At 74.1% G+C, this 57,671-nt stretch carries 44 protein-coding genes and 2 pseudogenes (2 of these 46 only partly in view); 14 read left to right on the forward strand and 32 right to left on the reverse strand.

Going from position 1 to position 57,671, the window contains the following annotated elements; genetic code table 11:
• From mraY to dinB, 9 genes are all read right to left on the reverse strand, one after another.
• On the reverse strand, positions 1-983 hold the 5' portion of the coding sequence (mraY, locus tag AIF0345_RS10230) for a phospho-N-acetylmuramoyl-pentapeptide-transferase (protein ID WP_268917365.1). It extends 106 nt beyond the left edge of the window; only the first 983 of its 1,089 coding nucleotides appear in the window; its start codon is at positions 981-983; the stop codon falls past the left edge of the window.
• A complete protein-coding gene (locus AIF0345_RS10235) occupies positions 980-2,464 on the reverse strand; it encodes a UDP-N-acetylmuramoyl-tripeptide--D-alanyl-D-alanine ligase (RefSeq protein ID WP_285296100.1) in 1,485 nt (494 codons plus the stop codon). Before AIF0345_RS10235 ends, mraY begins: the two co-directional genes overlap by 4 nt.
• Entirely contained in the window at positions 2,461-4,083 is a 1,623-nt protein-coding gene (locus tag AIF0345_RS10240) for a UDP-N-acetylmuramoyl-L-alanyl-D-glutamate--2,6-diaminopimelate ligase (RefSeq protein ID WP_043560691.1), read from the reverse strand. The genes AIF0345_RS10235 and AIF0345_RS10240 overlap by 4 nt, the downstream gene beginning before the upstream one ends.
• A gap of 154 nt (positions 4,084-4,237) precedes the next feature.
• Positions 4,238-6,052: a peptidoglycan D,D-transpeptidase FtsI family protein gene (locus AIF0345_RS10245; RefSeq protein WP_285296101.1), complete on the reverse strand. Its 1,815-nt coding sequence runs from the start codon at positions 6,050-6,052 to the stop codon at positions 4,238-4,240.
• Between the two features lie 7 nt (positions 6,053-6,059).
• A complete protein-coding gene (locus AIF0345_RS10250) occupies positions 6,060-6,506 on the reverse strand; it encodes a hypothetical protein (protein ID WP_268917368.1) in 447 nt (148 codons plus the stop codon).
• Positions 6,503-7,639 (reverse strand): 16S rRNA (cytosine(1402)-N(4))-methyltransferase RsmH, encoded by a 1,137-nt coding sequence (rsmH, locus tag AIF0345_RS10255; RefSeq protein WP_404976011.1) that lies wholly within the window; start codon positions 7,637-7,639, stop codon positions 6,503-6,505. Before rsmH ends, AIF0345_RS10250 begins: the two co-directional genes overlap by 4 nt.
• Before the next feature lie 239 nt (positions 7,640-7,878).
• A complete protein-coding gene (mraZ, locus tag AIF0345_RS10260) occupies positions 7,879-8,310 on the reverse strand; it encodes a division/cell wall cluster transcriptional repressor MraZ (RefSeq protein ID WP_268917370.1) in 432 nt (143 codons plus the stop codon).
• Between the two features lie 316 nt (positions 8,311-8,626).
• Positions 8,627-9,022, reverse strand: a complete 396-nt coding sequence (locus tag AIF0345_RS10265) for a DUF3040 domain-containing protein (RefSeq protein ID WP_268917371.1) — start codon at positions 9,020-9,022, stop codon at positions 8,627-8,629.
• Between the two features lie 117 nt (positions 9,023-9,139).
• A complete protein-coding gene (dinB, locus tag AIF0345_RS10270) occupies positions 9,140-10,396 on the reverse strand; it encodes a DNA polymerase IV (RefSeq protein WP_268917372.1) in 1,257 nt (418 codons plus the stop codon).
• A gap of 219 nt (positions 10,397-10,615) precedes the next feature.
• On the opposite strand from dinB, the gene AIF0345_RS10275 reads away from it, so the two are divergent.
• Positions 10,616-11,365 carry a spermidine synthase gene (locus tag AIF0345_RS10275; RefSeq protein ID WP_268917373.1) on the forward strand — a complete coding sequence of 250 codons (750 nt, stop codon included), beginning with the start codon at positions 10,616-10,618 and terminating at the stop codon, positions 11,363-11,365.
• Positions 11,366-11,450: 85 nt separating this feature from the next.
• Positions 11,451-11,654, forward strand: a pseudogene (locus AIF0345_RS16700) (GntR family transcriptional regulator); the annotation flags it as partial.
• A gap of 249 nt (positions 11,655-11,903) precedes the next feature.
• On the opposite strand, the pseudogene AIF0345_RS16705 reads toward AIF0345_RS16700, so the two are convergent.
• The 3 genes and pseudogenes from AIF0345_RS16705 to AIF0345_RS10285 form a co-directional block, all read right to left on the reverse strand.
• Positions 11,904-12,613, reverse strand: a pseudogene (locus AIF0345_RS16705) (alcohol dehydrogenase catalytic domain-containing protein); the annotation flags it as partial.
• A 123-nt stretch (positions 12,614-12,736) separates the two neighbouring features.
• Positions 12,737-12,859: a hypothetical protein gene (locus tag AIF0345_RS10280; protein ID WP_285296103.1), complete on the reverse strand. Its 123-nt coding sequence runs from the start codon at positions 12,857-12,859 to the stop codon at positions 12,737-12,739.
• Between the two features lie 85 nt (positions 12,860-12,944).
• Entirely contained in the window at positions 12,945-13,868 is a 924-nt protein-coding gene (locus AIF0345_RS10285; RefSeq protein WP_043560723.1) for a proteasome assembly chaperone family protein, read from the reverse strand.
• Positions 13,869-14,274: 406 nt separating this feature from the next.
• Here AIF0345_RS10285 and AIF0345_RS10290 point away from each other — a divergent pair, with 406 nt between their 5' ends.
• The 3 genes from AIF0345_RS10290 to AIF0345_RS10300 all read left to right on the forward strand — a co-directional run bounded on the left by AIF0345_RS10290 (position 14,275) and on the right by AIF0345_RS10300 (position 20,649).
• Entirely contained in the window at positions 14,275-16,773 is a 2,499-nt protein-coding gene (locus tag AIF0345_RS10290; protein WP_285297927.1) for a HelD family protein, read from the forward strand.
• A 73-nt stretch (positions 16,774-16,846) separates the two neighbouring features.
• Positions 16,847-18,775, forward strand: a complete 1,929-nt coding sequence (locus AIF0345_RS10295; RefSeq protein ID WP_285296104.1) for an AMP-binding protein — start codon at positions 16,847-16,849, stop codon at positions 18,773-18,775.
• 110 nt (positions 18,776-18,885) lie between these two features.
• On the forward strand, positions 18,886-20,649 hold the full coding sequence (locus AIF0345_RS10300; protein ID WP_285297928.1) for an AMP-binding protein: 1,764 nt from the start codon (positions 18,886-18,888) through the stop codon (positions 20,647-20,649).
• Positions 20,650-20,798: 149 nt separating this feature from the next.
• On the opposite strand, the gene AIF0345_RS10305 is transcribed toward AIF0345_RS10300, so the two are convergent.
• From AIF0345_RS10305 to dapA, 3 genes are all read right to left on the reverse strand, one after another.
• Complete coding sequence (locus AIF0345_RS10305) at positions 20,799-22,844, reverse strand: FtsX-like permease family protein (RefSeq protein WP_285296105.1); 2,046 nt, start codon at positions 22,842-22,844, stop codon at positions 20,799-20,801.
• Positions 22,845-23,048: 204 nt separating this feature from the next.
• Entirely contained in the window at positions 23,049-23,822 is a 774-nt protein-coding gene (locus AIF0345_RS10310) for an ABC transporter ATP-binding protein (protein WP_268917376.1), read from the reverse strand.
• Positions 23,823-23,932: 110 nt separating this feature from the next.
• On the reverse strand, positions 23,933-24,829 hold the full coding sequence (gene dapA, locus AIF0345_RS10315) for a 4-hydroxy-tetrahydrodipicolinate synthase (RefSeq protein WP_285296106.1): 897 nt from the start codon (positions 24,827-24,829) through the stop codon (positions 23,933-23,935).
• Between the two features lie 158 nt (positions 24,830-24,987).
• On the opposite strand from dapA, the gene AIF0345_RS10320 reads away from it, so the two are divergent.
• Positions 24,988-25,743 (forward strand): GNAT family N-acetyltransferase, encoded by a 756-nt coding sequence (locus AIF0345_RS10320; protein WP_268917378.1) that lies wholly within the window; start codon positions 24,988-24,990, stop codon positions 25,741-25,743.
• Positions 25,744-25,958: 215 nt separating this feature from the next.
• On the opposite strand, the gene dapB is transcribed toward AIF0345_RS10320, so the two are convergent.
• The 3 genes from dapB to AIF0345_RS10335 all read right to left on the reverse strand — a co-directional run bounded on the left by dapB (position 25,959) and on the right by AIF0345_RS10335 (position 30,770).
• Positions 25,959-26,711, reverse strand: a complete 753-nt coding sequence (dapB, locus tag AIF0345_RS10325) for a 4-hydroxy-tetrahydrodipicolinate reductase (protein ID WP_268917379.1) — start codon at positions 26,709-26,711, stop codon at positions 25,959-25,961.
• Between the two features lie 95 nt (positions 26,712-26,806).
• Complete coding sequence (locus AIF0345_RS10330; protein WP_268917380.1) at positions 26,807-28,186, reverse strand: M16 family metallopeptidase; 1,380 nt, start codon at positions 28,184-28,186, stop codon at positions 26,807-26,809.
• Positions 28,187-28,409: 223 nt separating this feature from the next.
• Positions 28,410-30,770 carry a polyribonucleotide nucleotidyltransferase gene (locus AIF0345_RS10335; RefSeq protein WP_285296107.1) on the reverse strand — a complete coding sequence of 787 codons (2,361 nt, stop codon included), beginning with the start codon at positions 30,768-30,770 and terminating at the stop codon, positions 28,410-28,412.
• A 544-nt stretch (positions 30,771-31,314) separates the two neighbouring features.
• On the opposite strand from AIF0345_RS10335, the gene fucO reads away from it, so the two are divergent.
• On the forward strand, positions 31,315-32,466 hold the full coding sequence (gene fucO / locus AIF0345_RS10340) for a lactaldehyde reductase (RefSeq protein ID WP_285296108.1): 1,152 nt from the start codon (positions 31,315-31,317) through the stop codon (positions 32,464-32,466).
• 52 nt (positions 32,467-32,518) lie between these two features.
• Here the strand turns inward: fucO and AIF0345_RS10345 are convergent, their stop codons facing one another.
• Both AIF0345_RS10345 and rpsO read right to left on the reverse strand, forming a co-directional pair.
• Positions 32,519-33,334 carry a DUF6882 domain-containing protein gene (locus AIF0345_RS10345; protein WP_285296109.1) on the reverse strand — a complete coding sequence of 272 codons (816 nt, stop codon included), beginning with the start codon at positions 33,332-33,334 and terminating at the stop codon, positions 32,519-32,521.
• Positions 33,335-33,500: 166 nt separating this feature from the next.
• On the reverse strand, positions 33,501-33,770 hold the full coding sequence (gene rpsO / locus AIF0345_RS10350; RefSeq protein WP_043560741.1) for a 30S ribosomal protein S15: 270 nt from the start codon (positions 33,768-33,770) through the stop codon (positions 33,501-33,503).
• Positions 33,771-34,066: 296 nt separating this feature from the next.
• Here rpsO and AIF0345_RS10355 point away from each other — a divergent pair, with 296 nt between their 5' ends.
• Positions 34,067-35,158, forward strand: a complete 1,092-nt coding sequence (locus tag AIF0345_RS10355; protein ID WP_268917384.1) for an extracellular catalytic domain type 1 short-chain-length polyhydroxyalkanoate depolymerase — start codon at positions 34,067-34,069, stop codon at positions 35,156-35,158.
• Between the two features lie 49 nt (positions 35,159-35,207).
• Here AIF0345_RS10355 and AIF0345_RS10360 read toward each other — a convergent pair whose 3' ends face one another.
• A complete protein-coding gene (locus AIF0345_RS10360; protein WP_285296110.1) occupies positions 35,208-36,266 on the reverse strand; it encodes a bifunctional riboflavin kinase/FAD synthetase in 1,059 nt (352 codons plus the stop codon).
• Between the two features lie 258 nt (positions 36,267-36,524).
• Here AIF0345_RS10360 and AIF0345_RS10365 point away from each other — a divergent pair, with 258 nt between their 5' ends.
• The 3 genes from AIF0345_RS10365 to AIF0345_RS10375 are packed head-to-tail and all read left to right on the forward strand — an operon-like array spanning position 36,525 to position 41,038.
• Positions 36,525-37,886, forward strand: coding sequence for an MFS transporter (locus tag AIF0345_RS10365; protein ID WP_285296111.1), 1,362 nt, complete (start codon positions 36,525-36,527; stop codon positions 37,884-37,886).
• Positions 37,880-40,189 carry an FtsX-like permease family protein gene (locus AIF0345_RS10370; protein WP_285296112.1) on the forward strand — a complete coding sequence of 770 codons (2,310 nt, stop codon included), beginning with the start codon at positions 37,880-37,882 and terminating at the stop codon, positions 40,187-40,189. Before AIF0345_RS10365 ends, AIF0345_RS10370 begins: the two co-directional genes overlap by 7 nt.
• Positions 40,190-40,234: 45 nt before the next feature.
• Positions 40,235-41,038 (forward strand): ABC transporter ATP-binding protein, encoded by an 804-nt coding sequence (locus tag AIF0345_RS10375; RefSeq protein ID WP_285296113.1) that lies wholly within the window; start codon positions 40,235-40,237, stop codon positions 41,036-41,038.
• 101 nt (positions 41,039-41,139) lie between these two features.
• Here AIF0345_RS10375 and AIF0345_RS10380 read toward each other — a convergent pair whose 3' ends face one another.
• From AIF0345_RS10380 to rbfA, 3 genes are read right to left on the reverse strand one after another with little or no spacing between them, the layout of a single operon-like run.
• On the reverse strand, positions 41,140-41,352 hold the full coding sequence (locus AIF0345_RS10380) for a hypothetical protein (protein ID WP_043560754.1): 213 nt from the start codon (positions 41,350-41,352) through the stop codon (positions 41,140-41,142).
• Positions 41,353-41,389: 37 nt separating this feature from the next.
• Positions 41,390-42,475, reverse strand: coding sequence for a tRNA pseudouridine(55) synthase TruB (truB, locus tag AIF0345_RS10385; protein ID WP_285296114.1), 1,086 nt, complete (start codon positions 42,473-42,475; stop codon positions 41,390-41,392).
• Positions 42,472-42,972 carry a 30S ribosome-binding factor RbfA gene (gene rbfA / locus AIF0345_RS10390; protein ID WP_285296115.1) on the reverse strand — a complete coding sequence of 167 codons (501 nt, stop codon included), beginning with the start codon at positions 42,970-42,972 and terminating at the stop codon, positions 42,472-42,474. The genes truB and rbfA overlap by 4 nt, the downstream gene beginning before the upstream one ends.
• 200 nt (positions 42,973-43,172) lie before the next feature.
• On the opposite strand from rbfA, the gene rarD reads away from it, so the two are divergent.
• Both rarD and AIF0345_RS10400 read left to right on the forward strand, forming a co-directional pair.
• The gene (gene rarD / locus AIF0345_RS10395; RefSeq protein WP_285296116.1) at positions 43,173-44,159 is read left to right on the forward strand and encodes an EamA family transporter RarD; all 987 of its coding nucleotides are present in this window, start codon (positions 43,173-43,175) and stop codon (positions 44,157-44,159) included.
• 129 nt (positions 44,160-44,288) lie between these two features.
• Positions 44,289-45,233: a restriction endonuclease gene (locus AIF0345_RS10400; RefSeq protein ID WP_285296117.1), complete on the forward strand. Its 945-nt coding sequence runs from the start codon at positions 44,289-44,291 to the stop codon at positions 45,231-45,233.
• 192 nt (positions 45,234-45,425) lie between these two features.
• Here the strand turns inward: AIF0345_RS10400 and AIF0345_RS10405 are convergent, their stop codons facing one another.
• The 7 genes from AIF0345_RS10405 to AIF0345_RS10435 all read right to left on the reverse strand — a co-directional run bounded on the left by AIF0345_RS10405 (position 45,426) and on the right by AIF0345_RS10435 (position 55,912).
• Entirely contained in the window at positions 45,426-46,310 is an 885-nt protein-coding gene (locus AIF0345_RS10405) for a slipin family protein (protein WP_285296118.1), read from the reverse strand.
• Positions 46,307-47,278: a hypothetical protein gene (locus AIF0345_RS10410; RefSeq protein WP_285297929.1), complete on the reverse strand. Its 972-nt coding sequence runs from the start codon at positions 47,276-47,278 to the stop codon at positions 46,307-46,309. The genes AIF0345_RS10405 and AIF0345_RS10410 overlap by 4 nt, the downstream gene beginning before the upstream one ends.
• The gene (locus tag AIF0345_RS10415) at positions 47,275-49,629 is read right to left on the reverse strand and encodes a nitric-oxide reductase large subunit (RefSeq protein ID WP_285296119.1); all 2,355 of its coding nucleotides are present in this window, start codon (positions 49,627-49,629) and stop codon (positions 47,275-47,277) included. Before AIF0345_RS10415 ends, AIF0345_RS10410 begins: the two co-directional genes overlap by 4 nt.
• Before the next feature lie 1,230 nt (positions 49,630-50,859).
• Positions 50,860-53,766: a translation initiation factor IF-2 gene (infB, locus tag AIF0345_RS10420; RefSeq protein ID WP_285296120.1), complete on the reverse strand. Its 2,907-nt coding sequence runs from the start codon at positions 53,764-53,766 to the stop codon at positions 50,860-50,862.
• A gap of 91 nt (positions 53,767-53,857) precedes the next feature.
• Positions 53,858-54,247 carry a YlxR family protein gene (locus tag AIF0345_RS10425; RefSeq protein ID WP_311136086.1) on the reverse strand — a complete coding sequence of 130 codons (390 nt, stop codon included), beginning with the start codon at positions 54,245-54,247 and terminating at the stop codon, positions 53,858-53,860.
• A 72-nt stretch (positions 54,248-54,319) separates the two neighbouring features.
• Positions 54,320-55,366, reverse strand: a complete 1,047-nt coding sequence (gene nusA, locus AIF0345_RS10430) for a transcription termination factor NusA (protein WP_043560778.1) — start codon at positions 55,364-55,366, stop codon at positions 54,320-54,322.
• 81 nt (positions 55,367-55,447) lie between these two features.
• Positions 55,448-55,912 (reverse strand): ribosome maturation factor RimP, encoded by a 465-nt coding sequence (locus AIF0345_RS10435; RefSeq protein ID WP_043560786.1) that lies wholly within the window; start codon positions 55,910-55,912, stop codon positions 55,448-55,450.
• Between the two features lie 116 nt (positions 55,913-56,028).
• Here AIF0345_RS10435 and AIF0345_RS10440 point away from each other — a divergent pair, with 116 nt between their 5' ends.
• Positions 56,029-57,015, forward strand: a complete 987-nt coding sequence (locus tag AIF0345_RS10440) for a hypothetical protein (protein ID WP_285297930.1) — start codon at positions 56,029-56,031, stop codon at positions 57,013-57,015.
• Here the strand turns inward: AIF0345_RS10440 and AIF0345_RS10445 are convergent.
• Positions 57,000-57,671: the 3' end of a DEAD/DEAH box helicase family protein gene (locus AIF0345_RS10445; protein ID WP_285296122.1), read on the reverse strand. Its footprint extends 2,382 nt past the window's final position; only the last 672 of its 3,054 coding nucleotides appear in the window; its start codon lies off the right edge, out of view; it ends in the stop codon at positions 57,000-57,002. The two genes, AIF0345_RS10440 and AIF0345_RS10445, sit on opposite strands and share 16 nt — an antisense overlap.

A 57,671-nucleotide genomic window follows, 5' to 3' on the forward strand; every position in this document is an offset into this window, starting at 1 on the left:
AGCTCGAAGTGGTGGTGGAGCGGCGCCATGCGGAAGACGCGCCTGCCCGTGGACTTGAAGGACGCCACCTGGATGACGTCGCTGAGCACCTCGGCCAGGAAGAGCCCGCCGAGGATGACGGCCAGGAACTCCGTGCGGCTCAGGATCGACAGGCCCGCCAGCGCCCCGCCCAGGGCCAGGGAGCCGGTGTCGCCCATGAAGATCTTGGCCGGGGAGGCGTTCCACCACAGGAAGCCGAAGCAGGCGCCCATGAGGGCGGCGGCGATCATGGCCAGGTCGCGCGGGTCGCGGATCTGGTAGCACAGCGTGGCCACGACGTCGGGGTGGCCGTAGGCGCACGACTGGTTGGTCTGCCACACGCCGATGAGGGTGTAGGCGGCGAAGACCATGGCCGAGGAGCCGGCCGCGAGCCCGTCAAGGCCGTCGGTGAGGTTGACGGCGTTGGACCAGGCGGTGATGAGGAAGTTCGCCCACAGGACGAACAGGGCCAGGCCCGCCGCCGCCCCGGCGAAGGCCAGGTCCAGGTTCGTGTCGCGCGCGAAGGAGATGCGGGTGGAGGCGGGGGTCAGCCCGTAGCGGTCGGCGAAGCACAGGGCCACCACGGCGAAGGTGATGCCGATGAGCGCCTGCCCCAGCATCTTCTGCCAGGCGCGCAGCCCCAGCGAGCGCTCCTTGGAGATCTTCTCGAAGTCGTCGAGGAACCCGATCAGGCCCAGTCCCACGACGAGGAAGAGCAGCAGCACCCCGCTGGCGCGAGGGGGGCGCAGCTCGATGAGGTTGGCGACCGCGTAGCCGAGCACGGTGGCCAGGATAATGACCAGGCCGCCCATGGTGGGGGTGCCGCGCTTGGTGAAGTGGCCCTGGGGGCCGTCCTCGCGGATGAACTGGCCGTACTGGCGCCGGTGGAGGAAGCGGATCAGCAAGGGGGTGCCGAGCAGCGTGACGAGCATGCCGACGGCGGCAGCGGCGAGGATCGCGGTCATCGGGCGTCCATCTCCTTGAGGCGGTCGGCGATGCGCCAGGCGCCGGAGTCGTGGGACCCCTTGACCAGAACGGCGTCCGCGTCGCGCAGCGGGCAGTCGGGTGAGTCGAGCAGGGCGAGTGCCGCGTCGGCGTCGGGCAGCTCCACGGTGGGCACGCCGTCGGCGGCGGCGGCGCGCGCGGCGGGAGCGGCGCCGCCGCCGACGGTGATCAGCAGGGCCGCCCCCGCCCGGGCCGCGAGCTCGCCGGTGCGGGCGTGGTCCGCCGCCGCGGACGCCCCCAGCTCGAGCATCTCGGAGACGACGACGACGCGGCGCCGGTCGGCGGCCAGGGCGGGCAGGGAGGCCAGCGAGGCCGTCATGGAGTCGATGTTGGCGTTGTAGGAGTCGTCGATCAGCAGGATGCCGCCGCCGTCGAAGGGGACCTCGCGCACGTCCATGCGGTGCGGGCTCTCGATGCGTGCGCTGCCAAGCGCCTCGGCGACGGCCCCGGCGGGCGCCCCGGCCGCGAGCGCGAGGCCCGCGGCGGCCAGCGCGTTGACGATGTTGTGGGCGCCGGGCAGCGCCAGGCGCACGCGGCGGGACCCGGTCAGGCCGGGGGCGTGCAGGTCGAAGGCCGCCCTGGCGTCGTCCCCCAGGCGCACGCCGGTGGCCCGCAGGTCGGCCGGGGCGCCCGTGGCCGAGAAGGTCAGGACGTCGTCCGGAGCGAGCCGGGCCATGGCCGCGGCCCGCGGGTCGTCGGCGTTGAGCACCGCGGTCCCGGTGGCCACCAGGCCGGAGACGATCTCGCTCTTGGCGGCCGCCACGCCGTCGATCGAGCCGAATCCCTCCAGGTGGGCGTGGCCGATCACGAGGACGGCGGCGGCGTCCGGCGGGGCGATCCGGGTGAGGTAGGCGATGTGCCCGGGGGCGGAGGCGCCCATCTCCAGCACGAGGTAGCGGGTGGACTCGTCGGTCTCCAGCACGGTCAGGGGCAGGCCGACCTCGTTGTTGAACGAGGCGACGGGAGCGACGGTGGGCCCCTGCGCGGCCAGGAGCTGGCGGGCCAGGTCCTTGGTGGTGGTCTTGCCCACCGAGCCGGTCACGGCCACGACCGTGAGCGCCTCGCCCCGCGCGGCGGCGCGCTCGCGCAGGTCCACCAGGTGGCCGCGGGCGAGCTCGCCGAGGGCCTCGACGGTGTCGGGGACGACCAGGAGCGGGAAGGCGTCCGGGTCGTGGCCCGCGGCGGCCAGGGAGGCGCGGGCGGCGCCGGGGTCGCTCACCAGGGCGGCCGCGCCCCCGGCCGAGGCGACCTGGCCGACGTGGGCGTGGCCGTCGGTTCGCTCACCGGCGATGGCCACGAACAGGGCGCCCGGGCCGGCCCTGCGCGAGTCGGTGACGACATCGGTGACCGTCCGGGCGGCGGCGCCGTCGTCGGCGCCGGCGAGACTGCCGGCGGGGGCGCCGGCGAGGGAGGCGATGCGGGGCAGGGGGCGGGGGATCATGCGGGCGTCACCGGCCCCCACGTGGCCTCGGCGGCCGCGCGCATGACGGGCGCGTCGTTGTAGCGGATGAACTTCCCGGCGACCTCCTGGAAGGGCTCGTGGCCCTTGCCGGTGACGATGACGGTGTCCTCGGGCCCGCATATCTCGACGCCGCGGCGCACGGCGTCGCCGCGGCAGGTGGTGATCTCCTCGACGTCGGCCAGGTCGGGGCGCACCGAGCGCACGCCGGCCAGGACGGCGTCGCGGATCGACTGGGGGTCCTCGCTGCGGGGGTTCTCGTCGGTGACGACCAGGACGTCGGCCAGGCGGGCGGCGACCTCGCCGAGCATGGGCCGCTTGCCCCTGTCCCGGTCGCCGTCGGAGCCGAAGACGACGATGAGGCGGCCCGGGGTGATCTGGCGGACGGCCTTGAGGGCGAGCTCCAGGGCGTCGGGCGTGTGGGCGAAGTCCACGATGCACAGCCCGCGCACGCCGTCGCGGTGGGTGATGCGCTGCATGCGCCCGGGGATGTTGTGGGCCCTCGCCAGGGCGGCCACGGCGGTGTCGGCGGGGACGCCCGCGCGCATGGTCATCACCAGGGCCAGGGCGGCGTTCTGGACGTTGACCAGACCGGGCAGCGGGCAGGATGCCTCGACGCGCTCGGAGTCCGGGCCGTGCAGGACGAAGGTGGTGGCGGAGTCGGTCATGGACACGGCGGCGTCGCTGACCCACCAGTCGGCGGGGGCCGCCTTCGATCCATCGGCGCCATCGGCGGGGTAGGCTCGCAGGCGGTCCACGGGGATCAGGCCGGCCCCCTCGATGCGGTCGGCGAGCCGGCGCCCCCACTGGTCGTCGACGCAGACGACGCCGCGCCGGGCGTGCTCGGGGGTGAACAGCAGGGCCTTGGCGTCGAGATAGGCCTCCATGGTCTTGTGGAAGTCGAGGTGGTCGCGCTGCAGGTTGGTGAAGCCGGCGACGTCTACGACTGTGCCTCCCAGGCGGTGCAGGACGATCGCGTGGCTGGAGGCCTCCAGGCTGGCGGCCCCCACGCCCTCCTCCACGGCCAGCGCCATCATGCGCTGGAGGACGGGGGCCTCCACGGTGGTGCGGGGGGACTCGATCGACAGGCCGCCCACGCGCAGCTCCACCGTGCCCGCGACCATGCACCCGCCCAGGTGGGCCGTCAGGATCGCGTCGTTGAAGTAGGAGGTCGTGGTCTTGCCGTTGGTGCCCGTGACCGCGGTGACCGTCAGGCGCTCGGCGGGGTGGTGGTAGACCTCGGCCGCCAGGGGGCCGGCGACGGCGCGCGGGTCGTCGGCGATCAGCACGGGCACCTGCGGGAGCGAGGCGCGGACCGCGGCCGCACCGGCCTCGTCGGTGAGCACCGCGACCGCGCCGGCCGCGACCGCCTCGGGGGCGAACTGCGCGCCGTGGTGGGTGAATCCGGGCAGAGCGACGAATATCTCGCCGCGGGCGACGTCCGCGGAGTCGACGCTGACGCCGGTGACGGCCAGGCCGTCGGGCGCCTCCGCCCCGGAGGCGGGGCGCAGCGCGAAGCGCGTAGCGAGGTCCTTCACCGTAACCGGAGCGCTGTGGTGCGGACGCAGCGCGGCAGCCGACTCGTACGCGTGGTTGCTCATGGTTCCTCAATCTATCGTGGCCGGAAGGTGACGGCTCGCGCCGCCGGAACGTGCAGGGGACCGCGCAGGTCGAAGGCTACGCCCTGGTCACGGCCCAGGTGACCGTCACGGGGTGCGCTCCCCCACACCGAGCGGCCCGCGCGCCGGGGCTCGGCTAGCCGTGGTCGCCGGCGGCCTGGGCGGCCTGGGCGGCCTCGGCGTCGGCCTGCTCGGCGGCCTGGGTCGCCGCGATGGACGGATCGGGCGCAATGCCCAGGGAGTGCATGGTGGCGAGCGCGATCTTGCGGAACACCGGGGCCGAGACCGTGCCGCCGTAGGTGTCCCGGGGTCGGTAGACGATGACGGCCACGGCGATGGCGGGGTCGCGGGCGGGCGTGAAGCCCACGAAGGAGGCGACCGTGCCGTCCTCGGTGAGGATCTCGGTGGTGCCGGTCTTGCCCGCCACCAGGTAGCCGTTGATCGAGGCGGCCTCCGCGGTGCCCCCCTCCTGGGTGACGCCGATGAGCATCTCCGTGAGCGCGTTTGCGGCGGGCTCGGAGATGACGCGCTCCCCCTCCGGAGCGGTCTGAGGAGTCTCCTTTCCCTTGGGGTCGATCCAGGCGTCGATAATGCGCGGGGCGACGCGCACGCCCTTGTTGGCGACGGTCGCCAGCACCTGGACGGCCTGGAGCGCGGTCCCGGCGATCCCCTGGCCGAACATGGTGGTGTAGCTGGTCCGGTCGTCCCAGTCCTCGGCGGCGCCGAGCATCCCGGCGGACTCGGCGGGCATCTCGATGCCGGTGAGGCTGCCGAAGCCGAAGCGCTCGATGTAGGAGTGGCGCACCTGTGCCGACAGCTTCTCGCCGATCTGCACGGTGCCGACGTTGGAGGACTCGGCCAGCACCTGGGCGGTGGTCAGGCTCTGGGTCGGGTGCTCGTGGGAGTCGCGGAAGGTCTGCCCGTTGGCGGCCGTCCACGTGTAGGGCACGGTCCACGAGTCCTCGGGGGTGATCGCCCCCTCCTCCAGCGCGGCGGCGAAGGTCATGACCTTGCCGACGCTGCCGGGCTCGAAGATCGCCTGGACGCTGCGGGCGGTGCGGTCCTCCTCGGCGGTGGCCTGGAAGTCGGCCGGGTTGACCGCGTTGGAGTCGGCCAGCACGAGCACCTTGCCGGTGGAGGGCTCCATGACCACCGCGCACCCCCAGTCGGCTCCCTGGGCCTTGACGACCTCGTCGATGGCGTCCTGCGCGATGGCCTGCAGGTCCGGGTTGACGGTGGTGCGCACCGTCGTCCCCGGCACCGCCTCGACCTCCTCCTGCTCGCCGGTGGGGATGATGGCCCCGGTCTTGCCGATCTCGACGCTGCCCTCGCCGTCGACACCCGTGAGCTGCTCGTTCTGGGTCAGCTCGAGGCCGGCGGTGCCGATGAGGACGCGGCCGTCCCCCTCATAGGTGTATCCGAGCACGTTGCCGGCCACCTTCCCCGCCGGGTAGGTGCGGCGGGTGCGCTGGTCGGGCTCGACGCCGGGGATGGCCAGCGCCTTGATCTGGCGCCAGGTGTCCGGCGAGACGGCCTCGGCGATGACCGTGTAGGGGGACTCCCCGACCATCTGGGCGCCGAGCTCCTGGGCGTCCACGCCCAGGATGTCGGCCATCTGCCTGGCGGCGGCCGCCGCCCCGTGCCCGACGACGGCCTGCGACTCCTGGCCGGTGGCCGGGTCGACGCGGTCCTCGGTCTGCTCGTACTGGGCGATCTTGAGCTGGTTGACGCCGATGTCGTACGAGACGGCGGAGGAGGCGAGGACCGTGCCGTCACGTCCCAGGATCTCCCCGCGGGGAGCGCGGTTGACCCAGGTGACGGTGCGCTCGTCCTTGGCCCTGGCGGCGAGCTCCGGGCCGGCGACCACCTGGAGCCAGGCGGTGCGGCCGGCCAGGGCGGTGAACCCGGCCAGGCCCATGACCTGAAGGGCCCGACGGCGGCTGGGGTTCACGGGGTCCCTACTTGGAGTCCGCCGTGGCGGCGGTGCCGCCGGACAGGGTCGAGCTGGACAGGTCGATGACGCCGGGGGCCGCGGCCGGGACCATGCCCAGCGCGGCCGCCCGCGACGCGAGCGCGTCGGGCGAGGAGGCCTCCTGGACGTCCGAGCGGACCGTCTCGATGTGGTCGTTCAGGACGTTGAGCTCGGCCTGCGCCGCCTTCATCTTGTAGGCGGTGTCCGCCATCTTGGCGTTCAGGAGCATGGATGCCGCCAGTGCTCCCACCAGGATCGCGACGACCACCAGCAGAAACGGCAGGGTGGATCGCGCCGGGGCGACCCCCCGGACGACGCGGAGCCGGGGCTGCTCCCTGACCTGCTTGACCTGGTCGCGCGCCGTGGAGCGCCGACCGGATGGGGCGATGTCGTCGGTACGTGGACGGCGGACTCGGGCCGCGGCTGTACTCATCTGCCTCTCCTTCCTTGTGCGGGCGTTCGGGCGGGATGGGGGCGGGGTCTGGGGGCGGGCTCCGGCGCGGGGGCCTCGGCGGCGGGGCGGATGCGGGTGGCGGCCCGCAGCCGCACGGACGCGCTGCGGGGGTTGGCGGCGAGCTCGTCGTCGTCGGCCCTGACCGCCCCGCGGGTGGCCGGCTCGAGATAGGGCAGGGCGTCCCGGGGCACGACGGGCAGTCCCGGGGGCGCCGACGGCGAGGCCCCCGCGGTGAGGGCCCGCTTGACGATGCGGTCCTCCAGGCTCTGGTAGGACTCGACGACGACGCGCCCGCCGACCCGCACGGAGTTCAGCGCCCGGGGCACGGCGCGCTCGAGCAGCTCCAGCTCGTCGTTGACCGCCACGCGCAGCGCCTGGAAGGTCCGCTTGGCCGGGTGGCCGCCGGTGCGGCGCGCGGCGGCGGGCACGCAGGCGCGCACCAGGTCCGCCAGGGCGTCGGTGGACCTGACCGGGTCGCCCGCCTCGCGCCGTCGCACAATGCCGGCGGCGATGCGCGAGGCGAAGCGCTCCTCGCCGTAGGCCCTCAGGATGCGGGCCAGCTCGCGCTCCCCGGCCGTGTCGAGGAGGTCCTGGGCGGTGGGCCCGCCGGACTGGTCCATGCGCATGTCCAGGGGAGCGCTGCGGGCGTAGGAGAAGCCCCGCTCGGCGCGATCGAGCTGGAGGGAGGAGGCTCCGAGGTCCATGAGGACCGCGTCGACGACGCCGTCCCACCGTCCGGCCGCTCCCGCGGCCTCGCGCGCGACGACGTCGACGCGGTCGTAGGTGGTGCGCACCGCGCGGAAGCGCTCGCCGAAGCGGTCCAGCCGCGAGCACGCCAGCGCGATGGCCTCGGGGTCGCGGTCGATCCCGACGACCGCGAGGGTACCGAAGCGCTCCAGAGCGGCCTCGGCGTGCCCGCCCATGCCGAGCGTGCAGTCGATGAGGACGGGGCGCTCGGGCGCCCCCGCCCCGGTCAGGGCCGGTGCGAGCAGGTCGAGGCAGCGGTCCAGGAGGACGGGCGCATGGAGCTCGGCTGCCCGCCCGGCGCCGGGTCGAGCCGCCGGGGCGGCCCCGGGGCGACCGGCGGAACCGGAGTCGACGGCTGCTCCGATCTCGTTCACCGCCTCCTCCTTCCTGGTCGGTCCTGCGGGTCTGGATGGTGCGCGAGCGGGCGCGAGCCACTGGGCGGGCCCGGCCCTGTCCCACCAGGACTCCTCCCGCGTGTTCCGGCGCCGGGGAAGTGGCGTCGGATGCTGCGGCGGGCGGAGACCTCACGGGACGGGGCCGCGGGTGCTCGGCACGGGTATCGGGTATGCGGTTGTGCTCGCGGCGCGCGGCCGCGGAGCGATGGTCAGAAGAAGCCGGGGATGACCTCCTCGGCGGTGTCGGCGAAGACCTGCTCCTGCGCAGCCAGGTAGGTCTTCCAGGCCTCGGCGTCCCAGATCTCCACGCGGGCTCCGGCGCCGATAACGGCCAGGTCCCGGCTCAGCCCCGCGTAGGCCCGCAGGGAGGCGGGCAGGGTGATGCGCCCCTGCTTGTCCGGGATCTGAGAGTCCGCGCCCGACAGCATGACGCGCACGTAGTCGCGCGCCTGCTTCTGGGCGAGCGGAGCCTCGCGCAGCTGGGCGTACATGCGCTCGAACTCCGCGGCGGTGAAGACGTAGAGGCAGTGTTCCTGTCCTCGGGTGAGAACCACTCCCCCGGCCAGCTCGTCCCGGAACTTCGCCGGGAGGATGAGTCGTCCTTTCTGATCGAGGCGGGGGGCGTGGGTGCCCAGGAACATTGAGCATCCCTCCTTCCCCACCTCGACGATCCAATGGGCCCCACAGTACTCCACTTCCCTCCCTTTTCTCCCACACCAGGCGTCGCATCCGCGTCACGCTCCCGTCTCAGAAGGCACGAAGTCGCCGTTTTCCGCGGTGGAGCGAAGTGGAGGGGAGCCGGTCGGCGGTCGTCCTCCGGCGTGGCGCCGCCACCGGCCGCGGACGTGATGTCAAGCACAAGAAGCCCCGTCACCGGGGGTGACGGGGCTCGAAGAGCTGCGGGTGGAGGGAAGTGGAGGGATTCAGGACCGGGTCGGGGCCCGGCCGGGCCTCAAGTCAGTCCTCGCGGCTGCGGCGCCGGTCCCAGCGCTCGGACTGGCGGCCCATGAACGATGATCCGGCGGAGCGCCCGCCGGGAGCCCCTTTGCGCCGCGAGCCCCGGGAACCGGGGGAATCGACCCGGGTGAGCATGAGGGTCACGCCCCACACCGCGAGCCCGAAGCCCGCCACGCCCAGGAAGATGGAGGCCACCGAGTGACCCACGGCCACTCCCGTGATCACGAGGGCCAGCCCCACCAGCACCAGGGCGGCGCCCGCGCCCACGTGGCGCGGCGAGACCCGCCCCGCGGGGACCTCCGCGCTGTCCATCGTATGAGCCAACGACGGGTCCTCGACGTGAAGCTGCTCCTCCAGATCGCGCAGCACCTGTTGCTCACGCTCTGACAACGCCACAGCGCACCTCGCTTTCCCGAGTCTCGTGCTCCGGTGGCGGCGCCGCGACAGGTCGGCCCGCGCCGGCGCGGTTCCGGACACTTCCAGGATAATCGGTGAGCGTCGCATCTGGGAAACTCATGGCGCCGATCCTGGGGCCGCGGCCCCCGGGGGCGGACCGGCAGGCGGGTCCAGGAGGCTCGCGGGGGCCAGGGCCCCGGCGCCCCAGCGCCGGCGCACGGCGTCGGCGGCGCGCTCGGGCGCCCCGCGCCGGGGGTCGTCGTCCAGCAGGAGCTGGACGCCGTCGTCGGGGCGGGCCAGGTCCTCGACCCTGACGCCCAGCAGCCGGAAGCCGCCCCCCGGGGTGGGCAGGGCGTCGAAGAGGCGCTCGACGACGGCGAACAGGTCGCGGGCCAGGTCCGTGGGAGCCGACAGGGTGCGCGAGCGGGTGACGGTGACGAAGTCGGCGCCGCGCGCCTTGAGCACGACGACGCGGCCGCGCAGCTCGCCCGCGCGCAGGCGGGCGGCGCACTGGTGGGTCTGGTCGAGCAGGACGCGGCGGGCGTGGGCGCGGTCGGTGATGGTCTCGAAGAAGGTCGACTCGGTCCCCACGGACTTCTCCTCGCGCCCCGGGCTCACGGGCCGCGGGTCGATGCCGTGGGCGAGGTCGTGCAGGTGACGGCCGGCGGCGGGCCCGAGGATCTTCTCCAGGCGCCGCACGTCGGTGGCGGCCAGGGCCCGCACGTCGCGGATCCCCCAGCGCTGAAGGGCCCGGGCGCTCTTGTCCCCCACCCCCCACAGCGCCCCCACCGGCAGGACGTCGAGGAAGTCCTGGGTGGCGTCGGCCGGCACGAGCAGCATCCCGTCGGGCTTGGCGTGGGAGGAGGCGAGCTTGGCGACGAACTTGGTGGCGGCCACGCCCACCGAGGCGGGCACGCCGATGCGATCGCGGACCTCGGCGCGGATCCAGCGGGCGATCGCGACCGGCGGGCCCATGCGCCGGCGCGCTCCGGAGACGTCGAGGAAGGCCTCGTCGACGCTGACCTTCTCCGTCAGCGGCGTGACCTGCTCCAGGATGTCCATCACCCGGCGCGAGACCCGGGAGTACAGGCCGTGGCGCACGGGCAGGACGACCGCCTGGGGGCAGCGCCGGTGCGCCTCGGTCATCGACATGGCCGAGGCCACGCCGTAGACACGGGCCTCGTAGGAGGCGGCCGAGACGACGCCCCGCCCCGCGGTCCCTCCCACAATGACGGGGCGCCCGGCGAGCTCGGGGTGCTCGAGGAGCTCGACCGAGGCGAAGAAGGCGTCCATGTCGACGTGGAGGATCGGCGTGGCGGAGTCGTCGTCGCCCCAGGAGCGGCGCGCCGCCTGCGCGCGAGGGGACCGGCTCATGACCGCCTCCCGTCCTGCGCGCCCTGCGAAGCCTGCACGGCCGCCCCGGCCGCGCGGCCGGGGGGCCACCGGCCCGCCCGGTCGCATCCACGATAGCGTGGGCCTGTGGCACCCAGGCGGTCGGCTAGAGGATCCGCCGGCCGGCCTGGCGGGCGCACCCGCCAGGCCGGCCGGGCGGCAGGGGCGTCGCTGCCGCTGCGGGCGCTTCCCTCGTCCCCGGTGCGCACATCTGCGGCGACCGCCGAGCTCCAGGTGCGCGACCGCGGGGTCCTGCTCCTGCTGGACGGCGCGGAGTCGTCGTGGATCGACCTGCACGACCCCGCGCACCTGGACTTCGAGTACCTTCAGCAGATGGACGCGGCACTCACGGCGCTGCGCGGCGAGCGCGAGCCGGTGCGGGCCGTCCACCTGGGCGCGGCGGGGTGCGCGCTGGCGCGGGCCTGGGACGCCACGCGCCCCGGCTCGACCCAGCTCGCGGTGGAGATCGACGCCGTCCTGGCGCGGCGGGTGCGGGAGTGGTTCGACCTGCCGCGCGCCCCGCGGCTGCGCATCCGCGTGGGGGACGCGGCCCGGGTGGCGGCGGACCTGCGCGCGGGCGAGTGGGACGTCGTCGTGCGAGACGTGTTCCGCGACGGCGAGGTGCCGGCCGCCTGCCGCGCCCCAGAGCTCGCCGCCGCCTGCCGCCGCGCGCTGGCGCCCGGTGGCCTCTACCTCGCCAACACGGCCAGTGCGCCCGGCGGGCCGCGTCGGACGGTCGCCGGCGAGCTCGCCGTCGCGCAGCGGGTCTTCGGCGGGGTGCTGGCGGTGGCCGACGCCGCGGTCGCCCGGGGCCGACGACGGGGCAACCTCGTGATCGTGGCCCGCGACGCGCCCTTCACGGCCCGCGAGGCCGACGCCGTCGAGCGGGCGGTGCGCCGCCTGCCGCTGCCCGCGCGCACCTGGCGCGCCGCCGATCCGGCCCTGTCCTGACCGCTGCCGGCCTCCTCGCCGTCGGCCGCGCCGGGCGACCGCTCCCCGCCCGCGAGATGCCCCGAGGCCGAACCCTGAGATCTCGCTGGAGCGGACAAGCACGAAGCCCCTCTTCGCGCAGGTCGCCCAGTCCCTGAGTGCCGCCATCGCGTCGGGCGACTTCCGGCCGGGACAGCAGATCCCCACCGAGCCGGAGCCGGCCACCACCTATGGAGTGATCCGAATCATGTTCCGTCGCGCCATTGAGGAGCTCTGCCAGCACGGCCTGCTGATCAAGCGGCAGGGCAAGGGCGCCTTCGTCCGCGAGAGCAAGACGGCCAGGAAGATCGCCGCACATCTCCAGCTTCTCCGAGTCCTGCCGCGCCAGCAGCATGGTCCCGTCCGCGGGGGTGCTCAGGAGGGAGCTGCTCGACTCGCCGCCGCCGGACGCCCCGCCCCGCCGCGGCGGGCTCACCCGATGCGCCCGGCGTACTCCCGCATCCACGGCGCGTCCTGCTCGGACAGGTCGATCGCGAGGGCCCGGACGTCCCGCCCCGGCGGTCCCGAAGACCACGTCCGCGCCGTAGCGCCCGACGATCTGGCGGATGCGCCCGGCGACGTCGGCCTCCCGCGCGTTGACGGCGGCGCCGGCCCCGAGCCGGAGGGCCTTGTCCAGGCGCCGCTGCTGGAGGTCGACGGCCACCACGCAGCGGGCCCCGGCCATTCTCGCCACCACCGGCACCATGAGCCCGGCCGCTCCCGAGCCGAGGACCACGACGGTGCGGCCCGGCAGCGAGCCAGCCATCTCCACGGCGTGCGTCGCCACGGAGGCGGGCTCGACCAGCGCGCCCTCGTCCAGGCTGAGCGCGTCGGGCAGGCGGAAGTCGAGGTTGGCGGGATGGACGAGGTGCTCCGTCAGGGCGCCCCGGTAGCCGGGGGCCGTCGCCGTGAAGTCCACGTCCGGGCAGGTGCTGTAGTGGCCCGACAGGCAGAACTCGCAGGCGCAGAAGGGCCGCCCCGGCTCGATACAGACGCGGTCGCCGGCCTTGAGGCCGGCCCCCGCCCGACCTCGACGACGACGCCGGAGGGCTCATGGCCCAGCCCGGCGCTCCGGCCGGGCTCCGGCGGGACGCAGGGCCCGAAGCCGTGGATGTCGGAGCCGCGCACGCCGACCCGGGCGATCTTGATCACCGCCTCGTCCGGTCCCGGCGCGGGGCGCTCGCACGCCTCGATCACCATGCGTCCGGGCTCCCCGAGCAGGGCCCGCATGCTCTCGGTCGTTCTTCCTGGTTGGGCTCTCGGTCATGTCGTTCTCCTGACTGCGAGCGGGCGGGGGCCGCGCCGCCCGGGGCAGGGCCGTCAGAGGCGGGCGGCGGGCCCGCCGGCGCCGCCTCACCGGCCTGTGGGCCAGGGCGAGACCGGTCTGCCGGTCAGCCACGGCGCGAGCATCGCGGCGGGCAGGGCCGGGCCGGCGCACCACGCGCCCAGGGCCGCGGTGGTCGTCGAGGCGATCATGGCGGACCGGCGCGCCGGCAGCCGTCCGGACAGCGCCCCGACCGGCTCACGACCGGCGCGCGACCGCAGCCTGCCAGGGCGTGTCTCAGTCCTCCCGGCGGTCGTCGAGGTGCCAGGCGTCCGGATCGGCCTCGGCCGCCTGGAGGAAGGCCTCCAGGCGCGCACCGATCTCGTCCGCGGAGGGGACCTCCACGGCCCGCGCCAGGTCGGCGCCGCTCACCGGCGCGACGGCGTCGTACTGGGCCTCCAGCGCGCTGACGACGGCGGCGACCTCGGGCTGCCCGGCCGCCTCGGCGTCGATCTCGGCGCGGTTGATGCTGGCGGCCGCCTCGAGGTCGCCGACCGGCAGGGCCAGGCCCGTGGCCTCCGAGACGGCGGCAAGCAGGGCCGCCGCCCCGGCGGGGTAGTCGTCGCGGGCCACGTAGTGCGGGATCCCGGCCGACAGGCCGCGCGAGTCGAGCCCGGCCTGCCCGAGCCGGAGCTCGAGGAAGGCGCCCATGGAGCCCGGGACCTCGACCCGGCCGAAGAAGTCGGGCTGGTCCGGCAGCAGCTCGGGCCGGTTGCCGTGGTGGTGGACGTAGGTGGGGCGCGTGTGCGGGGTCGCCAGGGGGAGCCCGGTCATGCCCACGGCCTGGGACACGCCCATGGAGACCACCAGGTGCGTGACCGCGCCGACGAACTCGTTCCACCGGAAGTCGGGCTCGGCCCCGTGGAGGACGAGCAGGTCCTCGCCCTCGTCGTCCTGGAAGAGGTCCAGGACGAGCTCGGGCACGACCGCGCTCTCATAGGTGTGGGTGGCGTATGTCATGACGGGCCGTCGGGCCCGGTAGTCGACCAGCGTGTCGACGTCGAAGGTGACCATGCGCTCGTGGGGCAGGGTCATGAGCAGCTGCTCAATGGCGAGGGCGCCGGCGTGCCCGGCGTCCATGGCGCCGTCGAAATGGTGCAGGAGCACGCGCGGGGACGCCGGGTCCCCGGCCGGGTGCTCGACGGTGTACAGCGATCCCACTGCTCCTCCTCTCGCGCTCGAGGCGCCTAACCACGATGACGGTCATCACGGGTGCGCTGGGCGCACCGGCGACAGCCGCACCACCAACGGGTGCAACGCCCGGCGCCCGCGGCCTGTTCCCTCGGCCCGGGGGGCCGCGCCGCATCCGATACCGCGATCGTGTCACATCTTGGATGTCTTCGTCGTCGACGTCGTTGAACACGCCCGGCCAGGAGAATAATGAGTCGCCCTGCGAACCGCGGCGAGCCCGACGGCTCGCCGGCACAGCCCCGGCGCATCCGCGCCCGCCCGCCGTCCTCAGTGAGGTCATGTGACTCAGCCCCGCCACACGCACGTCTCCCCCGCCGAAGCCTTCACGCCCGCCCAGCCGGAGGGGGCCGCCGTCGGGGCCTCCCGCGAGCGCGAGATCGCCTCCGAGCAGAGGGTCGTCGACCTGGCCTACCGCGAGCTCGACCGCCAGCTGGCCGAGGCCAGGCGCTCCCTGGCGGCCACGGAGGCCCGCGGGGGCAGCGGCACCCACCAGTCCCGCGGGGAGAGGGACGCCTACGCCGTGCACTACACGAACCTGATCTCCTCCCTGGAGGGGGTCGAGGACCGGCTCGTGTTCGGCAGGATGGACCTGGACCCGCGGGCCGTCGCCGCCCCGGCCTCCGCCGGACCGGTCACGGACGCCGGGAGGCGGCACTACGTGGGGCGCACCGGGCTGCGGGACGCCCAGCACCGCGAGGTGGTCCTGGACTGGCGCGCCCCGCTGGCGCGGGCGTTCTACCAGGCAACCGCCTCCGACCCGATGGGCCTGGTGCGCCGCCGGCACATCGAGACCCGGCAGCGCGCGGTCCTGGGGGTGGAGGACGAGCTCATCGACGTCGGCGGCCTGGACACGGCCTCGACGAGCGGCGGGCGGGCGGCGGCGACGGGCCTGCAGGGCGAGGGCGCCCTCATCGCCGCCATGAGCACGGCCCGCGACGGGCGCATGAGCGACATCGTGGCGACGATCCAGGCCGAGCAGGACCGGATCGTCACCTCCGACGGCACGGGGGTGCTCGTCGTCCAGGGAGGACCCGGCACGGGCAAGACGGCGGTGGCGCTGCACCGGGTCGCCTACCTGTTCTACTCCGAGCGCGAGCGCCTGGAGCGCTCCGGCGTGCTCCTGGTGGGGCCCTCGCGCACCTTCCTGCGCTACGTGGAGCAGGTCCTGCCCTCGCTGGGCGAGACCGGCGTGGTCTCCACCACGCCGGCGGACCTGGTTCCCGGGGTTCGTGCCCGCGGTGCGGAGACGGCGGCGGCGGCCGAGGTGAAGTCCCGGCGGGTGTGGGTCAAGATCCTGCGCCGGGCGGTGCGGGACCTGCAGCGCGTGCCCGACTCGCCGCGCCCCATTGTCGTGGACGGCACGCGCTTAGAGCTCGATCCCGAGGACGTGCGCGAGGCGATCGGTCGGGCCCGCCGGTCCGGCAGGCCCCACAACCTGGCGCGCGAGACCTTCGTGCTGTGGCTGCTGGAGCGCCTGACCGACCAGCTCGCCGCCGCCACCCACCGGGACGCCTCGGACGCCGACACGCGCGCGTGGATCCGCGAGGACGTCCGCACCGCCCGCGACGCCCGCCGCGAGATCAACCTGTGCTGGATGCCCACGACGCCGGTGGGCCTCCTGGAGCGGCTGTGGGCGCGCCCGGCCCTGCTGGAGCGCCTGGCGCCCGAGCTCACGGCGGCGGACCGGGCGCTGCTGGAGCGCGCCGCCGGCGCCGAGCCGACCCCGGCCGACGTGCCGCTGATCGACGAGCTGGCCGAGCTGCTGGGCCCGAGCCAGGACGCCCAGGCGCACCGGGCGCGCCTGGAGGCGCGCCGCCGCCAGGAGCTGGTCTCCTATGCGGCCCACGCGATCGCGGCCCAGGACCTGGGCGAGGGCATGGTGAGCGCCGAGATGCTGGCGGACCGCGTGGAGGCCCCCGGCCCCTCACTGACCCTGGCGGAGCGGGCACGGGCCGACCGGACGTGGACCTACGGGCACATCGTGGTCGATGAGGCGCAGGAGCTCGGCGCCATGGCGTGGCGGGCCCTGGCGAGGCGGTGCCCGGTGCGCTCCTTCACGGTGGTCGGCGACCTGGCGCAGTACTCGGGGCCGAGCGCCCCGGGCTCGTGGGCCGACGTGCTGGCCGCGCTGGGAACGCGGGCGGCCACGCCCGGCGCAGCCGGCGGGGACAGCGGAGCCGGCGGGGTCGCGGAGGATACGGCAGACACGGCGGAGGCGGACGGCGGGCCGGCCGGCTCCACGCCCCTGCGCCAGGAGGCGCTGACCGTGTGCTACCGCACGCCGGCCACCATTGTGGCCGCGGCGGAGGATGTGGCGGCCGCCCTGGGGCAGCCGCCGGTCTTCCCGGTCCGCTCGGTGCGCGACCTGCCCGACTGCCTGGCGGTCGACGACCCGCTCGACCGGCCCGGCGCCGACGGCGCACGGGACGAGCAGGCCTGGGCCCGGGCCCTGCGCGCCGCGGTGCGCGAGGAGTCCGCCGCCCTGGACCGGGCCGTGGGCGCCGACGGCGGTCGGATCGCCGTCATCACCCCGCGGCCCGAGGAGGACACCGCGATCCTGGAGGACGACCCGGAGCTGGCGCGGGCGCTGGCGGCCCCCGGCGGGGACGTGCTGCGCAGCCGCCTGGCGGTGATGGCGCCGCGGCTGAGCAAGGGGCTGGAGTTCGACGTCGTCGTGCTGGTGGAGCCCGCCGTCGTGGGCGGGGCGAGCCCCGGCGACCTGTACGTGGCCATGACGCGGCCCACCCGCCGGCTGCGGGTGGTCTCCCGCGGTCCCCTGCCCGAGGGCCTGCGGCGCCCATGGGCGCCCGCCGACCGTGAGCGGGACGACACAGGCGCCTCCGCCGCCCCCGCCTGCAGACCTACGCAACCGTAGGTTACGGTTGCGTACGGTCGCACTATCAACGCCCCCGGCCATGGCCGGAGCACCTTCGAGGAAAGGGGAGCCCGTGAGCAGGTCCGACGCCGCTTCTGCGCCCGAGCCCCGGTCCACCGGCAGCGCCGCCGTCCCCGACGCCCCCGCGCGCCCCCACTACGCCCCGGGTGTTCCCGGCGTCGTCTCCCCGGTCACCGAGCCGCTGTCCCGCATGCTCGACGACGCCGTCCGGCGCTTCCCCGACCGGGTCGCCCTGGACTTCCTCGGGCAGGCCACCACCTACCGCCGGCTCGGCGAGCAGGTGGCGTGCGCCGCCGAGGCCCTGCGGCGCCTGGGCGTGGGCCGCGGGGACGTCGTGGGCGTCATCCTGCCCAACTGCCCCCAGCACGTCGTCATCGCCTACGCCGCCTGGCGCATCGGCGCCATCGTCGCCGAGCACAACCCGCTGGCCCCCGCGGCGCAGATCCGCGAGCAGATCGAGCTCCACCACGGGCGGGTCCTGATCGCCTGGGAGAAGTCCCTGGCCCGCCTGGTCCAGACCACCGGCTCGCTCGAGGGCGCCGGCATGGCCGGCCTGAGGGTCCTGGCGGTCGACCTGTCGCGCGGGCTGCCGTGGACCAGCCGCCTGGCCCTGAGGCTCCCGGTGGCCGCGGCCCGCTCCCGGCGCAGCGAGCTGCGCGGGAGGGTCCCGGCCGGGGTGGCCTCCTTCGACGACCTGGTGGCGACCGCCACGCCGCTGCCCGTCGGGCACCCGCTGCCCGGCGTCGACGCGGTCGCCGTCCTGCTCTACACCGGGGGCACCACCGGGGTGCCCAAGGCGGTCAAGCTCACCCACGCCAACGCCCGGTCGAACGCGGAGATGTCCCTGGCGTGGGCCTCCCGGACCTGCGAGGCCGGCGAGGAGACCTTCTACGCCGTCCTGCCCTTCTTCCACGCCTTCGGGCTGAGCCTGTCGCTGCTGTGCGCCGTGGGCCTGGCCGCCACCCAGGTGGTCCTGCCCAAGTTCGGCGCCGACATGGTCCTGTCCGCCTGGAAGCGGCACCCGGCGACCTTCTTCCCCGGCGTGCCCGTCATGTTCGACCGCATCGTCTCGCGCGCCCGGGCGACCGGGGCCGACCTGTCGAGCTGCAAGATCGCCGTGTGCGGCGCCGCCCCCAACCCCAGGGCGGTCGCCGAGGCCTGGGAGCGGGCCACCGGCGGGGTCATTATCGAGGGCTACGGCATGACCGAGACCTCCCCCATCATCCTGGGCAACCCCATCTCCCCCGAGCGGCGCGCCGGCACCCTGGGGGTGCCCTACCCCTCGACCGAGGTGCGCGTCGTCGACCCCGAGGACCCCGAGCGGGAGGTCGCCCCCGGCGACATCGGCGAGCTCATCGTCCGCGGCCCCCAGGTCTTCGCCGGCTACTGGGAGAACCCAGAGGAGACCGGGGCCGTCATGCTGCCCGGCGGGTGGCTGCGCACCGGGGACCTGGTGCGCCAGGAGGACGACGGCTTCTACGTCATCGCCGACCGCCGCAAGGAGCTGATCATCTCCGGGGGCTTCAACGTCTACCCCACCGAGGTCGAGGCGGCCGTGCGCTCCATGCCGCAGGTCGAGGAGGTCGCCGTCGTCGGGCTGCCCGCCGAGAGCGGCAACGAGTCGGTGGTGGCGGCCATCCTGCCCAAGGAGGGCCAGACCGTCACCCTGGAGCAGGTGCGCGCGTGGGCCGAGAAGACCCTGTCGCACTACGCCCTGCCCCGCCAGATCGCCATCCTGAGCGAGATGCCGCGCTCCCAGATCGGCAAGGTGCTGCGCCGGGTGGTGCGCGAGGAGCTGCTGGCGGCCCGCGAGGCGGCCTCCGGGGCGGCCAGCGCGGCCGCCACGGCGTCGGCCAGCGCCGCCAGCGCCATCGTCGAGCGCCTCGGGGAGGCGGGAGCACGCTCCGAGGGCAGGCGCGGCGCCGGGACGGCCTCCAGGCCCGCGCCGCCCGACCGCCGGGCCCGCGGGGACGCCGGGTGAGGGCCCCCGCCGGCGAGGACGCGCGGCCGGGGCAGGCCTCCCGCGCGTCCGGGGCCGGGGGCGCGCCGGAGGCCACGGGCCCCGCGGTTCCAGCCGGCCCGACGGGCCCGGTGGCCCCGGCTGACCCGGCTGACTCAGACGCCTACCGGCGCCCCCACTACCAGCCGAACATCCCCGCCGTCATCGAGGTGCCCGACGCCCCGCTGAGCGAGCTGCTGGAGACGGCCGCGCGGTTCTACGGCGAGCGCTGCGCCGTGGACTTCCTGGGGGCGGGGCTGACCTACGCCGAGCTCCTGGAGGCCTCCGAGCGCGCCGCCCAGCTGCTGCGCGAGTCGGGCGTCGAGGCGGGCGACCGGGTGTCCATGATCATGCCCAACTGCCCCCAGCACATGATCGCCGTCTACGGGGCCCTGCGCCTGGGGGCGATCGTGGCCGAGCACAACCCGCTCGCCCCCTCCCGAGAGGTGCGCGCCCAGCTCGACCACCACGGGGCGCGAGTCGTCATCGTCTGGGAGAAGGGCCTCGACCTGCTCCTCGACCCGGCCCCGGCGGCCGACGGCCAGGAGGGGACGGACCCGCTGTCGGGCCGCACGGTGTTCTCGGTGGACCTGTCGGCGGCCATGCCGGTCCGGCTGCGCGCCGCCCTGCGCCTGCCGGTGGCGCGGGCCCGCGAGACGCGCGCCTCGATGAAGGCCGACCGGCTGCCCACCGGCGTGCGCTCCTGGGACCGGGAGGTCGCCCGGGCCCCACGGCTGCCGGCGTCGTGGCCGTACCCGGACGGCGGCGACGTCGCGGTCCTGCTGCACACCGGCGGCACCACGGGGGCGCCCAAGGCCGCCATGCTCACCCACACCAACCTGCGGGCCAACACCAACCAGGCCATCGCCTGGGTCCCCATGCTGCACGAGGGCGCGGAGACCTTCCTGGCCCTGCTGCCCTTCTTCCACGCCTTCGGGCTGACCTTCAACCTGTTCTGCGCGGTGCAGAAGGCGGCCACGCAGGTGATGCTGCCGAAGTTCTCCGTCAGCCAGGTGCTGGAGGCCCACCGGCGCCGGCCGATCACCTTCTTCGTGGGGGTGCCGGTCATGTTCGAGCGGATCCTGCGGGGCGCGCAGAAGAAGGGTGTGGCCCTGGACACGCTGCGCTACGGGGTGTGCGGCGCCGCCCCGATGCCGCCGGCCGTGGGCGCCGAGTGGGAGTCGGCCACTGGCGGGTTCTTCGTCGAGGGCTACGGCATGACCGAGACGAGCCCGATCGTGGCCGGCACGCCCATGGGGCCGAGCCAGCGCCTGGGGGCGCTGGGCCTGCCCTTCCCCTCCACGGACGTGCGCGTGGTGGACCCCGACGACCCGGACCCGGACCGGGAGGTGCCCGACGGCGAGCCGGGAGAGCTCCTCGTGCGCGGGCCGCAGGTCTTCGCCGGCTACTGGGGCGACCGGGAGGCGACGGCGGCTGCCGTGCTGCCCGGCGGGTGGCTGCGCACCGGGGACATGGTGCGCCGGGAGGACTCCTTCCTGTGGATGGCCGACCGCAGGCGCGAGCTGATCCTGACCGGCGGGTTCAACGTCTACCCCTCCCAGGTGGAGGCGGCCATCCGGGACATGGACGCGGTGGCGGACGTGGCCGTCGTGGGGCTGGACGGCGGGGCCGGGGGCGAGCTCGTGTGCGCCGCGGTCGTCCTGGAGGACGGGGCTCCCGCGGGCGCCGTCACCCTGGAGGCGGTGCGCGCCCACGCCGAGCGGGCGCTCCCCCACTACGCCCTGCCCCGCTACCTGGAGATCATCGACGAGATGCCCCGCAGCGCGATCGGCAAGGTGCTGCGCCGGGTCGTGCGCGAGCGGATCACACGATCTCAGAGCCTATCGGCCAGGTGATGCCCACGGGCGGCGCAGCCCCTTTTTCACCGAGATCGGCCGTACTCCGGCTCGAGATCGGTCCAGTTCCGCGCCGAGATCGGTCCGGGGAATCCGGCCAGGCGCCAGCCGGATGCCGGCCCCTGGCCCTGCGCTCCTCTCACCACCGGCTACCGCGGCCCGCGGTTGTCACCACCTGCACCGCGAGGCGGTGTGCCGGAGGGCACGACTCGCAGTGCTGCGCCCAGGGCCACGACCTGGGGGACGACGAGGGCGACAGCGGTGCTGGCGATCAGGAGCGTCCAGGGGACGGCGGGCGGTGCGGTGAGGTCGTCGTAGTAGGGGACCAGGGCCCAGGCGAGCCAGGCCCAGGTGGTGGCGACGGTGACGGCTGCGATGGCCAGGCCGAGGAGCTGGAGGCCGGCGGTCTCGGTCAGGACGCTGAGGACGATGGTGGTGCGGGAGGCGCCGGTGCGTCGCAGTACCCGGCTCTCGTCCCGGCGCGATCGGATCAGGGCCAGGGTCTGCTGGATGATGACGGCGGCCGCCAGCAGGCAGACACCGCCGACGAGGGTCGCGTCGTTGGAGGCTCCGCGCCTGCTCTCGGCGGCGATGACGTCGTCGGTCCACCCCTGGCCGGTGGTGACGGCGGCGCCGGTCGGAGCGACGTGAGCCAGGGACGCCAGGAGCCGGTCCTGGCCGCCAGGGGCGGCGGTGAGGAACCAGTCCTCGGTGACCGGCTCGCCCGCAGCCGGAGGCAGGACAGTGTCGTCGGCCAGCAGGCGGGTGCTCACAAAGGGATAGCCGTACTCGAACAGGGCCGCCACCCGCAGGGTGACCTCGCCCCCGTCGGCGCCCAGCAGGGTGATGGAGTCCCCCACCCGGTAGGCGCTGCCGTCCTCCCGGGTGGCATCGGTGCGCAGCGCGACTCCGGTGCCGTGGACGTCGTCGGCCTCGCCCTCCACCAGCCGGGGCCCGGCGGCCGCCACCAGGGCGGTCGGGTCACTGGCAGCGGTCACGGTCGCCTGATAGCGGGCCAGGGTGGTCAGGGGGAAGGACTCCTGGCGGGCGCGGTCGAGGATCTGGGCGCCGGTCGCCCCGGCGGGGGCGACCATCCAGGAGGTGGAGCTGGTTCTGGCGCGCACGGCACCGGTGGCCTGGGGCAGGGCGGAGGCGTCCCGCCAGGCGGTCTCCAGGTCATCCCGGGGGCGGTCGGACCGGGCGTGGAGGGCGGCGTCGACCTGGCTGGACAGGGCGTAGTCGGCCCTGTAGTCGCGCCCGGAGCCGAGGTTCGAAGCCATCACCGGGACGGTGGCCAGGACCGCCACGGCGGTGATGGGGACGACGACGGCACCGGCGCGGCGGGCGGCGGTGCGGGCATGGGCCCAGGCGGTCAGGCCCGCTCCCGGGTCCAGGGCGCGCACCGGCAGGCGGGCCAGGCCCACCGCGGGCCCGGCCAGCAGGGGAGCCAGCGCGCACAGGGCCACCGCCACACCACCACCGACCCACAGGGCGACCCCGTCGTCGGCCTCCCAGGGCAGGCGGGCGGGCCCGGCCGCCCAGACCCAGGCGGTCAGGGCGGCGCCTGTGGCGGCCACCGCCCACCGGGCCGGGGTCATGCCCCGCCGCTGCTCGGCGGCGGACTCGCGCACCGCCTCCACTGCGGCCGCCCGCGCCGCCCCGCGGACTCCGACCAGGGCCCCGACCGCGGCCACCGCGGTCATGAGCGCCACCGTGAGCACCAGGCCGGAGGGCGTGACCGCCGGGACGTGACCAGGAGCCCAGTTGTCCTGGGAGGCCAGCAGGCCCGCTAGGGGCCGCAGGCACGGTACCGCGGCCAGGGCGCCCGCGGTGGAGGCGGCCAGCCCCAGCAGGAGGGCCTCGCGGGCGACCATGACGCGCACCCGGGCCGGGCTCGCCCCGGCCAGCCGCAGCAGCGCCAGCTCACGGCGCCGCCCCTGGACCGCCACGCTCATGGCCTGGGCCACCAGGACCAGGGCCGCCAGCGCCCCGCCTGCCAGCATGAGCACCGACGTCAGGTGACCGGCGTAGACCCGCCCCAGGAACCAGACGGCCCGGGGCGCGCTCATGCCGGTCGTGTCCACCCCCGACAGGCGCGAGGCCTGGAAGAGCAGCACCTGGGAGCCCACCAGCGCCGAGGCCATGGCCACCACCACCGCCACCCCCGCATAGGGCACCCGGTGGTCGCACAGCATCGACCGGGCCACCGCCCACCGGGCCCGGGAACGCCCGACCCGCCCGCGCAGACCCCCGTTCCGCTCGCTCCGCCGGGCCCGCCGCTGAGGACTGGAGGGCCGACCGTCCGCGTCTCGGCCGTCCCGCCGCCTCCTGGGGGCTCGGCGGTCCCGGCTCTCCCGGTGGCTGTTCCTGCTCATGCGGGTCATGGCCGTGTCTCCCCTTCAGCCCCGGGACTGTGCCTCGACGCGGGCCTGGAGGTCGGCCAGGTGCCCGGCGATCTGGGCGGCACCCGCCCCGGAGACCCCGCCCGCCGCGCACCCGTCCACCAGCCACACCACCCGGTCGGCCCACGCGGCCACGCGAGGGTCGTGAGTGACCACCAGCAGCCCGCCGCCGGCATCGGACAGCAGGTCAAGCTGCCCCAGCACCGCAGCGCCCGCCCGCACGTCCAGCGCCCCCGTCGGCTCGTCGGCGAACACCATCGCCGGACGCGACACCAGGGCCCGGGCCACCGCCACCCGCTGCCGCTGACCCCCCGACAGCCGGGACGGCAGACGATCCTCAAGGCCGGCCAGTCCGACACGCTCCAGCACGCCCGTCACGTCCCCGGGTGAGCGCATCCGCCCGCCCATCAGCCCGGGCAGGGCCACATTCTGGGCCGCCGTCAGCGACTCCACCAGGTTCAGGTCCTGGAATATGAAGGCCACCCGGTCGCGGCGCATGGCCGTCAGCATCCTCTCCGAAGCGGATACCACATCCACCCCGTCGAGCAGCACCCGCCCCGCGCCGGCACGCAACAGGCCCGCCGCGCACAGCAGCAGGGTCGATTTGCCCGACCCCGACGGCCCCATCACCGCCACGCGCTCGCCGGCGCCCACGCTCAGGTCCACGCCCCGGAGGACCAGCGAGCCGTGCGCCGAGTAACGGAACTCCAGTCCGGACACCTCGAGCACACCGGGCAAGGACTCAGAGGACTCAGAGAACTCAGTCACCATGGGAAAGCTCCAGAGGCGTCAGCCGGCAGGGAGCGATGAAGAAGGCCGAGGAACGACGAGGGGGAAGACGTGGAGCGCCCGTGCGACGGACCCTGCTCCCGGCCGCCGGCTCACAGCAGCCCCGAGGCGTCCAGGACCTCGCGCAGGGCGGCGACGTCGTCGGCCTCGGCGCGCACGAGCGGCAGGCGGACGGCGGCGCAGGGGACGCGCCCCTGCAGCAGCAGGGCCTCCTTGGCCATGACGGCGCCCTGGCCGCCGCCCATGATCGCCTGCACCAGCGGGCGGATGCGGCGGGCGACCGCCCGGGCCCCGGCCAGGTCCCCGGCGTCGACCTCGGTGAGCATCTGCCGCCAGGAGTGGGCGTCGGCGTGCGCCACGACCGAGACCACGCCCGAGGCGCCGTGGGTCAGCCAGGCGAAGTTCAGCCCGTCGTCGCCCGAGTAGTAGGCCAGGCCGGTGGCCTCCATGCGCCGGAAGCCCTGCTCGACGTCGCCGGTGGCGTCCTTGACCGCCAGGACCCGCTCGTGCTCGGCCAGCCGGGCCAGGGTGGCGTCGGTGATCCTCACGCCCGTGCGCCCGGGGATGTCGTAGATCATGACGGGCAGGTCGGTGGCCTCCACGACCGCCATAATGTGCCGGTAGACGCCCTCGGCGCTGGGGCGGTTGTAGTAGGGGGCGTTGATGAGCAGGCCCTGGGCGCCGGCGGCCTGGCTGCCCGCGCCGATGCGCACCGCGTGGGCGGTGTCGTTGGAGCCCGCCCCGGCCACGAGCATGGCGCGGCCGGCGAGGGCGTCCTTCACCTCGCGCAGCAGCGTCTGCTTCTCGGGCAGGTGGGTGGTGGGGGCCTCGCCGGTGGTGCCGGCCAGCAGGATCATGTCCGCGCCGTCCTCGACGAGGGTGACGGCCAGGGCCTGGGCGGCCTCGACGTCGATCTCCCCCTCGGGGGTGAAGGGCGTGACCATGGCGACGCCGACGGAGCCGAAGGGACGAGTCGGAAGAGCGCTCATGCCAGCAGTGTAACGGGGCTCCGTCGGGAGCATCGGCCGTAGGCCCCGACGAATTCGGGAGCTGGATGCCCGGCGCATCGGGCACAGGTCCACCGGTTGCGGTGATGGCGTGCTTGTGCGGCCCACGGCCCGTCCCTCCCAACGATAGGCTCGCGGCCATGACGCCTCCCGACTCCGTCTTCGACGCCGACCCCTCCTCCGGCCTGCCGGCCGGCGCGCGCGGCGGGCTCCGCGCGCGCACCGACGGGGGCCGCCCGCACGCCGCCTCCTGCCGGTGCGGCGGGGCCGACCGCGACGGCCTGGGGGCGCCGGAGGCCGGTTCGCGCCCGTCCGAGGCGGGCGGCTTCGTGCGCGCAGCCGCGCAGGCCGATCTACCGGCCATGGGCCGGGTCCACGCGGCGTCCATGCTCGCCTCGCTGGCCGCCGGCCACGACGGGCCGCTGCCCGAGGGCGTGCGGGCCATGGTGTCCGCCCCGGTCATCGCCGCCGGCTGGGAGTCCGCGGTCGTCGCTCCCCCGACCCGGGCCCACCACGCCCTGGTCGCCACCGCGGAGGGCGCCGTCGTCGGGCTGCTGGGGCTCGCGCCCACGGAGGCGGTCACCACCGAAGGCCCTGACGGCGTCTGCGACAGCGATCCCTCCCGCACAGCCGAACGGCCGGCCGCGGCCGCCGAGGTCACAGCACTCGGTGTCGCGCCGGCCCACCAGCGCCGCGGGCACGGCTCCCGGCTGCTCGCGGCGGCCGTGGACCTGGCCCGGGACGACGGCGCCGCCATGCTCACGGTGTGGGCCGTGCGCGGGGACGAGTCGCTGGCGCGGCTGCTCGCCGGCGCGGGCCTGGAGCCGACCGGCTCCCACCGCGCGCTGCCGGTGGGCGACGGCATCACCGAGGACTGCTGGGCCGCCGCACTATGAGCGCTGAAGAACCCGAGGAGATCACGCTCCAGGACCGGCTGTCTGGGCTGCGCGCGGCGTCAAGAACCTGGCGAGCTCCTCGCAGGGTCACCGCTGCGGAGCTCTTCGGCTCCCGCACCGGCCCATCCCCGGGTGGGACCGACTGGGGAGAGGACGCGGGCGCCGAGGCTCTTCCGTGACCCGCTCCCGGGGAGACCTCGCTGAGGTCTCCCTCCTCACAGGTCGAGCAGGGCGTCCAGGCCGACGGTCAGGCCCTTCCGCTCGCCCACTCGCCGGACGGCGAGGATGACGCCGGGCATGAAGCTGGCGCGGTCGAAGGAGTCTGTGCGGATGGTCAGCTGCTCGCCGGGGTTGCCCAGCACGATCTCCTCGTGGGCGGTCAGCCCGCGCAGGCGGACGGCGTGGACGTGGACGCCGTCGACGACGGCGCCGCGCGCGCCGAGCGGATCGGCCTGCGTGGCGTCGGGCACGGGCCCCAGGCCGGCCTCGGCGCGGGCGGCCGCGATGCCCCGGGCGGTGGCGATGGCGGTGCCGGAGGGGGCGTCGACCTTGTTCGGGTGGTGGAGCTCGACGACCTCGGCGGACTCGAAGTAGCGGGCCGCCCTGGCCGCGAGGCTCATGGCCAGGACCGCCGAGAGGGCGAAGTTGGGGGCGATGAGGACGCTGCGGCCCGCGGCGCCGGGCTCGGCGAGGTGCTCGCGGACGCGGGCGTAGGACTCCTCGGTCCAGCCGGTGGTGCCGACGACGGCGTCCACGCCGGCGTCGATGAGGGCGTGGACATTGGCCTCGGCGACGGCCGGGACGGTGAAGTCCACGGCCACGTCGGCGCCGCCCAGGTGCGCGGCGGTGATCTCGTCACCCACGTCGAGGCGGGCGACGAGCTCGAGGCCCTCGGCCTCCTCGACGGCCCGGCAGACAGTGGAACCCATGCGCCCGGCGGCGCCCGTGACAGCAACGCGAATCGTCATGCCGCCAGCCTAGCCGCCCCGCCCGCCGAGATCGGTCCGGCTCCGCACCGAGATCGGTTCACCTCCGGCTCGAGATCGGTCCGGCGGCCCGCCTCTCAGAGGGCCGGCCCCACCAGGGCCCGGGCGCGCTCCTGCCTCACGAGCCACTCGGCGAGCCGGCGCACATCCTCGCCGGTGACGGCGCCCAGCAGCCGCAGGTTCTCCTCCATGCTGCGCAGCCGGCCGGTGACCACCTCGCTGCGCCCCAGGCGCCCCATGCGGGCCAGCGAGTCCTCCCCGCCCAGCACCATGGCGCCGCGGATCTGCCCGCGGGCGCGGGCCAGCTCGCGGTCGGTGACGCCGTCGGCGGCGAGTCTCTCGAACTCGCCGACCATGACGGCGCACACCTCGTCCACCGCCTGCGGGGCGCAGCCGGCGTACAGGCCCAGCGCTCCCGTCCCGGCGTAGGAGGCGTCGAAGGCGTAGGTGGTGTAGGCCAGCCCCCGCTTCTCGCGGACCTCCTGGAACAGGCGCGAGGACATTCCCCCGCCCAGGATCGTGATGAGGACGCTCATGGCCCAGCGCCGCTCGTCGCGTACGGGAATGCCCTGGCAGGTCAGGTACACGTGGGACTGCTCGCAGTCCCGCTCGATGCGCACGTCGTGGACGGCCAGGGCGATATCGGGCTCGGTCTCGAAGCGGCGCGGGCGCGGCGGGACTGCGCTGGTGGTGTCCCAGCCGGCGGAGGCGAGGTCGGCGGCGACGCGCTCGACGACCTGGTCGTGGTCGACGGCGCCGGCGACGGCCACCACCAGCGAGTCGGAGGCGTAGGTCCGCTGGTAGTGCTCCCACACCGCGTCGCGCGGCACGGCGGCGACGGTCTCGTAGGTGCCGCCGATGGGCCGCCCGAGCGGGGTGTCGTCGCCGAAGGCGGCGCGGGCGAAGGCCTCCTGGGCGATGTCCGCGGGGTCGTCGGCGGCGTCGGCCAGCTCGGAGATGATGACGCCGCGCTCGGTCTCGACCTCTGCGGGATCGAGTGAGGAGGAGGTCACCATGTCGGTCAGGACGTCGAGGGCTCCCATGGCGTCCGAGCCCTGCACGCGCGCGTAGTAGGAGGTGTGCTCCTTGGCTGTCGCGGCGTTGGACTCGCCGCCGATGAAGTCGAAGGCCTCGGCGATCTCGCGGGCGGAGCGCGTGGCGGTGCCCTTGAACATGAGGTGCTCCAGGAAGTGGGTCGATCCCTCCTGCCCGGCGGCCTCGTCGCGGGACCCGACGCCGAACCACATGCCCAGGCTCGCCGACCGCAGCCCGGGCACGGACTCGGTGATGACGCGCACCCCGCCGGGCAGGATCGAGCGGCGCAGCACGGCGCCGTCGTCGGTCAGGTGCAGCTCGGTGCCGGGATCGCCTGCGGCGCCGCGCGCCAGATCGACCTCGGAGTAGCTGGTGGCGCCGCTCCGGAAGGCGCTGGCGGCTGAGGGGGCTGGGTTGGTCACCCGGCGAGCCTAACGGGCCCGGCGGTGGCGCTGTCCACCGGACTGGTTCTCCTCGCCGACGGCGTAGCGCGGCGTCGCGGGGCACGCGGGCTCACCGCGCCGGACCGATCTCGAGCCGGAACCGGACCGATCTCGGCGAAAGAAGGGATGGGGGCGGGGGCCGGGCCGCCTCGCGCCGCCCGGCCCCCGCCGTCGTCAGTGCGCGGCTACCGGCCGCCCACGCTCACTCCTCCTCGTCGGAGGTCTCGATGGTGCGGGTGCGGCGCCGGCGCGGACGGCGCTCACGGCGCTCGCCGTCACCCTCGGTGCGCTCGCGGCGCGGACGGCGCTCGCGCCGCTCCCCGCCGGCGTGCGCCGCCTTGTTCTCCGCCTCGGCGGCCAGCTGCTCGTCGGACAGGACGGCGTGCAGGCTCAGCTTGCCGCGCTGGTCGATCTCGGCGAGCTCGACCTGGACCTTGTCGCCGACGTTCAGAACGTCCTCGACGTTCTCCACGCGCTTGCCGCCCACCAGGCGGCGGATCTGCGAGACGTGCAGGAGGCCGTCCTTGCCGGGGGTCAGGGAGACGAAGGCGCCGAAGGTCGTGGTCTTGACCACGGTGCCGACGAAGCGCTCGCCGATCTCGGGCATCTGCGGGTTGGCGATGGCGTTGACGGCGTCGCGGGCGGCCTCGGCGCTCGGGCCGTCGGAGGCGCCGATGTAGACGGTGCCGTCGTCCTCGACCGTCAGGTCCGCCCCGGTGTCCTCCTGGATCTGGTTGATCATCTTGCCCTTGGGGCCGATGACCTCGCCGATCTTGTCCACCGGGATGCGCACGGACAGGACGCGCGGGGCCGTGGGGGCCATCTCGTCGGGGCCGTCGATGGCCTGGGCCAGGACGTCGAGGATGAAGATGCGGGCGTCGCGGGCCTGGCCGAGCGCCCCGGCCAGGATGTCGCTGGGCAGGCCGTCGAGCTTGGTGTCGAGCTGGAGGGCCGTGATGAAGTCGCGGGTGCCGGCGACCTTGAAGTCCATGTCGCCGAAGGCGTCCTCGGCCCCGAGGATGTCGGTCAGGGTGGCCCACCTGGTCTCGCCGTCGATCTCCTCGTGCATCAGGCCCATGGCGATGCCCGCCACGGGGGCGCGCAGTGGCACGCCGGCGTTGAGCAGGGACAGCGTGGAGGCGCACACCGAGCCCATCGACGTCGAGCCGTTGGAGCCGAGCGCCTCGGAGACCTGGCGGATGGCGTAGGGGAACTCCTCGCGGCCGGGCAGCACGGGCACGAGCGCGCGCTCGGCCAGGGCCCCGTGGCCGATCTCGCGGCGCTTGGGGGCGCCCACGCGGCCGGTCTCGCCGGTGGAGAAGGGCGGGAAGACGTACTGGTGCATGTAGCGCTTGTGCGTGATCGGCGACAGGTCGTCGATCTGCTGCTCCATGCGCAGCATGTTGAGGGTGGTCACCCCCAGGATCTGGGTCTCGCCGCGCTCGAAGACGGCCGAGCCGTGCACGCGGGGAAGGACCTCGACCTCGGCGGCCAGGGTGCGGATGTCCTTCGGGCCGCGGCCGTCCATGCGCACGCCCTCGGTCAGGGTGCGGTGGCGCACGAGCTTCTTGGTGACGGACCTGAAGGCGGCCCTGAGGGCCTTGAGGTCCTCCTCTGTGCCGAAGCGCTCGGCGAGGTCGGCCAGGACCTCCTCGCGCACCTTGTCAGTGGCCTGGTCGCGGGCCTGCTTGCCCTCGGTGGCGATGGCGCCGGCCAGGTCGCGGGCCTGGGCCGCCTTCTCGACGGCGTCGTACTGCTCGTCGGAGTAGTCCAGGAAGAGCGGGAACTCGGCGGTGGGCTTCGCGGCGCGGGCGGCGACCTCCATCTGGGCCTCGCACAGCGCCTTGATGTGCGGCTTGGCGGCCTCCAGGGCCCCGGCGACGACGGCCTCGGTGGGGGCGGTGGCGCCGGCGGCGATCAGTCCCCAGGCGTTCTCGGTGGCGCCGGCCTCGACCATCATGATGGCGACGTCGCCGTCCTCCAGGACGCGGCCGGCCACCACCATGTTGAAGGTGGCGCGCTCGAGCTCGGAGTAGCGCGGGAAGGCCACCCACTGGCCGTCGATGAGGGCCAGGCGGGCGCCCGCGACGGGGCCGGCGAAGGGCAGGCCGGCGATCTGGGTGGACATGGAGGCCGCGTTGATGGCCAGGACGTCGTAGGCGTCGTCGGGGTCGATGGCCAGGATCGTCTCGACGACCTGGACCTCGTTGCGCAGCCCCTTGACGAAGGAGGGGCGCAGCGGGCGGTCGATGAGCCGGCAGGCGAGGATGGCGGAGGTCCCGGCGCGTCCCTCCCGGCGGAAGAAGGAGCCGGGGATGCGCCCGGCGGCGTACTGGCGCTCCTCCACGTCGACGGTGAGCGGGAAGAAGTCGAACTGGTCCTTGGGGTGCTTGCCCACGGTGGTGGCGGACAGGATGGCCGTCTCGCCGTCGAGGTAGGCCATGGCGCTTCCGGCGGCCTGCTTGGCCAGGCGCCCGGTCTCGAAGCGGACCACGCGCCTGCCGAATGAGCCGTTGTCGATCACTGCCTCGGCGGCGGTGACCTCGGGGTCGTCAATGAACATCTGCGATGCGTCTCTTTCTCAGGTTTCCTCTGGGGCGGGAGCGCGGTCTTCGATCGAGGCCCACGGAGCAGCCGCGCCGCGACCGACGCGACCCGATCCGGAGGCCACCACCGAAAACCGACGGCTCCTGCCGTCCGGGGCCATGGCTTGTTCCCGGGTCCCGGGCCCGCACCGGAGGGGCGGCGCCACATCGACGTCGGCCCTCACCGGTCCTCGGCGCGTGCGGCCCTGATATCCCTGATATCGCAGTCACGCGCACACATACGGGCACGGCGATCCTACCGTGGCGGTACCGGTATCGGCGTGAAGGCGCCGCCGTGACGGCGTGATATGGGACGCGAACCGGGCCGGGCCCGGCGCTCCGCCCCCGTCGGGCCCCGCGGCCGCGACAGCCAGGGACCTTCGGGCCTGCCCCGCGGGCCGCCCCGCATGTGATGGTGGGCATACCACACCGTCCGGATCGGGCCGGAGGCGCCGTCCCCGCCCGAGAGACGACGAGCCGCAGAGGCTGCAGACGCTCAAAAGACACGTTAAGGAGACCGTCATGACCCACCGCATGATCTTCAACCAGACCGGTCACTTCGGCCGCGGCGCCATCTCCGCCATCCCCGCGGAGATCACCGGCCGCGGCCTGACCAGGGCCTTCGTCGTCACCGACCCGGTCCTGGCCGGCAACGGGACGGCGGCCCGCGTCACCGACCTGCTCGACGCCGCCGGCATCGCCTGGGAGATCTTCTCTGACGTCGTCCCCAACCCGCCCATTGAGAAGGTCCAGGCGGGCCTGGCCGCCTTCCGCGCCTCGGGCGCCCAGATCCTCATCGGCCTGGGCGGCGGCTCCCCGCAGGACACCTGCAAGGCCATCTCGGTGATCGCCACCAACCCCGGGTTCGAGGACGTGCTGAGCCTGGAGGGCCTGTCCCCCACGAAGAACCCGGGCGTGCCGATCATCGGCGTGCCCACGACCGCCGGGACCGCGTCGGAGACGACGATCAACTACGTCATCACCGACACCGCCGCCAAGCGCAAGTTCGTGTGCGTGGACCCGCACGACATCCCGGTGGTCGCCGTCGTCGACCCCGACCTCATGGACGCCATGCCCCGCTCCCTGAAGGTCGCCACCGGCCTGGACGCCCTGACCCACGCCATCGAGGGGTACATCACCCCCGGCGCCTGGGAACTGAGCGACGCCCTGTGCCTGCGCTCCATCCAGATGATCGCGAGGAGCCTGCGCGCCGCGGCCGACGGCGACCCCGACGCCGTCGAGGCGATGGGTCTGGCCGCCTACATCAACGGCATGGCCTACTCCAACGTCGGCCTGGGCCTCGTCCACGGCATGGCCCACCCCCTGGGCGGGCGCTACGGCGCCCCGCACGGGGTGGCCAACGGCATCCTGCTCGCACCCGTCATGGCCTACAACGCCGAGTTCACCGGGGAGAAGTACCGCGACATCGCCGAGGCCTTCGGCGTGGCGGGGGCCCGCGCCATGGAGCTGGCCGACGCCCGAGCCGCCGCCGTGGCGGCCGTCGCGGCGCTGACGGCCGACCTGGGCAACCCCACGCGGATCTCCGAGGTCGGCGTGGACGCCTCCGGCGTCGCGGCCCTGACCGAGGACGCCTTCAACGACGTGTGCACGCCGGGCAACCCGCGCCCGGCGACCCGCGAGGACATCGAGGCCCTCTACCGCTCGCTGCTGTGAGGCCTGCGCCGTGAGCCCGGCCGGGCTCGGCCGGAGGACGGGCCCGGCCCCCTCAGGCGGTCGCGATCCGCGTCAGGCGCCCGGATTCGTCGAACTCGATGACCATCTCGGCGGGGAAGCGGGCGATGACCCGCCGCCCCTCCCAACGGTAGGCGGTGCCGTTCCAGGCCAGGAAGCTCTCGGTGAGGATCCGGTGGTCGCAGGGGACCTGGAGGCAGTCGGCGAGGATGCGGGCGAAGCGGACCGCGTCGACCGGCGCGAAGACGCTCTTCGGGAGGCCGGAGAAGGCCAGGAGCACGGCCCCGCCGTCGTGCGGGCCCCGGTAGTAGCACAGGGACCCGGGGGCCAGCACGGTGGCGACCGCGGCGAGCCCGGGGCCGCTGAGCCCCTCTGTCAGCGGGAAGCAGTCGGTGGTCAGCTCCTTCAGGCCCCACTCGCGGCCCAGGCCCCGGACCCACTCGGCCACCTTCAGGACGGATGCGGGGAAGCCGTTGATATTGTTCCACCCCCACATCCACGTGCCGTCGGCCAAGGACTCGCTGCCCAGGAGCTGCACCGGGTAGGAGTCCTCGCCGAAGGACAGGGTGCCGGCGTCGAAGTCGACGAACCACCGGGGGGCGTCCAGGACGATCTGCGCGCACGCGTCCTGGATCGCCGCAGACGGGCCGAGGCAGGCGGACAGGACGTCCGCGAACCGGCTGCGGTCGAGCCGGATCCCGGCCTGCGCGAACGAGCGCCGCGGCGTCGTGGACCCCTCGGCGGCGGTCTGCGGGGCGGTCGTCCCGGACCCGCCGCCGGAGGCCCGCGCCCCGGGGCGGTCCGCTCCCGCCGCCTGCGCGCCGTCGCGGCGCCCGTCGACAATGTCCATGGTCATCCTCCTCATCCGGGGTGCTGGCGCGCGCCAGTCCCGCCCGGCCCGTCGTCGCCGTCCGCGTGGCCGCAGGCAAGGCGCCCGCAGAACTCCTGAACCGGCCTCGACGAGGAAACGACCGGTCTCGGCCGAGGGCGGGGAGGCAGCGGGCGGCGCGGGCGCGTCAGCGGCGGATGCCGAGGCGGGCGATCAGCGCGCGGTAGCGCTCGATGTCCTCCTTCATGAGGTAGTCCAGGAGGCGACGGCGCTTACCGATGAGCAGGTAGAGGCCCCGGCGCGAGTGGTGGTCGTGCGTGTGGGTCTTGAAGTGCTCGGTGAGGTTGGCGATGCGCTCGGACAGGACGGCGACCTGCACCTCCGGGGAGCCCGTGTCGCCCTCGTGGGTGGCGTACTCGGCGATGAGCTCCTGCTTGCGCTTGGCGGAAATCGACACTGCGGCTCCTGACTCTCGTTGCGCGGAGCGCCGGGGCTGGTCCTCCCGGGCATGACACGTCCGCGGCCGATCGACGGCGCGGCAACTTTACCAGTGCCCGCGCCCGCCTCGCGCCGCCGGGTCCGTGGGCTCGCGCACATGTGCTGGCGCGGCCCGTCACGGCCGCAGAGACCCCGTCGTTATAATCTCGACGTGCCCCTGGGACGGGTTCGTCCACTGGAAGGTGGGTCTGCACGGACCGTCCCCCGCCCATTCTCGAGCCGTAGCCAGGAGCCCCGGCGGACAAGGAAGACCTCATGTCACGTCGTCCCTTCCTCATCGGAGGCCTCGCCCTCGTCATCATCGCCGCGCTCCTCGCCGCGACGACGTTCCTGCAGCGCACCACCACGCAGCCCGCGGCCTCCACCCCCAGCCCCGAGCCGCCGGAGAGCAGCGAGTCCCAGGCCCCGCCGGCCGCCACGGCCCCGGCCACGACGCAGTGCAGCCGCGTGCTCAGCGGGACCCAGACCGTCGATGTCGACTTCGACGGCATTTCCTACCCGGTGCGGGTGCACGTTCCCGAGACGGCCGACCCCGCCACGCCGCTGCCCCTGGTCATGGACCTGCACGGCTCGGACTCCAACGGCGTCTTCCAGGCCACCATCTCCGAGCTGGACGCCGTCGCCGACGCCGACGAGACCGGTTTCATCGTGGCGCAGCCGTCCGCCGCGATCGCCATGACGACCAGCAGTCCGCTGGCGGACGGGAACTGGGCCTGGAACGTCCCGGGCGTCCCCACCACCACCGGCCAGCTCCCGCCCGACGACGCGCGCGACGACGTCGCCTTCCTGTCCGCAGTCATCGAGGAGCTCACCTCTGAGAGCTGCGCGGACCCGCAGCGCGTCTATGTCACCGGCTTCTCCGGCGGCGGCCGCATGGCCTCCGCCCTGGCCTGCGCCCGGCCCGACCTGATCGCCGCCATCGCCCCGGTGGCGGGCCTGCGCGCGGGCCGCCCCAGCGCCGAGGACCCCGCCGCCGTCGACACGACCGAGTGCGCCGCGGCTCAGGGCGTGTCAGTCATGACCTTCCACGGGACGGCCGACCTGGTCAACCCCTACAACGGCAACAGCGATCCGCGCTGGGGCTACGACGTCGCCACCGCCGTCCAGAGCTGGGCCGATCTCGACCAGTGCACCGAGACGGCGACCGAGCAGGTCACCGAGCACGTCCAGCGCACGACCCACCAGGGCTGCGCCCAGGGCGCGGAGGTCGTCTCCTACACGATCACCGACGGCGGGCACACCTGGCCGGGCACCTCGGCCGACATCAGCGCGCTGGGAGCCACGACCCAGGAGATCAGCGCCTCCCAGCTCATGTGGGAGTTCTTCACCGCGCACCCCAAGGGCTGACGGCGCGCGGCGCTCCCGGCCCGCGCCGCCCGCCGCGCTCGGCCGGCCCTCATCGGCCGGCCGTGACGTCCTCGGGGCGGATCGGCCCGGGAACCGGCACCGCCAGCACGTGAGCGGCATCGACGACGTCCTGACGCATCTGGGTCATGAGCGGCTCTCGGCCGTCGAATGCGCGCATGGGGCGCAGCAGCTCGACGAGCTCGATGGCGACGACCTCCCCGTACAGGTCGAGGTCGGCTCGCCCCAGCACGTGCGCCTCGACGGTGCGCCGAGGCACGTCGTCGAACGTGGGGTTGGTGCCGATGGAGATCGCGGCCGGCAGCCGCCGCTCGCGCCGCGCCCGGTCCCGTGAGCCGGGCGGGGCCGCGGCGCTCGGCGAGCGCACGAGCCAGCCGGCGTAGACGCCGTCGGGCGGGACCACGCCCGCGCTGGCCGCATCCAGGTTGGCGGTGGGGAAGCCCAGCTCGCGGCCGCGCCACCGCCCGCGGACGACGGTGCCGCGCAGGCGGTGGGCGCGCCCGAGGACCTCGGCGGCGCCGCGCATGTCCCCCGCCTCGAGGAGCTCGCGCACCCAGGTGGACGACCAGCGGCGCCCCGAGGGCGAGCGCACGTCGTCGAGGATCTCCGCCTCGAGGCCGTCGGCGCGGCAGATCCGCTCCAGCAGCGCCGCGTCGCCGCTGTTGCCGCGCCCGAAGCGCACGTCGTCACCGACGACGACCGCCCGCGCCCCGAGCAGCCCCTCCAGCCAGGTGCGCACGAACTCCTCGGGGCTCTGGTCGGCGAAGCTGAGGGTGTAGTAGACCACGAGGACCGCGTCCAGGCCGGTGGCGGCCAGGGCCGCGAGCCGGTCCGTCAGGGAGGCGACCATGGGCAGGTGGGTCTCGGGCCGGTGAACCAGCACCGGGTGCGGGTCGAAGGTGACGGCCACCGCCAGCGGGCGCTCGCCGCCGGGGCGGGTCATCTGTCTGGCGCGTTCGACGACGCGGGCGAGGATGGCCTGGTGCCCGCGGTGGACGCCGTCGAATATGCCGACGGTGACAACCGTCCCGGGTCCCTGCGGATCCCTCAGCCTCGCGGGCACCTGCCCGGAGCCGTACCAGATCTCCACTGCGGACAATCCTGTTCTCGATCCACTCGGCGGGCGCGGCCGCCGCTCTTGCGGGTCAACCCTGCCACGATCGGGTCGCGCCGCGCGAGCCGCCCGCCGCGGGCGAGCCGGATCGCACCGGAGGCCGGGCCGGAGGGAACCGGCGGAGGGGCCGGGCGGTGCGCGCCACGGGCGCGCACAGACGGAGTTGACCGCGCTCTGGGGAGGCGCTAGCCTCATACCAGACCGACGGTCGGTCTAGAACTTGGAGAGTGAGTCATGGAGCATCTTCGACTGCTGCTGATCGGCGCCCTCGTCAACTCGGTGGGCAGCGGGCTGACCGCCTTCGGCCTGGCGATCTTCGCCTACGCCGTCTACGGCAGCGCCTCGGCCGTGGCTCTGGTCCAGCTGTGCGCCTTCGCCCCGATCGTCCTGCTGGCCCCGGTGGCCGGCGCCCTGGCCGACCGGTTCGACCGCAGGCTCATCATGGTGATCGGCGACGGCGGCTCCGTGCTCGGGCTGGGAGCCGTCGTCGTCGCCCTGAGCGCGCCCGCGCCTCGGCTCGGCCACGTCCTGGCGGGCGTGGCGGCCTCCTCCTGCCTGGCCGCCCTGACCGAGCCCGCCCTGCGCGCCTCCGTGAGCGACCTGGTCGACGAGGAGGACTACGTGCGCAGCGCCGGCCTGCTGCAGGCCGCCTCCTCCGCCCGCTACCTGCTGTCCCCGCTGCTGGCCGGTCTTCTCCTGCCCCTGGTGGGACTGCGGGGGCTGCTGGTCCTGGACGCCTCGACCTGCCTGGTGACCGTGGCCTGCTCGGTCGTCGTTATGCGCGCCGTGGGGCGTCGGGGCTCCGGCGACCGGGATGCCGAGGCTCCGGTCGCCCACCTCCTGGGCGGCTGGCGGGCGGTGACGGCGCGGCCCGCCGTGCGCGGCCTGGTGGCGCACATGACCTTCGTGACCCTGGCCATCGGGACGCTGCAGGTGCTGCTCAAGCCCATCATGCTGCCCCACGTGGGCACGGCGGCCATGGGCCGCCTGGAGACCGTGGCCGCCGTCGGGATCCTGGCCGGCGCAGGCCTGGTCACCGTCCTGGCGCGCCTGCGGCCCACGACGCTGCTGAGCCTGGGGACGGCGGGCGCGGGCGTCGCCATGGTGCTCCTGTCCCTGCGCACCTGGCCCTGGTGGGCGGCGGTCACCGGCTTCGCCGTCTTCGCCTGCCTGGCGCTGTGCAACGCCGGGGCGGAGACCCTCGTGCGCCTGAGCATCGACGACGACCACCAGGCCCGGGCCTGGGGGACGATCAGCCTGGTCTCCCAGCTGGGGTACCTCCTGGCCTACATGAGCGCCGGCCCCCTGGCCGACCGCGTCCTCCAGCCCCTCCTGACACCCGACGGGGCCCTGGCTCCGAGCCTGGGGGCGGTGATCGGCACCGGGGCGGGGCGGGGCGCCGCCGCGCTGGTGGCCCTGGCGGGCGCGGCCACCGTGTGCCTGGCGGCCCTCATCCACGTCCGGCGCCGGGCCCTGGCCCCCTCCGCCCTCTCCGACGGGCGGCAGACCCCGCAGACGCCCGACGCCGCCGGGGCGGGGACCGGGGGCGACGCCGCGGGGACGGCGGCCCGCTCCCGGAAGGAGGTCCCGTGCTGACCCGGCTCCTGAAGGCGGACCTGGCGCGCAGCGCCGTCGTGGCCGCGACCCTCACCGCCCTGATCGCCCTGGCCGCCACGCTGGTGTCGGCCAGCACCTCCCTCATCGTGGACACCACATCCGCGACGAACCGGCTCTCGCAGCGGGCCAAGGCGCCGGACCTGATTCAGATGCACACCGGCCAGGTCAGCCCCCGGGAGATCGACGGCTGGGCGGCCACTCGCAGCGAGATCACCGACCACGAGGTCATCAAGACCCTGCCGGCGCCGCGCCAGGAGCTGTGGATCAACGGTGCCAGCCAGGCCGACTCCTACCAGGAGCCCGCCTTCGTCACTGCCCCGCAGCGCATCGACCTGCTGCTGGACGAGGACGGCAACCCGATCCACCCGGGCCCGGGCCAGGTGGCGCTGCCGATCCACTACCGGGCGGCGGGCACGGCCGACGTCGGTGACACGATCACCGTGGACGCCGGCGACTGGCAGATGGATCTGGAGGTGATGGGCTTCCTGCGGGACTCGCAGATGAACGCGCCCATGGTCCCCTCCAAGCGCCTGGTGGTCAGCCCGGAGGACTTCGCCTCCCTGGAGGAGCACATCAGCGATCCCGAGTACCTCATCGAGTTCACCCTGGCCGACTCGGCCCGTCCGCGCGCCGTCATCGACGCCTACAAGGAGGCGGGCCTGCCCAGCACGGGCATCAGTGTGGACTCCTCCATGGTCCTGCTCATGAACGCCCTGAGCACCATGCTCATCGCGGCGGTCGCCCTGATCGTGGCGCTCATGCTGGCGGTGGTGGCCATGCTCGCCCTGCGCTACACGGTACTCGCCGCCATCGAGGCCGACCTGGCCCAGATCGCGATGCTCAAGGCGATCGGCGCCCCGCAGCACCGGATACGCCGCCTCTACCTGCTCAAGTACCTGGCGCTGACTCTGGCGGGGGCGGCGGTGGGCTACGCGGCCGGACTGCCCCTGGCCTCAGCGCTGGGGGCCCCGGCCCTGCTCTACCTGGGCACGCCCCCCACCACCGTCTGGAGCGTGGGCCTGCCCATCGTCATGGTGGTGGGGCTGGCCGGGACCATTGTCGGCTTCACCTGGGCCACACTGCGGCGCCTGGACAGGATCTCCGCCGTCCAGGCCCTGCGGGCCGGGACCAGCGGCGCCCTGCGCAGGCGCCGCCACCGGTGGCGCCTGGCAGCCTCCCGGCGCATGCCCGTCCAGCAGTGGCTCGGGGTGCGCGAGGCGCTGCGCCCCTCCAACGCCCTGCTGCTCGGCATCCTTGCGCTGTGCACCTTCACCATGGTGCTGCCGGTCAACGTCGCCACCACCCTGGAGGACCCCCGTATCGCCACCTATCTGGGCGTGGGCGAGACGGACCTGCGCATCGACGTGCGCACCGGCACCCAGGACCTGGCCGCCGCGGAGAGCGCCCTGACCGCCGATGACCGCATCGCCAAGTACGCCACCGTGCTGCGCCGCAGCTACAAGATGCGCGCGCCCGGCGGGGACTGGGAGTCGGTGCTCATCGACATCGGCGACCACGGCGCCTTCCCCATGAAGTACATGTCCGGACGCGCCCCCACCGGACAGGACGAGGTCTCCCTGTCCTACAACCAGGCCAGGGCGACGGGCTCCGAGGTGGGCTCGACCGTCACCGTGAGCACCTCCCAGGGGGACAGGGACCTGACGGTCACGGGCGTCTACCAGGACGTCACCAACAACGGGAGCACCGCCAAGGCCACCTTCGACGACGGCGCCCCCGCCCTGTGGCAGATCATCTACGCCGACATGCAGGACAAGAGCCAGGAGGCCGCCGTCGCCAATGATCTGCACCGGGGTCTTCCGGGCGTCCAGGTCACCGCCATGAGCGACTACACCTCCCAGTTCTTCGGGGCCACCACCTCCCAGGTCCGCACCATCGCCGCCATGGCCTGCACCGTCGCGCTGGGGCTGTCCTTCCTCATCACCGTCCTCTTCGCGGTCCTGGTCCTGTCCCGGCAGAGGCGCCAGGTGGGCGTGCTGCGGGCCCTGGGATGCACGCGGCGCGCCGTCGCCGGGCAGTACCTCACACGCTTCGGCGTCCTCGCCCTGGCAGGGACCGCCCTGGGCCTCCTGCTGGCATCCACCCTGGGCGAGACGGCCATCGGGGCGGTCCTGGGCTCGCGCGGAGCACCGAACATGGTGCTCCTGCCGCGCCCGTGGCTGGTGGGGCTGGTCCTGCCCGCCGCGCTGGTCGCCACCGTCACCGGCGCCGTCGCCCTGGCCCTGCGCCGTCTGCCCGCCACGCCCCCGGGCACCCCAGAGTAGACCGAGCAGCCCACGAGCAGCCCACGAGCAGTTAAGGAGACTCCCATGACCTCTAGCAGCGCTGCCGCCGCACCATCCGCAACATCCGCAGCGGCCTCCGCCGGCGCTCGCCCCGCCCTGCGGGCCCGCTCCCTGGCCAAGAGCTACGACGCCCCTGTCCTGGAGGGCCTCGACCTCGATATCGAGGACGGCCAGTTCGTCGCCATCATGGGGCCCTCCGGCTCGGGCAAGTCCACGCTCCTGCACTGCCTGAGCGGCATGGACCGGCCCTCCGGCGGCTCAGTGCTCCTGGGAGACACCGACATCGCCGCCCTGAGCGAGCGCGAGCTGGCCGCACTGCGCCTGTCGCGCTTCGGCTTCGTCTTCCAGCAGGCCCACCTTCTGGCCACGCTGTGCCTGCTGGACAACATCGTCCTGCCGGGCTTCCTGGCCGGACTGCGCCCGCGCCGGGAGGTGGAGGCCCAGGGCCGGGGGCTCATGGAGCGAATGGGCATCTCCGAGCTGGCCGGCAGCGATATCACCGAGGTCTCCGGCGGTCAGCTCCAGCGGGCCGGGATCTGCCGCGCCCTCATCAACGAGCCCGGCATCGTCTTCGCCGACGAGCCCACCGGGGCGCTCAACTCCGCCACCGCCGCCCAGATCCTCGACCTGCTCGGGGAGGTCCACGCCTCGGGCACGACCCTGGTGGTGGTCACCCACGACGCCCAGGTCGCGGCCCGCGCCGACCGGGTGCTGCTGCTCGTCGACGGCGGCGTCGTGGAGGACCTCGCGCTGGGCGGGTACCGGGAGGCACAGGCCTCCCAGCGTCTGGCCACGGTCTCCCAGGCCCTTCAGCGCCGGTCGGTCTGACGGCGCCCTCTGCCGGCGCCCCGGCCCGGGCCCGTGACGACTGCGTCGCGGTGCGGCTCAGTGCTGTTTCAGTACCGGCTCAGTGCTGATCGAGCGCTGTTTCAGTGCTGGTGGCCGCCGCAGCCGCAGCCTCCGGGCGCCGGGGCCGAGACGTCCCTCAGCCCCAGCAGGTTGCCGGTCCTGCGGCCCGGCACGACTCCCGAGGAGGCTCCGCCCTCCCGGCCCCGGGCGGCCGGGTTCTGCTCCCGGGGACCGCCGGCGTCGTGGCCGTCGCAGCCGCATCCGCTCGCGGTCCGGCTCGTGATCTGGTCCATCGCGTCTCGTGTCTCCTGCAGGGGTTGCGGTCCGTCCTCATCGCGGCCCTCGGGCCGGGGCGAGCACGAGGACGGGACGCGCGCGTCCGCCCTCGCGGGCCAACAGTGCCACGACGTCCCCGCCCGGGGCGAACCCGGCGGTCACGGCGCCGTGGCCGCCGGAGCCCCCGGCAGCATCCGCCCGCGGCTCGGCGCCGTCTCCCGACGGTCGGGGCGCGCGTACGGCGCGATCGAGGACGCCGGCGGGCAGGGTCTGCCCGTGGCCGAGCGCGACGGACTCGGCCTCGTCGAGCTCGACGGCGGGGAAGCAGCGCCTGGCCACCGAGCTCAGCGACAGCGTGGTCAGGCCCACGGGCTGCGGGCGGCAGGAGTCCGCGGTCACCTCGGCGGCCAGGGCGTCGAGGCCGCGGGCCTGCTCGACGCGGAACGGGCCCACGCGCGTGCGGCGCAGCGCGGTCAGGTGGGCCCCGGTGCCCAGCGCGGCGCCGAGGTCCCTGGCCAGCGCGCGCACGTAGGTGCCCGAGGAGCACGACACGCGCAGGGGCAGGTCGACGACCCTGGTGCCGTCGTCGGCGCACGCGCCCGCCGGGGCGCCGGTGAGCGTCAGGGCGCGGATAGTGACGCTGCGGGCGGGCAGGGCGACGTCCTCGCCCCCGCGCACCCGCCTGTAGGAGCGCACGCCGTCCACCCTGATGGCGGACACGGCGCTGGGCACCTGCATGATCTCCCCCGTCAGGGCGCGCAGCGCGTCCTCCAGGCTCCGGGCGAAGGCGGCCCGGCCCCCGGGCCAGGAGTCGGGGGCCGGGCACCCGCGGGCGGCGGTCACCTCCCCCTCGGCGTCCTCGGTGAGGGTGTCCTGGCCCAGGCGCACGGTCGCCTCATAGGTCTTGTCGGCGCCGACGAGGTGGGTCAGCAGCCTGGTGGCGCGGCCGACCCCCAGGACGAGCAGCCCCGTGGCCATGGGGTCGAGGGTGCCGGCGTGGCCGACCTTGCGGGTGGCGGCCAGGCGCCGGGTCAGGGCGACGACGTCGTGGCTGGTCGGGCCCGCCGGCTTGTCGACCAGGAGGATGCCGTCGCGGGCCGTCACGGAGCCCCGGGGCGCGTCGGGACGCGGCGGCCTCACGCCCCCGCCCCATCGGGTGCCGCGGGCCCGGCCTGCTCGGCCGCGGGCGCCTCGGCGCTGCGGTCCTCGCCGTCGGGCTCGGTGCCGCGCCTGTAGGGGTCGGCGCCGGCGGCGTAGGCGGCGCCGGCGTGGGCGCGGGCGATCTCCTCGTCCCTGGCGCGGGCCCGGGCCAGGGCGTCGTCGAAGGACCTGGCCTGCGTGGGCAGGGCGTCGAGCTGGAAGGCGATCGAGGGCGTCAGGCGGATGCCGAGGGCCCTGCCCACCTCGGAGCGGATCAGCCCCTTGGCCGAGCTCAGGGCGGCGGCGCTGTCCCGACGGTCCTTGTCGCTGCCGTAGACGGTGTAGAAGATCGTGGCCTGCTGGAGGTCGCCGGTGACGCGCACGTCGGTAATGGTGACGAATCCCAGGCGCGGGTCCTTGATGCGCCCCTGCAGGAGACGGGCGACGGTCTCGTGGATGCGGTCGGCGACCTTGCGGGCGCGGGCGGCGTCGGCCATGGCGGGCTCCTCTGCGTGAGATCGATCGGAATCGTCGAGATTCCCGGAATTCGGCAGTGCGGGCGAAGGTGATGAGAAAGAGACCTCTCGCGCCGCAAGCCGTCCGAGCGCGCGGCAACGCGCCTCACTATGCTACGCGGTGCGGCCGACCGGGGCAGAACCGGTGCCGCCGTCATCCCCGACCGCGAACGGATCACGCCATGGCCCCCTCCCCCGACGCGCCCGAGCCCGCCCCGGCGTCGGCGCGCGCAGCGGTGCAGCAGCCGTCGGGTGCCGGGATCGCACTGGTTCTGGGCTGCTACACGCTGTGGGGCGTCTTCCCCCTGTACTTCCGCCTGCTGGCGGACGCGGGAAGCGTGGAGATCATCGGGCACCGCATCGTGTGGACCCTGGTCACCTGCCTGGGGCTCGTGACCGTACGACGCCGATGGGGGCGCCTGCGCCGCATCCTGCGCTCGGCCCGGCTGCTGGGGGCGCTGACGGTCTCGGGCCTGCTGGTGTCGGTCAACTGGCTCATCTACGTCTACGGCATCAACACCGGCCGGACCGCCGACGCCGCCCTGGGCTACTTCATCAACCCGCTGGTGACGGTGGCCCTGGCCGCCCTGGTGCTGCGCGAGCGACTGCGCCCCGTCCACCGCGTCTCCATCGGCCTGGCGACGACCGCCGTCGCGCTGCTGGTGGTGCTGCAGGGCTCCCTGCCGTGGGTCTCCCTGGCCCTGGCGCTGTCCTTCGGCCTGTACGGCCTGGTCAAGAAGCGGATCGGGCCGCAGGTCGATGCGCTGACCGGGCTGACGGCGGAGAGCGCCGTGGTGTGCCCCGCGGCGGTGGCCTACCTGGGCCGGCTGGCCTGGCAGGGGCAGTCCGCCTGGCAGGGCCCGCACGCCGGGGCGCTGCTGGGCGCCCTGCTCCTCGCAGCCGGACCGGTCACGGCGGTGCCGCTGCTGCTGTTCGCCGCCGGGACGCGCCGGGTGCCGCTGAACGTGGTGGGGATGAGCCAGTACATCGCCCCGATCATCCAGTTCATCCTGGCGTGGGCGGTCTTCCGCGAGGCCATCCCACCGGCCCGTTGGGCGGCCATGGCGCTGGTGTGGGCGGCCGTGGTCATCTTCGTGGCCGACGCCGTGCACCAGACGGCCCGCCGCCCTCGCACCCGGGGTCCCGCCCGGGCCGAGTCCCAGACGTAAGCACACGGGCACGGCCGCACAAAGGCACGAAGCGGCTGTGACGCCGCCCTCGTGCGGCGGTTTCCTCGGCGACGCCGGAGTCGCCCAGATCGAATGAGTATCTGAGTATCTGAGTATCAAGGAGTTGAGATGGACGCCGTCCTTCCAGACTGGTTCTCCGAGTCGGCGGTGAGGGCAGCAGTCGCCTCAGTTGTCGGCCTCGTTGCCGTCGGGGTGATCGTCAAGGCCCTCACGTGGCTCTATCGGGCGCTCCTGCGCAGGTGCGTCGGCAAGGAGCTCGGGGTGCGGATCCACAGAGGCTTCCGTGTGAGGCGCGCGAAGACGCATCGCGACATCGGCGCGTTCCTGCTGGCATATCCCACGTGGAGATACGCCAAGAAGGACGGGACGCGGGACCGGCGCCGGTCGGACAATGCGGTGATCAACCACTGGTCCGTCCTGGAGGTGGGCCGATGGAGAATCAGCTGCCAGGACGTCTTCGCCCTCTACGACCTGGTGCTCGCCGTGCGCGGCGCCGGGGTGGTCGTCGCCGAGTCCGCTCATGAGCAGCGCAAGAGGGAGGCCACGAGCTCCAGCCGCCGGGCGCGGCACAACGCCGTGAGCATTGACAGTCTGATCTCTGCATTCGCCTCCCGCCCCACCGACTTCGAGCGCTTCTGCGCCGACCTGTTCCGGTCCTTCGGCTTCCGGGTGGAGACCACTCCCCCCGTGCGCGACGGCGGTGTCGACCTGCGGATGAGCCGGGAGGGGTGGACCTACATCGTGGAGTGCAAGTGCTACGACCGCTCCCACCGCGTGGGAAGGCCTGTGATCCAGAAGCTTCAGGGCGCCAACGCGGTCGAGAGGGCGGACAGGATGGTGGTGGTCACGACGAGTGCGTTCTCCCAGGACGCGATCGATTACGCGGGCCAGGTGGGTGCCGAGCTCATCGACGGCGACCGCCTCATCGCCATGTGCAGCAGGGCCTGGGGCAACGCCCTGCCGCCAAGCATCATGCCGGACCGGACGGTCGCGCTCTCAGCCGACGACCTGCTGACGGGATTCCCGGCGGACCTGCGTCACAGCTACTCCTAGCGGCTCCTGGCGGCTCCTGGCGGCTCCTGGCAGCAGGGCGCATGCCGGGCCGGGCGGGGAGCGCGCCCGCCCCCTGCCCCTCACGGCCCCGGCAGTCCCCTTCCCCGAGTTCGGTCGTATTCCGGCTCGAGATCGGTTCGGGGCGCCGGCCTGGCACCGCTGTGCCCCGGACAGTGATCACCCCGCGCGTCTTCAGCCTTCCGCACCGCCCTCCGGCGGCTCAACGACGTCCTCATCGACACCGCCGTCGTCATCCGCCACCGGCGCTGTGGGGTGCTCGTCGGAGCCCCGCACCGGAGACTCCGAGGTTCCAGGGCACGGCAGCCCGCTGAACCGGTCCATGAGCGGGCCGATGAGATCCATGGGCAGAGGAAAGACGACCGTGGAGTTCTGGTCGGCCCCAAGCTCGAGCAGGGTCTGGAGGTAGCGCAGCTGGAGGGAGGCGGGCGACCTCGACAGGGTGTCCGCGGCCTGGCGAAGCTCCTCGGAGGCCTGAAGCTCGCCGCGGGCATTGATCACCTTGGCGCGCCGCTCGCGCTCGGCTTCGGCGCCGCGGGCCATGGCGCGCTGCATCTGCTCGGGGATCTCAACGTCCTTGATCTCCACGACGCCCACGTCCACGCCCCAGGGCCTGGTCTGGTCCTCGATAATGTCGCGCAGGTCGGCGTTCAGGGCGCTGCGGTGGGCCAGAACCGTGTCGAGATCGACACGCCCCAGCACGCTGCGCAGGGTCGTCTGGGCGATCTGGGAGGTGGCGATCGCATAGTTCTCCACCGCCATGACGGCCTTGACCGGGTCCACGACGTTGAACAGGACGACGGCGTTGACACGGGCCGGGACATTGTCCTCGGTGATGACCTCCTGGGGCGGGATGGTCAGGGTGACCACGCGGGTGTCCACCTTGACCATGCGCTCGACAAGGGGCACGACCAGGTGCAGGCCCGGCCCGTAGACGGGCCGTAGGCGCCCCAGGCGGAAGACGATGCCGCGCTCGTACTGGCTGACGATCCTGGCGGAGAGCAGGACCACGAGCAGCAGAAGGATCGCGGTCGCGGAAACGAGAACGGTCAGGCTCATCGGCTGCCTTTCGTGGAGGTGGCGGAGGCGGTCCGGGTATCGGGAGCGGTGGTGTCGCGCCAGGCTGACGCCCGGGTGCGCCGTGCTCCGCCGCGCGCGGGGAGCCCGTCCGCGGCGCCGGACGGATCGTCGCGAGAGGGGCCAGGGCCATCGGGCCTGAGGCGCTTGCGCGTGCGCAGTGCCGCCACCCGCCGCAGCGGGGGCTCGTCGGGCACGGGGGCGACAGCGTCGGGCGAGGCGCCGGCGGGATTTCCGCTTCTCGCGGGCGCGCCGGCCCCTGCCGAGGCGGCGGCCCGGGCCCGGGCGATCGCCTCGGCGGCCTCACGCACGGAACGGTAGCCGGCGGAGCCGGTCGGCCCGGTGCCGATCGCCACCGGGGCCCGACCGGCGGCGCGCCGGGCGGCGTCGGGGGCCTCGTGCTCGGCGGAGCCGAGGTGCGCCAGCGCATCGGGGGCGTTGTCGGGAGTGGTCCACAGGTGACGGGCCAGCGGACAGGCGCCGGCGACGACGATCGCGAGAGTGGTGCCCAGGACCATCAGGTCGTCGGGACTGTGGAACAGGACCATCATGAGGATCGACAGGAAGGCGCCTACACAGGCGATCACCAGGGCCAGGCCGCGGTGGAAGCGGCCCGTCTCCGAGTAGGGCCAGGGATCCACCGGCCTGGTGATCTCCCGGGGCCCGGGCACGGGTGAGCAGGTGCTCTTCGAGGGGCACCGCCCGCAGACGGCGTGAGCCCCCTCGTAGCGGATGACGCGCTTGTCCGGGTCGAAGGCCGCGGGCCACAACCACTGGTCCTCGTGGCAGCGCCAGCCGTCGACGTCGTCGTGATAGACGAAGTCGGCGTGGCGCCAGCTCATCGAGCGCCGGGCGCTGCGCGAGCCGAGGACGTCCACGGTCCACGCGGCGCCCAGCAGGACCAGCGCGTAGGCGGCCACCAGCCACACATCGACGTCGTCGGGCATCAGTCGTCCAGCACCGTGCGCTCGCCGCGCCAGGCGGCCCTGGGCGTGGCGGAGATCTCCTCGTAGAGCGCGTCCTCGCCGAAGGTCTCCACCGTCCTGCCACGCCGCCAGCTCCTGGCCCCCAGGAAGGCGATGTACAGGTAGGGCAGCGCGCCGCCGAGAATGAAGATGAGGTCGCCGGGCAAGCGCCCCCACTCGATGAGCGTGTTGACGGTATTGGTCACATAGGTCAGCTCGCGCGCCTCGTAGTAGCCGGTGCCCACGGAGTAGCGCAGCTGGAGGATGCCCAGGGGCAGCAGGGTCGCGAAGCACATCCACGCCAGGCCGATGTTCAGGCTCCAGAAGGAGGTCTTGGCGAGCCTCTCGGGCCACATGTCGGCCGGGACCAGGTAGCGCAGCGCGAACATGCCCAGGCCCAACGCCATGAAGCCGTAGACGCCCATCATGGAGGCGTGGGCGTGGTTGGCGGTCAGCGCGGTGCCGATCTCGTAGTAGGAGACGATCGGCAGATTGACCAGGAAGCCGAAGACGCCCGCGCCCAGGAAGTTCCAGAAGCCCACGGCGACCAGGTGCATCACCGCCCACCGGTGCGGGAAGGGCTTGGCCTCCCTGCCGTGGCGGTTGGCGCCCAGCTGCATGAAGGCCCACGCCTCGACCGTCAGGAAGGTCAGCGGGATGACCTCGGCCGCGGAGAAGAAGGCGCCCAGCGCCATGTGCTCCACCGGGGTGCCGGAGAAGTACAGGTGGTGCATGGTGCCGATGACGCCGCCGGCGGAGTACAGGATGACGTCCATGAAGATAATGCCGAGCGCGATCCTCTCCTTGACCACGCCGAGCAGCACGAAGACGTAGGCCACCATGACGGTGGTGAACAGCTCGAGGAAGTCCTCGACCCACAGGTGCACCACCCAGAAGCGCCAGAACTCGGCGACCGTGACGTGGGTGCTGGCGCGCGCCAGCATGCCCACGGCGTAGAAGGCCGGGATGGCCAGGGCCGCGAACATGAACAGCCACGGCATGTTGGCGACGTGCTCGTTGCGCAGGCGCCCGCGCATGGCCCGCCAGATGATGAAGGCCCATACGAACAGGGCGGCGGTCAGCAGGACCTGGAAGACGAAGGGCAGGTCGAGGTACTCCCACCGCTGGGCGAACAGGGGCCCCTTGGCCCAGCTCAGGCCGTGCTGGCTGGCCGCCTCGGCCAGGCAGGACAGCACGACGACGGCGGCCGCGGCGACCAGGAGGATCCACACCAGGACATGCTGTCCGCGGGGCTCGCGCCGCGCGATGAAGGGCGTGAGGAACAAGCCGGCTCCCAGCAGGCCCAGAGCGGTCCAGAACAGGGAGAGCTGGACGTGCCAGGTGCGCGCCAGCGAGTAGGGCAGGATCCTGCCCAGGTCGAATCCGAAGAAGGACAGGACGTCGGCGCGGTAGTGCTCGGCCAGCGCCCCGACGAGCGTCTGGACGACGAACAGCGCCGCGATGGTGAGGACGAACCAGGCGATGACGCGCTGGGAGCGGGTCAGGCCGATCTCGCCGGGCTGGCGGAAGGACAGCCCGGGAGCCTCCTCTGAGCGCCAGCCGATCTTGCGGCTCCAGCGCCCGTAGATGGCGAACATGCCGCCGGTACCGCCGATGAGGACGACGAGAGAAAGGACCGACCAGATCATGAGGTCGCCGGTGGGGGCGTTGCCCACCAGGGACTCCGGGGGCCAGTTGTTCGTGTAGGAGTAGTCCAGGCCCGGGCGCCGGGCGGCTGAGCCCCAGGCGGTCCAGCCGAAGAAGGCGGTCACCTGCCTGACCTCGGTGGGATCGGTGATGAGATCGGGCTTCAGGCCGTGGTTGTGCGCCTCGGGCCCGAAGAGCCGGGTGTAGTGGGCGACCGCCTCGTTGTAGGCGGTCACCTGCTCGTCGGTCCAGGTGAGCACCCCGGTGGACGGGTCGTAGCGGTTGGTCCGGAGCATGTCCCTGGTGGCGGTCGCCGGGTCGGCGACGCCCTCTGCTGCCAGCTGATCCCCGACGCTGGTGGCCTCTAGGCGCAGGTACTCGGCGGTGAAGTCCTGGCCGAGGTAGCCGCCGTGACCGAGGATTGAGCCGTACTCCATGAGGCCGCGGGCCTGGAAGAGCCTCTGCCCCGCGGTGATGTCCTCGGTGGTGAAGAGGGTCTCGCCGCTGGAGGTGACGACCCTGTCTGGCTGGGGCATGGAGTCGGTGTAGGTGCGGTAGGCCAGCAGGCCCATCACGGTGAACCCGAAGAGCATGACCAGGGCGACGCCCTGGATCCAGCCCTTGCCAATGAGCCGCCCGCGTTTTACGACAGCCGTTTCGGCGGAGCCGTCTGAGCCGGACGATGTCATAGGAAACCTCCAAAAGCAGAGTGGGGTGGAGGGGCCTCCCCTCCGAGCCGCCGCGAGACAGTCGCGAGTGCGGGGCAGCGACCACACCGGAAGACCCATCGACGACCGGACGCGCACCCCCATCAGCACATATGTCGCTTAACCACTCGTGTTTCGCATCGCGCGACAGCCACGGGACGAACGAGACCCGGCTCTTCTGACGACCAGAAGCAGCTTGGCCGTTAATCACGACACGTCGTCACCATACTCCTAAAATCCCCTGTTGTCTTCGGTAAAATTGAAGTAGTCACAGTTCTTGGTGAGGAGGGCCCACTGCCCCCTTTCGCCGGGATCGGTCGTAGTCCGGCTTGAGATCGGTTCTGAGCACCAGGCGCCCCCTGAGCCCCTTCGGCCATAGCGACCCCGTCGCGGGCTGCCTCAGCGCACCGCGGCCGATCGTCGTCGAGCAGCACCCGGTGTCGGACGGCGAGCAGGGCGCTGCGCGTGGCGGGGCCGCGGTGGTGCCCGATGGTGATTGAGGGCGCGTTCGACGGCGCCCGGGGTAGCGGTGGGCGACGGCGCCCGGAGGCCGGTGGCCTTCCGCCGCGGGTTCCCTTGCCCCGGCAGCTGCTGACCCGGTTGCCGGGGCGGGGTAACGGGTGGTGGCGCGGACGTGATGGGCGCGCGGCCATGCCCTGTCGAGTCCGGGAGGAGCAGGGTCTTGTCGGCCAAGGGCCCGGCCGGGGCGCCTTCGCCGGGGGCGCCGACGGGCCGAGGAAGCCCGCTGGACCAGGGCACCAGGGGACCGCTCTGCGGACGCTCGCCCCTGAGCGGGGGTGAGCGCGATGGGACATCACGCCGCGCCCGGCCTCCACAGCGGCGCGGGGTCCTGACGCCGCCGCCCGCCCCACGCGCCCCAGGGGGCCGTCCCTCCGGGCGCCGGGGGGCGGAGCGCGGGCCCGGCAGATACTCTTCGAGTTCGTGAGGTCGTATCATCCTCCGCGCGGTCGTACCTCAGGGAGCGAGGGTACGACCGCGAGAACAGGGCAGAACCGGTCTCTTCTCGGAATCAATCATCTGGGCACGGCGCTCCGCCTGGGCTTCGGTGCCGGGCATGGGCGGCGCCCAGGAGGACTCCGGCCACCAGGACGTCGACGCCCGCATCTGGAAGCGCGCGGGGTCGCCCGCCTACGGCGGGCGACCCCGCGCTGCCCCGCTCGAGCAGGGCGCCGCTCTCACCGTGGCCGCTGGTCAGTCGCGCGGCTTCTCGCGCATCTCCCAGGTCTCGATGACATCGCCCTCGGCGATGTCCTTGAAGGCCAGGTTGATACCGCACTCGTAGCCCTCGCGGACCTCGGTGACGTCATCCTTCTCGCGGCGCAGCGTCTCGATGGACAGCTCCCCGGCGACGACGACGCCGTCGCGCACGAGCCGCGCCTTCGCGCCGCGCCGGATCGTCCCGGAGCGGACGATCGAGCCGGCGATGGAGCCGAACTTCGAGGAGCGGAAGATCTGGCGGATCTCCGCGGTGCCGAGCCCGACCTCCTCGTAGATGGGCTTGAGCATGCCCCGCATGGCGGACTCGACATCCTCGATCGCGTTGTAGATGACCGAGTAGAACTTCATGTCGACGCCCTCGTGGTCGGCCAGGTCGGCCACCCGCTCGGCGGGCCGCACGTTGAAGCCGATGATGACGGCGGAGTCGACCGTGGCGAGGTTGACGTCGTTCTGCGTGATGGCGCCCACCCCGCGGTGGATGACGCGCAGCGCGACCTCGTCGCCGACGTCAATCTTGAGCAGGGAGTCCTCCAGCGCCTCGACCGCACCCGAGCTGTCGCCCTTGAGGATGAGGTTGAGGGTGTCGACCTTGCCCTCCTTGAGGACGTCGGTGAGGTTCTCCAGGGACACGCGCTTGCGGCGCTTGGCCAGCAGCGCGGCCCGCTCGGCGGCCTCGCGCTTGTCGGCGATCTGGCGGGCGGTGCGGTCGTCGGGGGCCACGATGAAGGAGTCCCCGGCGCTGGGCACGCTGGTCAGGCCCAGGACGAGGGCCGGGCGCGCCGGGCCCGCCTCGTCCAGGTTCCCGCCGTGCTCGTCGAACATGGCTCGCACGCGCCCGTAGGCGCTCCCGGCGACGATCGGGTCGCCGACGTGCAGCGTGCCGCGCTGGACCAGGACGGTGGTGACGGCGCCGCGGCCCCTGTCGAGCTTGGCCTCGATGGTGACGCCGCGGGCGTCCGTGTCCGGGTTGGCGCGCAGGTCCAGAGCGGCGTCCGCGGTCAGCAGGACCGCCTCGAGGAGCTCGTCGATGTGGAGGCGCTGCTTGGCGGAGATCTCGACGAACATGGTGTCGCCGCCGTACTCCTCGGGCACCAGACCGTACTCGGTGAGCTGGCCGCGGACCTTCTCCGGGTTGGCGCCCTCCTTGTCGATCTTGTTGATGGCCACCACGATCGGCACGTTCGCGGCCTGGGCGTGGTTGAGCGCCTCGATGGTCTGCGGCATGACGCCGTCGTCGGCGGCCACCACGAGGATCGCGATGTCGGTCACCTCGGCGCCGCGGGCGCGCATGGCCGTGAAGGCCTCGTGACCGGGGGTGTCGATGAAGGTGATCGGGCGCATCTCGTCGTTCAGGTGCACGCGCACCTGGTAGGCGCCGATGGACTGGGTGATGCCGCCGGCCTCGGCCGCGACCACGTCGGTGGAGCGGATGGCGTCCAGCAGCTTGGTCTTGCCGTGGTCCACGTGGCCCATGACGGTGACCACCGGTGGGCGCGGCAGCAGGTCGGCGTCGTCCTCCCCGGCCTCCTCTGCCTCCAGGTCGATGTCGAAGGACTCCAGCAGCTCGCGGTCCTCGTCCTCGGGCGAGACGATCTGGACGTTGTAGCCCAGCTCGGCGCCCAGCAGGGCGAAGGTGTCCTCGTCGAGGGACTGGGTGGCCGTGGCCATCTCGCCCAGGTGGAAGAGCACGGTGACCAGGGCCGCGGGGTTGGCGTCGATCTTCTCCGCCAGATCCGTCAGTGTCGCGCCCTGGCGCACGCGGATCGGGGTCGTTCCGTCGCCGCGCGGGACGATCACGCCGCCGATCGACGGCGCGCTCTGCTGCTCGAACTCCTGGCGCTTGGCGCGCCTGGACTTGCGCCCGCGAGGAGCGCCGCCACCGCGCCCGAAGGCGCCCTGCGTGGAGCCGCGCCCACCGCGCCCACCGCGCGGGCCGCCGAAGCCGCCGCCGCGCGGACCGCCGCCACCGGCACCGCCGCGCCCGCCCCCGCCGGGGCGGCCGCCGCGGGTGCTCTGCCCGCCGCGCGCGGGGGCGCCCGGACGTCCGACAGAGGAGTGCCCCGGCATCATGCCCGGGTTGGGCCGCGGCCCGCCCGGACGCGGAGCGCCCTGAGGACCCTGAGGACGGGGACCGCCGCCCTGGGAGCGCCCGCCGCCCGGACGCGGCCCCGGGCTGGGCCGACCGCCCTGGGGGCGCGGACCGCCCGACCCGCCGGGACGGGGCATGCCCTGGGACGTGGCGTAGGGGTTGTTACCCGGACGCGGGCCGCCGGAGCGGCCGCCGCCCTGCCCGCCACGGCCGCGGCCGCCGGGACGGGGCATGCCCTGAGACGTGGCGTAGGGGTTGTTACCCGGACGCGGCGCACCGGGACGCGGGCCGGGAGTCGGCGCCGAGCCGCGGCGCGGGCCGGGAGTGGGGGCGGAGCCCCTGCGCTCGGCCGACTTGGGCTTGGGCTTGGGGGGTTTCGGGGTCGGCGCGCCGCCAGCGCCGGGACGGGGCGCCGGCTTGGGAGGCTTCGGGGTCGGCGCGGCCGGGCGGGGCGTCCGGCCCTCCGGCTTCGGCGGGGTCGGAACAGCGCCGCCGGATGCGCCGCGGCGCGGTGCATCCGGCCGTGCGCCACCGGGCTTGGGAGCCTGGGGCCTGCCCGGGCGGTGCTTGGGCGCCGTCGGCACGGGCTTGGGCGAGCCTCCCCGGGCCGAAGCGCCATGGGAGGCGAAGTGCTCGCGGACCCTGCGAGCGACGGGGGGCTCCACCGCCGAGGAGGCCGCCTTGACGAACTCTCCTTGATCCTTGAGCCAGGCCAGAATCATCTTCGAGGTGATCTTCTTGCCAGAGGGGTCGAGCTCTTTCGCGAGCTCGTGAACGCGTGGTTTAGCCACTTTTCTCCTGTCCGGTTGCCCACCCCGGATCAGGGTGGGCGCTTCTAGAGGCAGCTCATCGCTGGGTACTCATCGGGTGCCCATCGGCTTCCTACCCGCCTTTGCTATCGGTCCGGCCGGTTCCGCGAGGAACCGGTGCGTCGTGCACGGCCCGGTCCGCCTCGTGGGAGGCGATCCAGTCGCGCACGGGGGCCACATCGGGTGACCCACTGGCCCGCAGAGCACGCCCGAAGGCGCGCTTGCGCTCTGCGAGAACGAGGCACGCGGAGTCGGGGTGGATCCACGCGCCGCGTCCGGGCATGACCGCCCGGGCGTCGACCAGCAGCCGACCGCCAGCGCCCCCGACCAGGCGCAAGAGCTGCGCCCGGGGGGCCTTCCCCCTGCAGCCGATACAACTGCGCTCGGGCACGTGTATCGTACTTGGCACCGGCTCGCCGTGTCCTTCCGCGTCTTCTGCTCGGGTGCCGCCGTCGGAGCGCACCGGCTCGCAGAGAGACGGGCGGCCCGCGGACAGACCCGTCCAGAGTGTACCGTCGTCGGCCGCCCCGCGGCCTCAGTCCTGGGCGTCCGGCGCTGAGGGACCAGTCACGTCGTCCGCGCGCGAGCCGTGACCGGGAGTGACCTCGCCCGACTCTGCGTCGGCGTGGATGTCGATCTTCCACCCGGTCAGGCGGGCCGCCAGGCGGGCGTTCTGCCCCTCCTTGCCGATGGCCAGGGAGAGCTGGAAGTCGGGGACGACGGCGCGCGCCGTGCGCTCCTCGGCGTCGAGCACCGTCACCGAGGCCACCCGCGCCGGGGACAGGGCGTTGGCGACGAAGCGCGCCGGGTCCTCGGAGTAGTCCACGATGTCGATCTTCTCCCCGCCCAGCTCGGCCATGACGGCGCGCACCCGCTGGCCCATCGGCCCGATGCAGGCGCCCTTGGCGCCCACGCCGCGCGCCCGCGAGCGCACCGCCATCTTGGAGCGGTGCCCCGCCTCCCGGGCGACCGAGACGATCTCGACGTCACCGGAGGCGAGCTCGGGGACCTCGCGCTCGAAGAGCTTGCGCACCAGGCCGGGGTGGGTGCGCGAGAGAATGATCTGGGCGCCCTTGGAGCCGCGGGAGACCTCGGTGACGTAGGCGCGGATGCGGTCGCCGTGCCGGTACCTCTCCCCGGGCACCTGCTCGTGGGGGGGCATGATGCCCTCGTGCTCCTCGTCCAGCCGCACGTAGACGACACGGGGGTCGCGCCCCTGCTCGACCACCCCGGAGATGAGCTCGCCGGACTTGTCCTTGAAGGTGCCCAGCACCTCGAAGTCGCGCCGGTCCTGGATGCGCTGGACGATGACGGAGCGGGCCGTGGCCTGGGCGATGCGCCCGAAGTCGTCGGGGGTGTCGTCGAAGTACTCGCCGGTGGGCTGGTCCTCCTCGTCGACCTCGGGAGCCAGGACGGTCATGTGGCCGGTGCGCCTGTCGATCTCGACATGGGCGCCGCGGATCGCGCCGGGGACCTTGGCGTAGGCGCCCAGGATGGCGTCCTCGATGGCGGGCAGAAGGGAGTCCAGGTCGATGCCGAGCTCGTCGGCGGCGCCTCGCAGCTCCGGCATGTTGATGTCCATGGTTCCTCGGGTCCTCTCTCGTGCGGTGTGTCGGGCGGAGCGCCCGTGGCCGCGGTCGGGACCGGGCCGATGGTTCGTGGGTCAGAAGATGACGACCATACGCGCCTGCCGAACGTCGTCGAGCGCCAGGACGCGCTCGCGCCCGTCGGCCTGAAGGGTGACGGAGTCCTCATCAGCCGCGGTGACGGTTCCGGTGAGGACGGCGTCCACGCCGTCGTCCTTAACCATCAGCTCGACGTCGCGCCCCACCGCGCGGCGGAAGTGGCGCGGGGTGCTCAGCTCGCGTTCTGCACCGGGAGTCGAGACCTCCAGGGTGTACTGGCCCCTGACCGGGTCCGCCTCATCGACGGCGGCCGACACGGCCCGGGAGACCGTGGTCAGCGCGTCGAGGTCCAGGTCCCCGGGGCCGTCGGGAAGATCGACCAGGACTCGTACGGTGGAGTACCTGCCGGCCCGGGTCGTCTCGACGCCCTCCAGGAACGCCCCGGCGTCCTCGACGACGGGGGTGAGCAGCTCGGTGAGGCTGCGTGCGAGCGCGTCGGCCATGGGCGGATCCTCCCGGTCGTGCTTCTCCCACGAGGCCGATCGGGCCTCTGCGGGACTCTCGGTGAACTATGGTTAATGAGCCTCATGCTACCTGTCCATGGAAGGATCACTGCGTGATGCGATCGACCTTGCCCTTCCCAGGCCCCGGGCCGGCCCGCATGGATGCCGGCCGGCCCCTGTCCCGGCGGTGGGTGCTGCGCGGCGGAGCGGGCGCCGCGGCGGCGGCGCTGGCGCTGGCCGCCGGCTGCGAGATCCGCTTGGGCTCCGGCGCGCCCGACTCGCTGCCCACGCCGTCGCCGGCCGAGGCGACTCGCGACGCGCTGGCGCGACGGGCCTCCTTGATCGCCTCGACTGCCGACGTGGTCGCCGGCTCCGGCGCGTCCGGCGCCGACACCGCCCAGCGTCTGGCCGACGCAGCGCGCACCCAGCTCGACGCCCTCGGCGGCGTGTGGCAGCCGTGGGTGAGCGCCGCCCCCTCCGGCTACCCGACGGCCTCGCCGGTTCCCACGGCGCCGTCCACCGCCACCGCGGGAGAGCTGGTGACCATGCTGACCGAGGGCGCCACCCAGGCGTCGACAGCCGCCTCCCAGGCCTCCGAGACCGCCGCCGCGCACCTGTACGCCTCTTTGGCCGTCGCGTGGCTGCTGGGGGCGATCTCGCTCGACTCCGGGGCGGTCGAGACCCCCGGGCGCTCCGCCTCGGCGAGCGCGCCCGTGCCGGGACCGGTGCTGCAGGCCTACGACGGCGCGCGCTACGCGCTCCAGGAGGTGGCGGCGCGCTCGGCCGACGACCAGCGCACCCACGCGACCGCGGACGCGGCCTACGCCGGCGGCGTCGTCTCGGCCTCGCTGATGCTGGGGGGGCAGGACACGCGCCTGTCCGCCTACGCGCCCCCGACGCAGGCGGCCGACGACGCCTCGCTCGACGTGACCTGGGCGCGCCAGGCCTGGAGGACCGTCATGGAGGCGGAGGTCGCCGGCGTGGAGGCCGAGGGCGGCGAGGCGACCGCCGGGGCCATCAACGCGGCCGCCAACGCGGCCCGCCGGGCGCAGGCGTGGGGCACGACGGTCGAAGAGTCCCTGCCCGGCTACGCCTCGTCCTGACCGGCCCGGCCGCCCCGGCCGGGCGGGCCCGCCGGACCTGCTGGGCCGGGCGGTTCGGCCGGGCCGCCGGGGGTCTCGATCCAGCGGCGGGCGCGTCGCACGGTGACGCGTCGGTGCGCGCCTGCGCCGCGGCCGGCCAGGAGCGCCTCGGCATCGCCGCCGTCGCGCACCAGGCGCACCCGGCAGGGGCCGACGTGACGTCTCCAGGCCTCCGCGAAGAACCTCATGGCGGCCCGCGAGGCCGCCAGCGCCGTGGGCACGGGAAGGTGCAGGCTGCGCCCCGCGCCCCAGGCGCCACGGGCGGCCAGGCGCCCGAGCGCCCGCCGCACGGGCCCCAGGCGGTCGGGCCGTCCGGACCGGGCGAGCGTCAGGGGCGCGGCCTCCAGCACGAATCGGGGCCGGCGCCGCGGCGGGGCCAGCAGCTCGGCCAGGGCGTCGGCGAAGCGGGCGCTCGCCGCGCCGTCGACGCCGTCCAGGCCGAGGACCACGTCGTCCGCGGTGCTCGCAGCGGGGCCGCTGCCGGCGCCCATCCGCTCGTTCCCGGTCAGGACGAGCAGGTCGCCCGCCCCCGCGGGCGCCCCGTCGCGCGCGCCCAGAGCGGTCAGGACCGCCCTCGCGGCGCCGGTCCAGAAGACCGTGGGGGTGCCGCGGCGCAG

The sequence above is a fragment of the Actinomyces israelii genome, from assembly GCF_030253495.1.
Lineage (GTDB): Bacteria > Actinomycetota > Actinomycetes > Actinomycetales > Actinomycetaceae > Actinomyces > Actinomyces israelii.

Excerpts from the sequence above, each read along its gene's own strand:
- AIF0345_RS10235 (WP_285296100.1), bottom strand. The coding sequence starts at position 2,464 with ATGATCCCCCGCCCCCTGCCCCGCATCGCCTCCCTCGCCGGCGCCCCC.
- AIF0345_RS10240 (WP_043560691.1), bottom strand. The coding sequence starts at position 4,083 with ATGAGCAACCACGCGTACGAGTCGGCTGCCGCGCTGCGTCCGCACCAC.
- AIF0345_RS10250 (WP_268917368.1), bottom strand. The coding sequence starts at position 6,506 with ATGAGTACAGCCGCGGCCCGAGTCCGCCGTCCACGTACCGACGACATC.
- mraZ (WP_268917370.1), bottom strand. The coding sequence starts at position 8,310 with ATGTTCCTGGGCACCCACGCCCCCCGCCTCGATCAGAAAGGACGACTC.
- dinB (WP_268917372.1), bottom strand. The coding sequence starts at position 10,396 with ATGAGCCGGTCCCCTCGCGCGCAGGCGGCGCGCCGCTCCTGGGGCGAC.
- AIF0345_RS10280 (WP_285296103.1), bottom strand. The coding sequence starts at position 12,859 with ATGATCGCCTCGACGACCACCGCGGCCCTGGGCGCGTGGTGCGCCGGC.
- AIF0345_RS10305 (WP_285296105.1), bottom strand. The coding sequence starts at position 22,844 with ATGCTGTGCGACCACCGGGTGCCCTATGCGGGGGTGGCGGTGGTGGTG.
- AIF0345_RS10310 (WP_268917376.1), bottom strand. The coding sequence starts at position 23,822 with ATGGTGACTGAGTTCTCTGAGTCCTCTGAGTCCTTGCCCGGTGTGCTC.
- dapA (WP_285296106.1), bottom strand. The coding sequence starts at position 24,829 with ATGAGCGCTCTTCCGACTCGTCCCTTCGGCTCCGTCGGCGTCGCCATG.
- AIF0345_RS10320 (WP_268917378.1), top strand. The coding sequence starts at position 24,988 with ATGACGCCTCCCGACTCCGTCTTCGACGCCGACCCCTCCTCCGGCCTG.
- dapB (WP_268917379.1), bottom strand. The coding sequence starts at position 26,711 with ATGACGATTCGCGTTGCTGTCACGGGCGCCGCCGGGCGCATGGGTTCC.
- AIF0345_RS10335 (WP_285296107.1), bottom strand. The coding sequence starts at position 30,770 with ATGTTCATTGACGACCCCGAGGTCACCGCCGCCGAGGCAGTGATCGAC.
- fucO (WP_285296108.1), top strand. The coding sequence starts at position 31,315 with ATGACCCACCGCATGATCTTCAACCAGACCGGTCACTTCGGCCGCGGC.
- AIF0345_RS10345 (WP_285296109.1), bottom strand. The coding sequence starts at position 33,334 with ATGGACATTGTCGACGGGCGCCGCGACGGCGCGCAGGCGGCGGGAGCG.
- AIF0345_RS10355 (WP_268917384.1), top strand. The coding sequence starts at position 34,067 with ATGTCACGTCGTCCCTTCCTCATCGGAGGCCTCGCCCTCGTCATCATC.
- AIF0345_RS10365 (WP_285296111.1), top strand. The coding sequence starts at position 36,525 with ATGGAGCATCTTCGACTGCTGCTGATCGGCGCCCTCGTCAACTCGGTG.
- AIF0345_RS10375 (WP_285296113.1), top strand. The coding sequence starts at position 40,235 with ATGACCTCTAGCAGCGCTGCCGCCGCACCATCCGCAACATCCGCAGCG.
- AIF0345_RS10380 (WP_043560754.1), bottom strand. The coding sequence starts at position 41,352 with ATGGACCAGATCACGAGCCGGACCGCGAGCGGATGCGGCTGCGACGGC.
- rbfA (WP_285296115.1), bottom strand. The coding sequence starts at position 42,972 with ATGGCCGACGCCGCCCGCGCCCGCAAGGTCGCCGACCGCATCCACGAG.
- rarD (WP_285296116.1), top strand. The coding sequence starts at position 43,173 with ATGGCCCCCTCCCCCGACGCGCCCGAGCCCGCCCCGGCGTCGGCGCGC.
- AIF0345_RS10400 (WP_285296117.1), top strand. The coding sequence starts at position 44,289 with ATGGACGCCGTCCTTCCAGACTGGTTCTCCGAGTCGGCGGTGAGGGCA.
- AIF0345_RS10405 (WP_285296118.1), bottom strand. The coding sequence starts at position 46,310 with ATGAGCCTGACCGTTCTCGTTTCCGCGACCGCGATCCTTCTGCTGCTC.
- AIF0345_RS10415 (WP_285296119.1), bottom strand. The coding sequence starts at position 49,629 with ATGACATCGTCCGGCTCAGACGGCTCCGCCGAAACGGCTGTCGTAAAA.
- nusA (WP_043560778.1), bottom strand. The coding sequence starts at position 55,366 with ATGGACATCAACATGCCGGAGCTGCGAGGCGCCGCCGACGAGCTCGGC.
- AIF0345_RS10435 (WP_043560786.1), bottom strand. The coding sequence starts at position 55,912 with ATGGCCGACGCGCTCGCACGCAGCCTCACCGAGCTGCTCACCCCCGTC.
- AIF0345_RS10440 (WP_285297930.1), top strand. The coding sequence starts at position 56,029 with ATGCGATCGACCTTGCCCTTCCCAGGCCCCGGGCCGGCCCGCATGGAT.